This is a genomic window from Pseudomonas sp. MT92, assembly GCF_058792515.1.
Genome location: NZ_JBXAFA010000019.1, coordinates 1 through 57,365 on the forward strand (window position 1 = coordinate 1; position 57,365 = coordinate 57,365).

At 52.5% G+C, this 57,365-nt stretch carries 52 protein-coding genes and 4 pseudogenes; 26 read left to right on the forward strand and 30 right to left on the reverse strand.

Annotation, left to right across the window (positions count from 1 at the left end; translation table 11 throughout):
* The 5 genes from AC1Q6D_RS28370 to AC1Q6D_RS28390 form a co-directional block, all read right to left on the reverse strand.
* Positions 1–2,049: conjugal transfer protein TraG N-terminal domain-containing protein (locus AC1Q6D_RS28370; protein WP_146041498.1), on the reverse strand; the 2,049-nt coding region annotated here is incomplete at its 3' end.
* Complete coding sequence (locus AC1Q6D_RS28375) at positions 2,049–3,476, reverse strand: conjugal transfer protein TraH (protein ID WP_103404616.1); 1,428 nt, start codon at positions 3,474–3,476, stop codon at positions 2,049–2,051. The genes AC1Q6D_RS28370 and AC1Q6D_RS28375, both read right to left, overlap by 1 nt.
* Positions 3,460–4,491 carry a conjugal transfer protein TraF gene (gene traF, locus AC1Q6D_RS28380; protein ID WP_256590265.1) on the reverse strand — a complete coding sequence of 344 codons (1,032 nt, stop codon included), beginning with the start codon at positions 4,489–4,491 and terminating at the stop codon, positions 3,460–3,462. The genes AC1Q6D_RS28375 and traF overlap by 17 nt, the downstream gene beginning before the upstream one ends.
* A 1-nt stretch (position 4,492) precedes the next feature.
* Positions 4,493–4,786, reverse strand: coding sequence for a hypothetical protein (locus AC1Q6D_RS28385; protein ID WP_103404615.1), 294 nt, complete (start codon positions 4,784–4,786; stop codon positions 4,493–4,495).
* A gap of 203 nt (positions 4,787–4,989) precedes the next feature.
* Complete coding sequence (locus AC1Q6D_RS28390; RefSeq protein ID WP_158249392.1) at positions 4,990–5,490, reverse strand: trypsin-like serine protease; 501 nt, start codon at positions 5,488–5,490, stop codon at positions 4,990–4,992.
* Positions 5,491–5,816: 326 nt separating this feature from the next.
* Here AC1Q6D_RS28390 and AC1Q6D_RS28395 point away from each other — a divergent pair, with 326 nt between their 5' ends.
* The 3 genes from AC1Q6D_RS28395 (at position 5,817) to AC1Q6D_RS28405 (ending at position 7,844) form a co-directional block, all read left to right on the forward strand.
* Entirely contained in the window at positions 5,817–6,458 is a 642-nt protein-coding gene (locus tag AC1Q6D_RS28395) for a cytochrome c peroxidase (protein WP_103404613.1), read from the forward strand.
* A 92-nt stretch (positions 6,459–6,550) separates the two neighbouring features.
* The gene (locus tag AC1Q6D_RS28400) at positions 6,551–7,297 is read left to right on the forward strand and encodes a DUF6969 family protein (RefSeq protein WP_207291507.1); all 747 of its coding nucleotides are present in this window, start codon (positions 6,551–6,553) and stop codon (positions 7,295–7,297) included.
* A 76-nt stretch (positions 7,298–7,373) separates the two neighbouring features.
* Positions 7,374–7,844 (forward strand): arsenate reductase ArsC, encoded by a 471-nt coding sequence (locus AC1Q6D_RS28405; RefSeq protein WP_103404612.1) that lies wholly within the window; start codon positions 7,374–7,376, stop codon positions 7,842–7,844.
* Between the two features lie 55 nt (positions 7,845–7,899).
* Here the strand turns inward: AC1Q6D_RS28405 and merA are convergent, their stop codons facing one another.
* The 3 genes from merA to merT all read right to left on the reverse strand — a co-directional run bounded on the left by merA (position 7,900) and on the right by merT (position 10,468).
* Positions 7,900–9,579, reverse strand: coding sequence for a mercury(II) reductase (gene merA / locus AC1Q6D_RS28410; RefSeq protein ID WP_103404611.1), 1,680 nt, complete (start codon positions 9,577–9,579; stop codon positions 7,900–7,902).
* 249 nt (positions 9,580–9,828) lie between these two features.
* Complete coding sequence (merP, locus tag AC1Q6D_RS28415; RefSeq protein ID WP_103404610.1) at positions 9,829–10,104, reverse strand: mercury resistance system periplasmic binding protein MerP; 276 nt, start codon at positions 10,102–10,104, stop codon at positions 9,829–9,831.
* Positions 10,105–10,117: 13 nt separating this feature from the next.
* Entirely contained in the window at positions 10,118–10,468 is a 351-nt protein-coding gene (gene merT / locus AC1Q6D_RS28420) for a mercuric ion transporter MerT (protein ID WP_103404609.1), read from the reverse strand.
* 71 nt (positions 10,469–10,539) lie between these two features.
* Between merT and merR the strand changes: the two genes are divergently transcribed.
* On the forward strand, positions 10,540–10,974 hold the full coding sequence (gene merR / locus AC1Q6D_RS28425) for a mercury resistance transcriptional regulator MerR (RefSeq protein ID WP_103404608.1): 435 nt from the start codon (positions 10,540–10,542) through the stop codon (positions 10,972–10,974).
* 185 nt (positions 10,975–11,159) lie between these two features.
* Here merR and AC1Q6D_RS28430 read toward each other — a convergent pair whose 3' ends face one another.
* Genes AC1Q6D_RS28430 through AC1Q6D_RS28440 form a run of 3 tightly spaced genes read right to left on the reverse strand, consistent with a single transcriptional unit; the run spans position 11,160 to position 17,034 of the window.
* Positions 11,160–14,288, reverse strand: a complete 3,129-nt coding sequence (locus AC1Q6D_RS28430; RefSeq protein ID WP_103404607.1) for an efflux RND transporter permease subunit — start codon at positions 14,286–14,288, stop codon at positions 11,160–11,162.
* A complete protein-coding gene (locus AC1Q6D_RS28435; protein ID WP_103404606.1) occupies positions 14,285–15,781 on the reverse strand; it encodes an efflux RND transporter periplasmic adaptor subunit in 1,497 nt (498 codons plus the stop codon). The genes AC1Q6D_RS28430 and AC1Q6D_RS28435 overlap by 4 nt, the downstream gene beginning before the upstream one ends.
* The gene (locus AC1Q6D_RS28440; protein WP_103404605.1) at positions 15,778–17,034 is read right to left on the reverse strand and encodes a TolC family protein; all 1,257 of its coding nucleotides are present in this window, start codon (positions 17,032–17,034) and stop codon (positions 15,778–15,780) included. Before AC1Q6D_RS28440 ends, AC1Q6D_RS28435 begins: the two co-directional genes overlap by 4 nt.
* 946 nt (positions 17,035–17,980) lie before the next feature.
* On the opposite strand from AC1Q6D_RS28440, the gene AC1Q6D_RS28445 reads away from it, so the two are divergent.
* The 9 genes from AC1Q6D_RS28445 to AC1Q6D_RS28485 all read left to right on the forward strand — a co-directional run bounded on the left by AC1Q6D_RS28445 (position 17,981) and on the right by AC1Q6D_RS28485 (position 27,008).
* The gene (locus tag AC1Q6D_RS28445) at positions 17,981–18,565 is read left to right on the forward strand and encodes a TetR/AcrR family transcriptional regulator (protein ID WP_256590264.1); all 585 of its coding nucleotides are present in this window, start codon (positions 17,981–17,983) and stop codon (positions 18,563–18,565) included.
* A gap of 72 nt (positions 18,566–18,637) precedes the next feature.
* Complete coding sequence (locus tag AC1Q6D_RS28450; RefSeq protein ID WP_103404602.1) at positions 18,638–19,318, forward strand: haloacid dehalogenase type II; 681 nt, start codon at positions 18,638–18,640, stop codon at positions 19,316–19,318.
* Between the two features lie 53 nt (positions 19,319–19,371).
* Complete coding sequence (gene arsS, locus AC1Q6D_RS28455; RefSeq protein ID WP_103404601.1) at positions 19,372–20,343, forward strand: arsenosugar biosynthesis radical SAM (seleno)protein ArsS; 972 nt, start codon at positions 19,372–19,374, stop codon at positions 20,341–20,343.
* Positions 20,344–20,354: 11 nt separating this feature from the next.
* Positions 20,355–21,740, forward strand: coding sequence for an SLC5/6 family protein (locus tag AC1Q6D_RS28460; protein ID WP_057978337.1), 1,386 nt, complete (start codon positions 20,355–20,357; stop codon positions 21,738–21,740).
* Positions 21,741–21,749: 9 nt separating this feature from the next.
* Positions 21,750–22,268, forward strand: a complete 519-nt coding sequence (locus tag AC1Q6D_RS28465; RefSeq protein ID WP_103404600.1) for a redoxin domain-containing protein — start codon at positions 21,750–21,752, stop codon at positions 22,266–22,268.
* A 2-nt stretch (positions 22,269–22,270) separates the two neighbouring features.
* The gene (locus AC1Q6D_RS28470) at positions 22,271–23,242 is read left to right on the forward strand and encodes a hypothetical protein (RefSeq protein ID WP_146041497.1); all 972 of its coding nucleotides are present in this window, start codon (positions 22,271–22,273) and stop codon (positions 23,240–23,242) included.
* Positions 23,239–25,428 (forward strand): dihydrolipoyl dehydrogenase family protein, encoded by a 2,190-nt coding sequence (locus tag AC1Q6D_RS28475; protein ID WP_103404598.1) that lies wholly within the window; start codon positions 23,239–23,241, stop codon positions 25,426–25,428. The genes AC1Q6D_RS28470 and AC1Q6D_RS28475 overlap by 4 nt, the downstream gene beginning before the upstream one ends.
* A complete protein-coding gene (locus AC1Q6D_RS28480; protein WP_103404597.1) occupies positions 25,425–26,507 on the forward strand; it encodes an FAD-dependent oxidoreductase in 1,083 nt (360 codons plus the stop codon). Before AC1Q6D_RS28475 ends, AC1Q6D_RS28480 begins: the two co-directional genes overlap by 4 nt.
* Positions 26,508–26,582: 75 nt before the next feature.
* On the forward strand, positions 26,583–27,008 hold the full coding sequence (locus AC1Q6D_RS28485; RefSeq protein ID WP_103404596.1) for a DoxX family membrane protein: 426 nt from the start codon (positions 26,583–26,585) through the stop codon (positions 27,006–27,008).
* A 444-nt stretch (positions 27,009–27,452) separates the two neighbouring features.
* Here the strand turns inward: AC1Q6D_RS28485 and AC1Q6D_RS28490 are convergent, their stop codons facing one another.
* Both AC1Q6D_RS28490 and AC1Q6D_RS28495 read right to left on the reverse strand, forming a co-directional pair.
* Positions 27,453–28,223, reverse strand: coding sequence for a YkgJ family cysteine cluster protein (locus AC1Q6D_RS28490; protein WP_103404621.1), 771 nt, complete (start codon positions 28,221–28,223; stop codon positions 27,453–27,455).
* A 752-nt stretch (positions 28,224–28,975) separates the two neighbouring features.
* The gene (locus tag AC1Q6D_RS28495; RefSeq protein WP_103404595.1) at positions 28,976–29,791 is read right to left on the reverse strand and encodes an AraC family transcriptional regulator; all 816 of its coding nucleotides are present in this window, start codon (positions 29,789–29,791) and stop codon (positions 28,976–28,978) included.
* A gap of 152 nt (positions 29,792–29,943) precedes the next feature.
* Here AC1Q6D_RS28495 and AC1Q6D_RS28500 point away from each other — a divergent pair, with 152 nt between their 5' ends.
* The 9 genes from AC1Q6D_RS28500 (at position 29,944) to flgB (ending at position 37,168) form a co-directional block, all read left to right on the forward strand.
* The gene (locus tag AC1Q6D_RS28500; protein WP_103404594.1) at positions 29,944–30,459 is read left to right on the forward strand and encodes a YHS domain-containing (seleno)protein; all 516 of its coding nucleotides are present in this window, start codon (positions 29,944–29,946) and stop codon (positions 30,457–30,459) included.
* A 513-nt stretch (positions 30,460–30,972) separates the two neighbouring features.
* The gene (locus AC1Q6D_RS28505; protein WP_103404593.1) at positions 30,973–32,016 is read left to right on the forward strand and encodes a methyltransferase domain-containing protein; all 1,044 of its coding nucleotides are present in this window, start codon (positions 30,973–30,975) and stop codon (positions 32,014–32,016) included.
* Positions 32,017–32,025: 9 nt separating this feature from the next.
* Complete coding sequence (locus AC1Q6D_RS28510) at positions 32,026–32,847, forward strand: phosphate ABC transporter substrate-binding protein (protein WP_103404592.1); 822 nt, start codon at positions 32,026–32,028, stop codon at positions 32,845–32,847.
* A gap of 7 nt (positions 32,848–32,854) precedes the next feature.
* Positions 32,855–33,664: a phosphate ABC transporter permease subunit PstC gene (gene pstC / locus AC1Q6D_RS28515; protein ID WP_256590268.1), complete on the forward strand. Its 810-nt coding sequence runs from the start codon at positions 32,855–32,857 to the stop codon at positions 33,662–33,664.
* Positions 33,661–34,500 (forward strand): phosphate ABC transporter permease PstA, encoded by an 840-nt coding sequence (gene pstA / locus AC1Q6D_RS28520; protein WP_103404590.1) that lies wholly within the window; start codon positions 33,661–33,663, stop codon positions 34,498–34,500. Before pstC ends, pstA begins: the two co-directional genes overlap by 4 nt.
* Entirely contained in the window at positions 34,493–35,278 is a 786-nt protein-coding gene (locus AC1Q6D_RS28525) for a phosphate ABC transporter ATP-binding protein (protein WP_103404589.1), read from the forward strand. Before pstA ends, AC1Q6D_RS28525 begins: the two co-directional genes overlap by 8 nt.
* Before the next feature lie 290 nt (positions 35,279–35,568).
* Positions 35,569–36,000, forward strand: coding sequence for a DUF6789 family protein (locus AC1Q6D_RS28530; RefSeq protein ID WP_103404588.1), 432 nt, complete (start codon positions 35,569–35,571; stop codon positions 35,998–36,000).
* A 46-nt stretch (positions 36,001–36,046) separates the two neighbouring features.
* On the forward strand, positions 36,047–36,235 hold the full coding sequence (locus tag AC1Q6D_RS28535; protein WP_146041496.1) for a hypothetical protein: 189 nt from the start codon (positions 36,047–36,049) through the stop codon (positions 36,233–36,235).
* 519 nt (positions 36,236–36,754) lie between these two features.
* The gene (flgB, locus tag AC1Q6D_RS28540) at positions 36,755–37,168 is read left to right on the forward strand and encodes a flagellar basal body rod protein FlgB (RefSeq protein WP_103404587.1); all 414 of its coding nucleotides are present in this window, start codon (positions 36,755–36,757) and stop codon (positions 37,166–37,168) included.
* 1,256 nt (positions 37,169–38,424) lie between these two features.
* Here the strand turns inward: flgB and AC1Q6D_RS28545 are convergent.
* The 4 genes from AC1Q6D_RS28545 to AC1Q6D_RS28560 all read right to left on the reverse strand — a co-directional run bounded on the left by AC1Q6D_RS28545 (position 38,425) and on the right by AC1Q6D_RS28560 (position 43,144).
* A complete protein-coding gene (locus tag AC1Q6D_RS28545) occupies positions 38,425–39,063 on the reverse strand; it encodes an ATP-binding cassette domain-containing protein (protein ID WP_103404586.1) in 639 nt (212 codons plus the stop codon).
* Positions 39,060–40,742, reverse strand: coding sequence for an ABC transporter permease (locus tag AC1Q6D_RS28550; RefSeq protein ID WP_103404585.1), 1,683 nt, complete (start codon positions 40,740–40,742; stop codon positions 39,060–39,062). Before AC1Q6D_RS28550 ends, AC1Q6D_RS28545 begins: the two co-directional genes overlap by 4 nt.
* Positions 40,742–41,944 (reverse strand): ABC transporter substrate-binding protein, encoded by a 1,203-nt coding sequence (locus AC1Q6D_RS28555; protein WP_103404584.1) that lies wholly within the window; start codon positions 41,942–41,944, stop codon positions 40,742–40,744. The genes AC1Q6D_RS28550 and AC1Q6D_RS28555 overlap by 1 nt, the downstream gene beginning before the upstream one ends.
* A 129-nt stretch (positions 41,945–42,073) precedes the next feature.
* Positions 42,074–43,144 (reverse strand): radical SAM/SPASM domain-containing protein, encoded by a 1,071-nt coding sequence (locus AC1Q6D_RS28560; RefSeq protein WP_207291508.1) that lies wholly within the window; start codon positions 43,142–43,144, stop codon positions 42,074–42,076.
* Positions 43,145–43,525: 381 nt separating this feature from the next.
* Here AC1Q6D_RS28560 and AC1Q6D_RS28565 point away from each other — a divergent pair.
* A pseudogene (locus tag AC1Q6D_RS28565) lies at positions 43,526–43,988 on the forward strand (transposase); the annotation flags it as partial.
* Positions 43,989–44,263: 275 nt separating this feature from the next.
* On the opposite strand, the gene AC1Q6D_RS28570 reads toward AC1Q6D_RS28565, so the two are convergent.
* The 3 genes from AC1Q6D_RS28570 to AC1Q6D_RS28580 all read right to left on the reverse strand — a co-directional run bounded on the left by AC1Q6D_RS28570 (position 44,264) and on the right by AC1Q6D_RS28580 (position 46,625).
* Complete coding sequence (locus AC1Q6D_RS28570; protein ID WP_103404582.1) at positions 44,264–44,932, reverse strand: haloacid dehalogenase type II; 669 nt, start codon at positions 44,930–44,932, stop codon at positions 44,264–44,266.
* Positions 44,933–45,054: 122 nt separating this feature from the next.
* Positions 45,055–45,882 (reverse strand): alpha/beta fold hydrolase, encoded by an 828-nt coding sequence (locus tag AC1Q6D_RS28575; protein ID WP_103404581.1) that lies wholly within the window; start codon positions 45,880–45,882, stop codon positions 45,055–45,057.
* A 185-nt stretch (positions 45,883–46,067) separates the two neighbouring features.
* Positions 46,068–46,625: a carboxymuconolactone decarboxylase family protein gene (locus tag AC1Q6D_RS28580; RefSeq protein ID WP_103404580.1), complete on the reverse strand. Its 558-nt coding sequence runs from the start codon at positions 46,623–46,625 to the stop codon at positions 46,068–46,070.
* 99 nt (positions 46,626–46,724) lie between these two features.
* Here AC1Q6D_RS28580 and AC1Q6D_RS28585 point away from each other — a divergent pair, with 99 nt between their 5' ends.
* Entirely contained in the window at positions 46,725–47,420 is a 696-nt protein-coding gene (locus tag AC1Q6D_RS28585) for a TetR/AcrR family transcriptional regulator (RefSeq protein WP_256590262.1), read from the forward strand.
* A 321-nt stretch (positions 47,421–47,741) separates the two neighbouring features.
* Here the strand turns inward: AC1Q6D_RS28585 and AC1Q6D_RS28590 are convergent, their stop codons facing one another.
* Together AC1Q6D_RS28590 and AC1Q6D_RS28595 are read right to left on the reverse strand one after the other, a co-directional pair.
* A complete protein-coding gene (locus AC1Q6D_RS28590) occupies positions 47,742–48,050 on the reverse strand; it encodes a transposase (RefSeq protein WP_371919919.1) in 309 nt (102 codons plus the stop codon).
* 60 nt (positions 48,051–48,110) lie between these two features.
* Positions 48,111–48,926: pseudogene (locus AC1Q6D_RS28595) on the reverse strand (Tn3 family transposase); the annotation flags it as partial.
* Positions 48,927–48,929: 3 nt separating this feature from the next.
* On the opposite strand from AC1Q6D_RS28595, the pseudogene AC1Q6D_RS28600 reads away from it, so the two are divergent.
* A pseudogene (locus AC1Q6D_RS28600) lies at positions 48,930–49,142 on the forward strand (IS630 family transposase); the annotation flags it as partial.
* A 55-nt stretch (positions 49,143–49,197) separates the two neighbouring features.
* Here AC1Q6D_RS28600 and AC1Q6D_RS28605 read toward each other — a convergent pair.
* The 7 genes and pseudogenes from AC1Q6D_RS28605 to AC1Q6D_RS28635 form a co-directional block, all read right to left on the reverse strand.
* Positions 49,198–51,303 (reverse strand): putative bifunctional diguanylate cyclase/phosphodiesterase, encoded by a 2,106-nt coding sequence (locus AC1Q6D_RS28605; protein ID WP_103404579.1) that lies wholly within the window; start codon positions 51,301–51,303, stop codon positions 49,198–49,200.
* 42 nt (positions 51,304–51,345) lie between these two features.
* Complete coding sequence (locus AC1Q6D_RS28610) at positions 51,346–52,218, reverse strand: methyl-accepting chemotaxis protein (protein WP_404943282.1); 873 nt, start codon at positions 52,216–52,218, stop codon at positions 51,346–51,348.
* Positions 52,201–52,956: pseudogene (locus tag AC1Q6D_RS28615) on the reverse strand (MCP four helix bundle domain-containing protein); the annotation flags it as partial. The gene AC1Q6D_RS28610 and the pseudogene AC1Q6D_RS28615, both read right to left, overlap by 18 nt.
* A gap of 62 nt (positions 52,957–53,018) precedes the next feature.
* A complete protein-coding gene (locus tag AC1Q6D_RS28620) occupies positions 53,019–53,510 on the reverse strand; it encodes a DoxX family protein (protein ID WP_103404577.1) in 492 nt (163 codons plus the stop codon).
* Between the two features lie 12 nt (positions 53,511–53,522).
* A complete protein-coding gene (locus tag AC1Q6D_RS28625; RefSeq protein ID WP_103404576.1) occupies positions 53,523–54,278 on the reverse strand; it encodes an HvfC/BufC N-terminal domain-containing protein in 756 nt (251 codons plus the stop codon).
* Positions 54,275–55,204, reverse strand: a complete 930-nt coding sequence (bufB, locus tag AC1Q6D_RS28630) for an MNIO family bufferin maturase (RefSeq protein WP_103404575.1) — start codon at positions 55,202–55,204, stop codon at positions 54,275–54,277. The genes AC1Q6D_RS28625 and bufB overlap by 4 nt, the downstream gene beginning before the upstream one ends.
* Before the next feature lie 30 nt (positions 55,205–55,234).
* Entirely contained in the window at positions 55,235–55,531 is a 297-nt protein-coding gene (locus AC1Q6D_RS28635) for a BufA1 family periplasmic bufferin-type metallophore (RefSeq protein ID WP_103404574.1), read from the reverse strand.
* Positions 55,532–56,098: 567 nt separating this feature from the next.
* Between AC1Q6D_RS28635 and AC1Q6D_RS28640 the strand changes: the two genes are divergently transcribed.
* On the forward strand, positions 56,099–56,485 hold the full coding sequence (locus AC1Q6D_RS28640; protein WP_492618492.1) for a hypothetical protein: 387 nt from the start codon (positions 56,099–56,101) through the stop codon (positions 56,483–56,485).
* Positions 56,486–56,906: 421 nt separating this feature from the next.
* On the opposite strand, the gene AC1Q6D_RS28645 is transcribed toward AC1Q6D_RS28640, so the two are convergent.
* Complete coding sequence (locus tag AC1Q6D_RS28645; RefSeq protein WP_256590267.1) at positions 56,907–57,341, reverse strand: phage infection protein; 435 nt, start codon at positions 57,339–57,341, stop codon at positions 56,907–56,909.
* Positions 57,342–57,365 lie beyond the last annotated feature (24 nt).

Genomic DNA, 57,365 nt, shown 5'->3' on the forward strand with positions numbered 1-57,365 from the left:
GGTAGCTGGTGACACGAGTGTTGAGCCCACCCAACTAGGGTGACGGAAATTTCTGGGGTTCCGGCTTACATCCCCAGACAGCGTATCCGCATAGGCCTGGGAGTCAGACCGCGTTGACTGATCAGTACTTGAGGCTGTTGCCCCAGCACTCAGCCCAACGCCTCCGTTGATACCTGCTTTAACACCTGCAGGACCTCCATCAACGCCTGCAGCTGCAGTGGCACCAAGCTTGCCATCGACGCCACCGCTCAGCGCAGTGCTCGCAATAGCCGCATCGATGTTGCTAGCGCTGTACCCTTGAGATCTGAGCGCATCGTACTTTGCCTGGAAACTCGCGCTTTTATCCAAGCCGAGTGATGTTTGAAGCGAATGCCCAATATCCGCAGCTTCACCGATTGTCTTCGAGTTATCGAGCGATCTGCCCATCGTGCTCGTGAATTGCTTAGAAAAGGCCTGAGAGGAGCCCTCTGAGGTCGCCCTTGAGCTTTGAACGGATTCACTCAGCATGGACCCGACTGAAATGTTGCCACGCTGATTTTCCGATCCGTTGATGCGTACGCCCTTGTCGAAGTCGCTAGTTGCGTAGGGCGTAGTCTGCAATCCAGCTGCAGGGGTTACGACATCAGGGCTGGCAATTTTCTCGTTAATTTGGTCAGAGCCACTCATCCGTCCTGCGATCCCAGAGGCAGCAATCGCTGTACCGGAGACCAGGAACAAACATATTGCTGGGATGGAGGAGGCCATTAACCCCGCGACACCAATAGCCTGTTCAAGAGCAGGCCCCATCTGCTTGAGCATCTCGAACGACACCCCAGTCCCGCCAACGTCGAACGACGACGTCTGGAGAATGGACTCCATAGCACTCGCGGTGGACGAGACCGTGTAAAGGTTCACAATTGCCAATGCCGGCATCCAGAGCATCATCCAGGCCAGCAACATCAAATATTTGCTGATCAGGCCAATACCAAAACCGCCCATGGTAATAAGGAACGCCATCAGCGGAGTGATGGCATAAATGAGGCCTTCAAAGAAGGTCATGAATGGCCGAACATACTTCGTAAATTGCGTTCCTTCGGCTGCCCACTGGGTGTTTTGCTGAGCCATGGCCTGGCCCATCATGACGCCATACGAGCCCTGCAGATCCTCTACTGCTTTCTGACCAGGTGCTTGAAGAAATATTGGATAGAGAACCGAGGCCATTGTGTAAGCCCGGGCGTCGGTCGCTGACATATTCAGCGCGTACAGAGAATCACCAATGCGAGAGGTCACCGCATCTGGATCGACCGTCTTTCCTGGACGCTTGAAACCCGCAGTTGCGATCTCGGACATGACGTTATCAGTTGCTGAGTCCGTTAGGTTAACAAGGGCTGTATGTGCGTCAGAACAATTGAGCGTTCTACCCCCAACTGGACCATCGAAAATCTGCGTGTAATAAACGCTGCTGCTAAACCGTGCAGCGCCCATTGGGTCGTTCGCCCGGTATAGGTCGGCATAATCTTGGAGATCAGTGCCAAGCATGGGCAGCGTGCATTCACGGAAATAATTAGACCACGAGTTAACCAGGTTTTTATTGGGGCCCAATCCATTGGTGAACGATGGAATGGACATCAAATTACCAGTCACTGAGCGAACTTTCATCAGGGTTTCAATCGGGTCCGCAAAACCGTACTTTGTCATCGCAGGTGTAGAGAACGCCTGCTCAAAGAGATTCGTAAGATTGTACCCAATATTTGAGATGATCGACCCAACAGCTAGGGGACCTAGCGGGACGTTATCAACCACCGCCACATCGCCGTCATACACGTCCTCAATGATCGCCCGCCCAGAAGGGCCGTACATGGCCATGTACAACACCAGGCAAATAAGCAGTTTTTGGAATGGAATTGCGGTGTTATTGAAAACTGCTTGAAAGCCCAAGATAAGGGCTCCGATCGCAAACCCGATTTTGGCCAGAGACTCAATATCACCGGTGCCGCAGATCATGGCAACTGAGTTCAAAACCTCCTCGAGGTATACTGCAGAGCCAACAGAATAAATTGTGAACTCCATCAGTTTGGCCTCACAGGATTAGCGCCCATCGTGGCAATAAAATTGGGTGGCGGCATGATCTGCATGCGCACCTGATAGTCCTTGGCCATATCATTTTCATTGCCATATTTTGACAGCAGTGATTGGTGCTCTGAGGTGAGACGTGCGCGCGACTCAGACAGAAAGTCCTTACTGGTTTCACCAAGCTGGTCAACCATTTTTCCTTTTTTAAGAACTTCTGAGGCTACGTTGATATACGACTCAGCAAGGGAGTGGGCGCCCTCAAGAGCAAGCATTTTGGAGTGCGCGCTAACGAAGCCCTTAGCCATGTACTCACTATGTTGGGCAAGTCGCTGAATCATCGCGGAAAACCCTGTTTTTTGAAGCGCCCCAATAATCGCTACTTCATCAGAATTGAATGGACCAGCGTTGTTGGCCCACTTAAACACAATGCCTGGAGAGCTCGCATTACCATTAAATAGCTTCACTATTTTTTCTGCCAGACCGTCAAATGCTATCTGCTGAGTCTTAATAGTCATGCAAGAATCTTCGTCGCTGGAGCAATCGTAAATTGGCACAGTGTCTGTTTTTTTACCCTCAACTATGTCCTGCAAAGTAATAGACGTAGGACCATAGAATTTGGTAGTAGGAACTTTTCCTTTTCCATCGTCGGCGTTCTCAAGTGCGGTAATGAGTACAGTCCCAGTCAAGGACATAATCATCTCATCAGTTTGGCGTGATCCGTACTGGAAGAAGCCCCTGGCGTTATTTTGTGTCATAGCGCACCAGATGACGTTGCCAATGTCCTCACAGGATTTGGCTAATCCGGCGTCACTCTGCTGCTCCTTTGGAGACTTCGAGGTCAGGCTTCCGGGCATAATCGAGGCAAAGGCATCGCCGATACCCCCAGTCACGTTGATGTTTGCCGCTCTCATCGTCTCTTTAGACGTGAAGGAACTGAAAGCGTCAGTGACCAGTCCCTGGGCAAGTTGGCAAGAATTTGACATCAGACTATTAATGTCCTGCATAACTTCTTGCAGGTTCTGGATGACGTTGTGGACAGTTGGCCCCATAGCGTTCAATGCCAGTTTAAACGCGTAGCCAGAGGCAACGCCGACAGCGTTAGAAGCGACCGATCGCAACGCTTGAACGAATTGTTGGGCGTTAATGAATGAGAAAGAACCTGCGAACATGTCAATCCCGCCACAGCCAGCCTGGAAGGAGGGCGGTCTAAAGTTAACGATTGGCGTGTTGGATATTTTGTTTCTAACTCGCAATGAACCGCCAGTAATAACACCACGCGTCGCTGTTTCATACGCTCCCGGTTCTGTGCTGTTCGACATCGAATCGAACATGGAATCCAGTTGCGACTGAATGTCAGCATATGCTCCCGACGGAGCTATACCGATAGCCAAAGCCAGAATCATTGATTTACTGTTCAATCGCATTAGGGGTCTCCACGTCAATAGCCTTTCTTGCCAACTTGGCTTTCATGCTTTGCACGAATCTTTGAGGGTCATTGAGAAGTTCCTCATCAATTCCGTCCGAGTCATCAATCGACAGAAGTCCGTTGTCGAAAAACGGCTGCGTGCTCGCAAATGTTTTATGGTCGATAATCCCAGCGTCTCGCGTGGCCATCAGAATTCGATTGAACAGCACGTCGAGCGTAATGGCGCCGTATCCCACGATTGCTGTGCCTTGAGGGGGCATGGCCAAGGCGAGGGCAGGGGTCTGAAAGATCTCAAGTTTCTTGGCCTGGCCATCGTCCACCCGATAGTCCGGAAACGCGTTGTTATCCAACGGCCCGCCATCAAGCGAAACTGGAATGATGTTTATGCCAGTCGAAGTTGTGAGCGATTGCAGGACGTTTGCCTGTTCGGCACACAGCATGCAGTTTGATTTGAAGAAAAAGAAAACCCCAACCCTGTCAGCCAGGCTGCGAAGCACCTTGTCTTTGTTGGCCGTCACTTCGCGATTCATTGCATTTGCTGCATATGTCGCGACTGGACGCCGGCTATCTTCGTCGAGGAAAGGATCCTTCATGATTGCGCGCGACGAGGCCTCGGAGAACCGCGACGCTTTGTCCATCATTACGCGTTGAAGGTAGTAATAGGCCTGAACGTTCGCATCCGTCGGGTTGTCGATGGCTCGGTCACGGTACTTAGGCAGGTTCTTCTTGATCCAGGCAACACTGAACACCTCTGGACCTTTTGGGGTCGGGGGTTCGACTTTTTCTTCCGGAGGCGCCGGCTGGGGAGGCGGGGGAGGAGGCGGCAACTCCTTCTTCGGCTCCTCTTCTTCCTTAGGTGGGTCCTTGTACCAGAACCATCCTTCGGCCTTTCCCTTGTAATAGCTACTGCCGCCGGCGGCGGGCAGGGAAGATTCTTCTGGCCTCTCACTTGCGTTTACGACATGTGCAAGCGCAACTATCACCGCAGCGCTAAGAAGTATAGTGGGCCTCACGTCAAACCCCCTTATCAAGGAAGCATGCGACGGCCTCAGTACGGTATACCCAGAACCGACCAGACTTTTTACGAGCAGGGTAAATCGCCTTGACCCACCCCAGGTGCTGATAGTCGGCTGCGCCAATTTTTTTCCGGAAGTAGGTCACTGAGTAGTTCAACTCAGCTGCTACCTGGACAACGGACATATGATCGCCGTACATACGCATAAGACGCTGTAGGGTGGACTCGTTCTTTTTCTTGCTGCCAGCTGCAGCAGATGACTGTTGGCCACGACCTTGCGAGATCTGAAGCATCTCCACTCCACACATTGAAATCTGATGTTTCAATGCTAGGGAATGAGATCTACGAATAGCGGCCAATTGGGCCCAATCTGGGGGGCAGTAATTACAAAGGGCAAAGCGAGGAGCGGGTATTGGATTGCTGCAGGCTCCTTCGACCAAGGAAAGGTCCTAGGACGCAGAGCTCGACAAAGTAAGGAGGTCAGACCAAGGTGAGGCTATTCGGTTGCACAGCGCTCTAGTCCGCACATGGGGCCTGGTAGTTCGGGCTTCATCGGCTGGGCGTTTACCTGCACTCCTACCTGCGAGCGAATCCAACTCAAACGCTCTGCGTCAAGGAGCGTCACTATGGTCCCGCCACCGCACTGGGAAGAAACTCCTGACGCGCGAGAAGTGATCCCAACTAAACGGTACTGGCCGAATTGGCTCCTAACATAGACTGGGCCACCACTGTCACCAGGACAGGAATCGAACGTGCCCTGGGGGTCCCTTGCAAACAATTCACGACTCGCCTCACAACTTGCCGCCCCCGGGACTGGAGGCGGACTGCACCTTGCTGACGCTACCGGCACATCGGCGTACAGTTTGCGGCCAGAGTTCGCTTTGCCGTCTTTCCCGAATCCGAGGATTCGTACATACCTTGCGTCGTTAAGGCCACTCAGAGAGGAAATTGCAATCGGAACAGCGGGAGGCACGAATGCACTTTTTAATTTGATCACGGGGGTATGCCGAGAAAACGGAAAAATAGGACATTATTACTGTAACATTATGATTTTGCTATGATTTAAATATTTTACTGTGTTGCCTTTCCTCGTTCGAAGGGTCGCGGTAGGGGCGGCAGGTGACTGCCGTCCCTACCGCGACCGGCGAGCGGGCTGTGCTTTGGGCTAGAAAACGGCCGGGTCAAAAAATACCTGGCCATGATTCTCTCGTTCAAAATCTCCAAGAGAACCTGTAACGAATTGGCGATGGATTCATCTGACTCCTTGTAAATGACAGAAAAAGCCGTTGTTTTTTCTAGGATGGCTTACGTCGGGGAGTCACCATGAGCGCGCATCAGATATCCCAAAAAGCTCTTAACGCAACCATACCGCTGGCGTCAATGGCGTCCGCGGCAGTACTTACTATGGCCCTCGCTGAGCCGATAATGGCGGCCTCGAATGCAGCGAAACCGCCTTCAACCGCACTGTCCACACCATACACAGCGCAGAATGGTTACGCAGCCAACAAATATGCTGTGACACCCCCTTCACAGGGCACAAACCCTTGTGCAGCAACAAATCCAGGTATTGCTAAAGCTTATCCTTGTACCGCACAGGAAGTTAAACGGCCTGCTAACTACAAACCTTATCAAGGCAATGAAAGTGAGCTTGTAACATTGGGGTCAAAACTGTTCAAAGACAAACTTCTGAGTAGCAACGGTCTCTCCTGCGACACCTGTCATCAGGGCCTAAATATGTTCCAGCCATCCTTCTCCCGACCATATCCCCATGAAGTGATCATGAGTAAAAATCAGTTTGGGATGTCTCAGGTGTTTCTCGATGAGATGATACAAGTCTGTATGGTGGCCCCTATGGCAGCTGCTCCACTCGAATGGGAGTCCAAAGAGTTAGCTGCATTGGTGGCATACATAGAAACATTACAGCGGCAATTTAAGCCCAATCCTCCTGCGGCAAAGAGTCCTTAGGCCAAAAAATGGGTCTCTAGCCGAGCAATCGCATCGTAGATACCAGATTCAGAGGCGTAGCCTTTCGTAACCACTATTCTCAGGATTAAAAGATGAACGACCAGCCCACAGGACTCAGTTCGGCAGTAGCTGAGTTACCTATCCCCATCATGCAAGTCGGTTCGATTTCACAGGCATCGCGTCATGAGATGCTTTCAGCCTCCAAGGTCATTGTCGATTGTCAGCGAGCACTAAGCAAAGCCGGTTTCAACGTGGTGGGAGAGGTGATTAAGGGGCATGAAGGTTTCTTCGAGATGAACCATTATCCAGACGGTGATGTGTTCGATCAGGAGAGCCACGCTCAATACTACTACCACGCCCATCGAGAGGGTGGCCTTGAGCATGGACATTTCCATACCTTTATGCGCGCACAGGGCATCGCTTCAGGCGTCACCCCCATGGACTATCCTAAGGCTAGCGAAGAGTGGCCGCGAGGCGATCAAGCGATTGCTCATCTGATTGCAATCTCGATGGATCCATGGGGGCTACCAATTGGACTTTTTGCTTGCAACCGCTGGGTGACAGGTGAAACTTGGTACTCTTCAACCGACACGATCAATATGCTGAAAGATTTTTCAGTAGATCATGCTTATCCGTCCTGGCCGACCAACCTCTGGCTGACCTCAATGCTGAGACTGTTTCGTCCACAGATTGAGGCGCTATTGACTCATCGCGATATGGTGGTGGGAGCGTGGCAGCACATGCATCCAGAACACGATGCCCTAGAAGATCGAACATTGGAGATTACAGGCTATCTGAGCATCTCAGTCGAGGAGTGGGTCAGCGCACTGCAAGCCTAGCGCTGAGCGGTTTGAACTGCAGTTGTTTTGGCGATACTCGTGCCAACATATTTCACTATGTATATGAGTTTCAACGATGAAAATCTTATTTGTCTGCACAGCCAACAGTTGTCGCAGTATCCTCTCCGAAGCCATCTTTAATAGTGTCGCCCCCTCTGGAATGCAAGCGTTCAGTGCGGGCAGCCATCCTTCCGGCTTAATTCATCCGCAGAGTCTAAAGGCGCTTAAACGCGAGGGGATCATCGCCGAAGAGTTGTTCAGTAAATCAATCGAAATTCACCGTTATCTTGATCCAAATTTCGTAATTACTGTATGTGACAAAGCGGCTGCAGAGGCTTGTCCAATCGTGTTTGGTACTGCGATAAAAGCCCATTGGGGGCTGGCAGATCCATCCGACATTAGCGGATCCCCGGATCAAATCAACGATGCATTCGATGCGACCGTAGCGCACATCAAAAAACGAGTGAACTTGTTCATGGCGATACCGCACAAACAACTCAACCGAGGCCAACTCATGGCTGAAATGGCACTGATTGGCTGCCTATGAGATTTTTGGTCGTATAAAGTTGCTTGCCAACGAAACCAATTTTCGATTGTTCTGCTTATCCGGCGCAGCATGATAATTGCTTGATGTCCTTTGTGAAGGTCTGTGCACAGAGCTTGAGCCCCTCAACCATTGTCAAATATGGGAACAATAGCTCGGTCAGGTCGTTCACCGTCATCCGGTTACGAATGGCCAGCACGGCAGTCTGAATCAGCTCACCCGCTTCTGGCGCCACGATTTGAACTCCAATCAGTCGCCGAGAGCTTGCCTCAACCACCAACTTGATGAAGCCGCGGGTGTCAAAGTTAGCGAGCGCACGAGGCACATTGTCCAGGCTCAGGGTGCGGCTGTCGGTTTCGATATTTTGTGCATGTGCTTCGGCTTCGGTTAGGCCCGTGGTGGCGACTTGCGGATCGGTAAACACCACCGTCGGCATTGCCGTCAGATTGAGAGCGACGTCCCCGCCTGCCATATTGATGGCGGCACGGGTGCCGGCTGCTGCGGCCACATAAACGAATTGCGGCTGGTCCGTGCAGTCACCCGCTGCATAAATGTGCTGCGTATTGGTGCGCATGCCTTGGTCAATGACGATCCCTCTCTGCGCATTGATCGCGACACCCGACGCTGCCAACGCCAAGTTGCGCGTATTAGGTGTGCGTCCGGTCGCAACCAAGAGTTGGTCTGCACGGAACTCGCCTTGCTCGGTGGAGATTAAAAACTCCCCCTCAACATAGGCGACGTTGTTGGCCTCTGCATGCTCAAGCACACTGATACCTTCGGATCGGAAGGCGGCCGTGATGGCTTCACCGATGGCCGGATCTTCACGGAAGAGTAGGGTACTTCGAGCTAAGATAGTCACCTGGCTACCCAGTCGGGCAAAAGCCTGAGCGAGTTCCAGCGCCACTACCGACGAGCCGATCACGGCCAAGCGTTCGGGGATGCTGTCGCTGGCCAAGGCTTCGGTGGAAGTCCAAAAAGGCGTGTCCTTGAGGCCATTAATCACCGGAATAGCTGGACTGGCGCCGGTGGCAACCAGGCAGCGATCGAACTCTAGCACAAGCTCGCGACCATCATTCAACGTTACAATGAGGTTTTGGCTGTCTTGGAAACGGGCCTCTCCGCGTAGCATGGTGATCTCAGGGGTGTTCTTCAGAATACCTTCGTATTTGGTGTGGCGCAGTTCGTCCACTCGAGCTTGCTGCTGTGTAAGCAGCTGATCACGCCGGACGATTGACTTCGTAGCAGGCAATCCCGCGTCAAACGGACTCTTGCGGCGCAGGTGGGCGATATGCGCGGCGCGAATCATGATTTTCGATGGTACGCACCCGACATTGACACAGGTACCACCGATGGTGTCTCGTTCGATCAAGGTAACCCTTGCTCCGAGCTCAACAGCCTTCAACGCCGCTGCCATGGCGGCTCCGCCACTGCCGATAATGGCTATGTGCAGCGATTGCTCGCTGTCCGTTTGCTTTTTTACTGTGTCTTGGCCATCCAGCGCTCGGTCGAATAGACTGGAAGACGACCTTGGACTGTGATCGAGTCGCACGTTATAGCCGAGCGCTGTTGCCGCTGCGATGAGCAACTTTGTGCTCAAGCGTCCATCGGTCGTAATCGTTGCCAATCCCTGAGGATAGGTCACGCTCACCGAGCGCACGCCCTCGACCTTCTCTAATGCCTGCTTGAAGTGTTTGGTGCAAGATACGCAGGTCATGCCCTCCACTTGTAGTTGAATCATTATTTTTCTCCCGTCTTCGAGTTGTCTGTACCGCACACGCAGTACGTTATGCTTTTTGTGCACGGCATAAAGGGTCAAAGCAATGGAGGCAACAACCACTTGTAACGATAAGTAGACCAGGTATCGGGTTAAGGTGGATGGGTCGACTACCCCGAGCAGCGCCACTCGCAGAGGCGACGCTCGAGGCAATTCCGTCAGTAGCTATTTGGTCAAACCAACCTTCATCAACCGTATTGGAGTGGTTCATCGTCACTTCTTGAGCGAGGCTGGGTAGCCCGCGTTTTCACTGGCTTTAGTCAGAGCGTCGATACTGGTTTTGGTATCATCGAATGTGACAGTTGCTTCGCGGTCCTCGAAACGGATTTCGGTCTTGCTTACGCCCTCTACCTTGTTCAATGCCTTCTTCACGGTAATCGGGCAGGCTGCGCAGGTCATGCCAGGTACCGACAGGGTCACCGTCTGGGTGGCGGCCCACACAGGGGAAATAGCAGCAGTAAAAGCGAGTGCGACAAACAAACTTTTCATCACGAACTCCTGATCAGTAGAACAAGGAGAGGAGGTAAGGGAAGGCCAGCGCAATCAGAACAAGTGCCATCACTACCCAGAATATGTATTTGTAGCCAGTTCGCACCTGTGAAATCGCACAAACCTCCCCAGGTTTACAGGTTTCTGAACATCTAAATATACGTCGGTAAGCCAAGAGCAATGCCACCAGTGATACAACGATAAAGATCGGGCGATACGGTTCCAGAACGGTTAGGTTGCTGATCCAAGCGCCACTAAAACCCAAGGTAATCAGCACCAGCGGCCCCAGGCAGCAGGTAGAGGCAAGGATCGCCGCGAAACCTCCGGCGAAGAGTGCGTTACGCCCGCTTTTTGAGTCGGACATGCATTTTTCCTTTCGAAAGTGTAATTGATGACTTAACGTTAACTCCGTAGTCATGTACGGAATCAAGTATCATGCAGAACAATCGAGAGAGCCTGACCATAGGTGCCTTCGCCAAGGTCGCCGGAGTCAATGTGGAAACCATCCGTTTCTATCAACGTAAGGGGCTATTGCCCGAGCCGGATAAGCCTTACGGCAGCATTCGCCGTTATGGAGACGCGGATGTAGCGCGGTTACGATTCGTAAAGTCAGCACAGCGTATAGGCTTCAGCTTGGACGAAATTGTAGGATTACTGCGACTGGAGGACGGTACTCACTGCGAGGAAGCCAGCAGCCTGGCAGAGCACAAGCTTAAAGACGTGCGAGAGAAGTTGGCAGACTTGAAACGTATGGAGGCTGCCCTATCTGAGCTTGTGCGTGCTTGCCACTCGAGGGAGGGAAACATTTCCTGCCCGCTAGTTGCCTCGTTACAGGGTGGCGCGCTTCTCCCCGCGCTGGCTATGCCATAGCGAATGGCTTTTTCGAGTACTGAGTACATGCCCAGATTGGCGGAAAGCTTCATAGACTTCATGCATACGTCGCATTTGTTGGTTCTGGTGGATACCGACACTCTCAGTTGGACTTGGTGAAAGGACCCACTAGATCAGGTTCTAGCTAATCCTTTCACTTCGATCAACTCGGTTTTACAGTAGGTTCAACGTTTCAGGTGTCGACGACGTAAAAGATGAAAGGCCGCCGGAATAACGAACAGGGACAATAGTGGCGCGGTGATCATGCCGCCGACCATGGGCGCGGAAATTCTGCTCATCACTTCGCTGCCGGTACCGCTACCCAGGAGGATGGGTAGCAAGCCGGCAATGATCACGGCCACCGTCATGGCCTTGGGTCGAACCCGCTGCACCGCGCCTTCGCGAACTGCATCGATTAGCCCACGCTCAGTGTTGTCACCAAGTTCTTCACGTTCGGCCCAGGCGTTCTTCAGGTAGAGCAGCATGATCACGCCAAATTCGGCAGACACACCGGCCAAGGCGATAAAGCCGACACCGGTGGCCACTGACAAATTGTATCCCAGCAGATAGAGGAACCATGCCCCGCCAGTCAGTGCGAACGGTAAGGTAGCCATGATCAGCAAGGCCTCGTCGAAGCGGGCGAGCGTCAGGTAAAGCAGTACGAAAATGATCAGTAGCGTCGCCGGCACCACCAGCTTGAGCCTTGCATTGGCCCGTTCGAGAAACTCGAACTGACCCGAGTAGCTCAGGCTCATGCCTGGCTGCAACTTGACTTGTTCACTGACGACCCGGCGCAGGTCGGCGACCACTGAGGCAATATCTCGACCACGTACGTCGATGTACACCCAGCCAGAAGGTCGAGCGTTTTCGCTTTTGAGCATCGGCGGGCCGTCGCTGACCTTGATCTTCGCCACCGTGCCGAGGGTGATCTGGCTCCCCAAGGGGGTGTAGATCGGCAGCTGCTCCAGGGCGCCGAGCGAGTCACGCCACTCGCGGGGGTAACGCACATTGATCGGGAAGCGGGCGAGCCCTTCAATGGTCTCCCCGATGTTTTCGCCGCCAATAGCCCCGGCCACGATCGACTGCACATTGGCAATATTCAGTCCGTAGCGGGCGGCCGCCTTGCGGTCGATATCCACGTCGATATAGCGGCCACCGGTCAGTCGCTCGGCCAGGGCCGAACTGACCCCGGGTACGTCCTTAGCCGCGCGTTCGACAGCCTGAGTAGCCGCATCGATCTCCGTCAGGTTGGTGCCGGCAATTTTCACCCCAATCGGGCTCTTGATCCCAGTGGCGAGCATGTCGATACGGTTGCGGATTGGCGGTATCCAGATGTTGGTCAATCCAGGGACACGTACCTCCCGATCCAACTCTTCCACCAGCTTTTCCTGGGTCATTCCTGGGCGCCACTGCTCGCGCGGCTTGAATTGAATGGTGGTCTCGAACATCTCCAGCGGTGCCGGATCGGTGGCAGTTTCGGCGCGGCCAGCTTTACCAAAGACGTGCTCGACTTCGGGCACCGTCTTGATCAGGCGGTCAGTCTGCTGCAGTAGCTGCGCCGCTTTCTGCGCTGACAACCCAGGTAGGGCCGAAGGCATATAGAGCAGATCGCCCTCGTCCAGCGCAGGGAGGAACTCGCCACCCAAGCGAGAGATCGGCCATATCGCGCTGAGAAAGACCAGTAGCGCGACCAGCATGGTGATTTTGGGCCTACGCAGCACCGCGTCCAGGGCCGGTTGATAGATCCTGATCAGCCAACGGTTCAACGGGTTTTGTTGTTCATTGGGAATACGCCCGCGAATCCAGTAGCCCATCAGTACCGGCACCAGGGTCACCGACAGTCCGGCCGCCGCCGCCATGGCATAGGTCTTGGTGAAGGCGAGGGGACCAAACAGGCGGCCCTCTTGAGCCTCCAGGGTGAACACCGGAATGAACGACAGGGTGATGATCAACAGACAGAAAAACAGGGCCGGCCCCACCTCAGTCGCCGCTTCGGTCATCACCTGCCAGTGATGTTCGCCCTTCAGCTCTTCCCCCGGATGGGCCGCGTGCCAGGCCTCGACCTTCTTGTGGGCGTTTTCGATCATTACCACGGCGGCGTCGACCATGGCGCCGATGGCGATAGCAATCCCTCCCAGCGACATGATGTTGGCGTTGATCCCTTGATGACGCATGACGATGAAGGCAATCAGTACCCCAACCGGCAGGGAGATAATGGCCACCAGGGATGAGCGCAGGTGCCAGAGGAATATCCCGCAGACCAATGCGACGATTATGAACTCCTCAAGCAGTTTGTGGCTGAGATTTTCCACGGCGCGATCGATCAGCTTGCTGCGGTCGTAGGTGGTGACGATTTCCACCCCCGCCGGCAGACTGCTTTTCAAGTCGTCGAGTTTGGCCTTGACCGCCGCAATGGTCTCGCGAGCGTTCTTGCCGCTGCGCAGAATCACCACGCCACCGACTGTCTCGCCTTCGCCGTCGAGTTCGGTGATGCCGCGACGCATTTCCGGCCCCAACTGGATCGTTGCCACATCGCCAAGGGTCACCGGCACGCCACCTGCACCGAGCTTGAGTGGAATCGCGCGAAAGTCATTGAGGGTCTTCAGGTAGCCTGAGGCGCGGACCATGAATTCAGTCTCCGCCATCTCCAGCACGGCGCCACCGGTTTCCTGATTGGCCTTGCCAATAGCCTTGCTCACCTCAGCCTGAGTGATACCCAGGTTGGCCAGTTTGAGCGGATCGAGCTGCACCTGGTACTGCTTGACCATGCCGCCGATGGTGGCCACTTCCGCAACGTTGGGCAGGGTCTTGAGTTCGAATTTGAGGAACCAGTCCTGAAGTGCGCGCAGCTGCGCCAGGTCGTGTCCGCCACTGCGATCTACCAGTGCGTACTGATAGATCCAGCCCACCCCTGTGGCATCTGGCCCCAGGGCCGGTTTGGCGGTGGCTGGCAGGCGGCTTTGTATCTGGCTCAGATATTCCAACACCCGCGAGCGAGCCCAATACAAATCGGTACCGTCTTCGAACAGCACGTACACGAAGCTGTCGCCGAAAAAGGAAAAACCACGCACCGTCTTGGCTCCCGGCACCGAGAGCATGGTGGAGGCCAACGGATAGGTCACCTGGTTCTCAACGATCTGCGGCGCTTGTCCCGGATAAGGGGTGCGGATGATGACCTGAACATCGGAGAGGTCCGGCAGTGCATCGATGGGAGTGGTCTGAACCGACCATACGCCCCAGACCGTGACGAACAGCGTGGCCAGCAGTACCAGGAAGCGGTTGGCCACTGACCAGCGGATAAGTGCGGCGATCATGGCTGGCCCCCTAGTTTTTCCAGACGCTCGACTCGCAAACCATCGTCGGTTTGACTGACTGATACACGAACCTTGTCGCCCGCCTTGAGTCCTTGCATGAGTGCAGGGTCCGCCAATGGGAAGGTCATGGTCATGCCAGGCATGCCCAGCGTCTTGAACGGCCCATGGGCGAGGGTCACGTCTTTGCTATTGATCTGTACGACTTGCCCATCTGCCTCATGAAAGGCTGAGGCTGAGGCTGAGGCTGTTGCGGGAGGTGGTGGCATTTCCAGCGTTCGCGCGACGATGCCCTTGAGGCTGGCCTCGGAGTCGAGCAGGAACTGTCCAGAGGAGACCACTTGCTGGCCTTCCTCCAGACCGTTCAACACCACCGTCTTGCCTTCGTTTTCCTGCCCGAGTTGCACCTCTACGGGTCGGTAGCGACCAGCGTCTTCGGCGAGCATCACCAGGACGCGTCGGCCGGTGCGAATGACGGCCTCGCTCGGCACCCACAACACACTTTGCCCGGTCGAGCGGTTCAGGCGTACCTGCGCGGTCAAACCCGGCCTGAGGCGCCCGTCCGGATTGGGTAGTTCCACCCGCACACGAAGGGTGCGGCTGTCCGGATTGGTTTCGGGCAAAATCGCGCTGACCTTGCCATTGAGCGTTGTCCCTGAGAAGGCTGGCAGACGCGCTTCGACCGCCTGCCCCAAGGTTATCGATCCGGTCTCCGATTCTGGAACGGCCACCGCTAGCCAGACACTGCTCAAGCCATTGACGCGTGCCAACGTATCGCCGGCCGCCACGGTCATACCCGTACGTACATCCAACTCTTGCAGCACACCGCTAATGGGGCTGGAGAGGGTCAGGTTAGGCTGAATCTTGCCGCTGCGTTCTACCTGGGTAATCAGCGCCGCCGGCATCCCGGTGAGGTGCAAGCGTTGGCGTGCCGCCACCAACAAGTCAGCATCGCCATTACGTTTAAGTGCGAGGAATTCTTCCTGTGCTGCAGCCCATTCCGGTACCAGGATATCCGCCAATGGCGCATTAGCCTTGAGCACATCGCCGGGAGCACGGGCATAGACCCGCTCCACAAAGCCAGCGGTACGCGCCTGAATCACGGCGACATCCCGCTCGTTGAACGCGAGCACGCCGACCACGTCCAGGCTGGAAGCGAGGACTCCGCGAGTGACTGTCGCGAGGCGCAAACCGAGATTCTGGGTCAGGCTTGGGTCGATACTGATGGCTGTACTATCCGCCGCAGCATCCGCGTACCGGGGCACTAACGCCATATCCATGAAGGGCGATTTGCCCGGCTTATCGAATTTCTGCTGCGGCTTCATCGGATCGTACCAATACAGCACCTTGCGTTCGTCTTGTGTCTTGGGGGCCTGTTCAGTGGCCGCTCCAGGTATGATGCTGATACGCTGCTGAGCAAACCAGTAACCGCCGACAACCCCCAAGGTGACCGACAAGCCAGTCAACAGAGCCCCTTTCCAGATTCGCGTGCTCATTGGCTAGTTTCCCCGTAGGTGAAATACAAGCGCGCACTGGTCAGTGCTCGCTGTTCTTCGAAGTCGATATGTTTGAGGCGAGCCTCGATGAGTTCTCGACGCGCAGCGATGACCGGTGCCAAGTCGCCTTTACCGGCGCGGTAGCTGGCAATGCTCAGTTCTACCTTTTCCTTGGCCAGAGGCAACAGGCTGTCCTGGCTGCGTCGTACGGCACGGTTCAGGCGCTCGTACTCGGCCAGATCTGCCTCCAGTTGCTCGGTATGCTCGCGTGTCAGGGCTTCGCGCTCGGCCTCCAATTGATTGAGTTCGGCGTGTTTGGCGGCGATTTTCGGGTTCTGTCGGGAGTCAGGGAACAGTGGCAGGTCGAAGGTGAACTGCACGCTGACCATGTCGCCGAACTGACGACCGCGGCGCTGGTAATCGAGTTCCCAGCCCCAGTCGGATTGCTTTTGCGCCTCGGCTTCACGCACCTTGGCTTGCGCCTCGCGAGTCATCGGCTCGAAGGCCGCCAGAGCAGGGTGATGTTGCAGTTTGTGGACATAACCCGAAGTATCGAGGGGCCATTGCGGCAGATTGCCTACTGGTTGGTCATTGGCGGCTGGACCAATCCAGCGTTTGAGTGCCGCTCGGGCTTGCGCACGCAAGAGGATCAAATCATCCTGTTGTTCCGCCAACTGAGCCGCCTCCTGCTTCGGCGTGACCGCATCGGCAGGCTGAGCACGACCGCCGGCGATCTGAGCCCGAACGGTATCGGCCAACAGACGATTTTCCCGGTAAAAGTCCTGGAACAGCGTTTCTTTACGATCGACGGAGTAACTGCTGATCCAGGCCAATGCGGTGGCCTGACGGACATTCAGGCGCTCCACACGACCTTCAGCCGCAGCTCGATCGACGGCAGCCTCGGCGACCTCGATACGTGCTTTGCGTTTGTCACGATTGGGTACTTCTTGCCTAACCCCAACCGATTGCTGGGTCATGAAGTCCTGGTCAATAGTCCAACGATTCGGACCGCCAATGGGGTAGTTCTGTACGCCCAGCAGCAATTTCGGATCGGGTAGTTCGCCAGCTGGAACGGCAGCGCTACTGGCGGCCTGCAGTTTCGCGGCTTGGGCGGTCAGCGATGGAGCATTGCTTTCGGCCAGTCGCAAGGCTTCATCGAGTGTCAGGGGGGCGGCGAGGCTCGGCAGTGCGAGTACGCTTGCCACTAGGGCAGCCACGACGGGCCATCCTGTGCAATAGCGTTTGGGATTCATGCTCACGATTCCTGTGATGTTCCACTGCGCGCCTCATTAGACATGCGCGCAGATATGCCATTCCACTAGCGTGGGATGGAACTCAGTGTGGTACAGGAATCAGGTACGAGGAGGTCGCCAAACTCCGAACGGGGCGCTGGCGGGCAAGAAGTCGTTGAATGGTTGAGCGTCAATACGGGTTGGCAACGTGGACGGAGATCTTATGATCAGTACTTGCAGCATGCAGCCGGTCTTGCATTCCTGGCCGGGTTTGCAGGGGTTTCCATGATCAGAGTGGTTACCCTCGTCTTGGCAACAATTGTGGGCTTTGTCGCCGATGCTTGGCGCACCTGCTGCCTTCATCGGGCAAAGCTCTGTGGCCGCAGCAAGCCCAGCAATCCCGTTGAAGGGAAGGGCAATGCAAAGCAGAAGGCAGATACCGAGCCGAGCAAGTGTTTTCATATCAATGCCAAGGTTATTGGGAGGCGAACATAGGCATAGCACCACGTCGTCAAGTCATCCACAGTAGCAGCACTGGGACCTTACGCTACGAATAGCAATATTTCGAGGTCCAAATGAGGCATCCACTTTCAGCAGCAAAACCATGAGCCATTTTGACTTGACCTAGCAAGAAAGTGATCAAGTGCTCCGGTAGTGCCTCACCTGGGTTGAGCGCTGATTGTTCACATAGATGACTTTCAGTGCGTGTTGTTACATCTCAACAAATTCAGCAAGTGATTTGCACGCCTACGACAGCGGAGCTCCGCTGGGCGCTCAGCGTCAAAAGCATTGCTATGGTGCACGCTTGCGTCCTTACATCGGTGGAGAAATTGACTAGTGAAAGCCGCAGCAGGGTATAGCGCGAAACCTAAGCGCTCATACACCTTGGAAAAATTGACTTTATCCTTCCTGACTTGGTGTTTGGGGCTCACTTCCTATAGCGAACCGAATAGTCCATAATCCACCCATGAATCGTGGACGCCCAAGAATTTTTAACCCTGAATATGTGCTAGAAAGCGCAATGCAGCTTTTTTGGCGCAAAGGTTATGAAGCGACCAGCCTGCAAGATCTACTGCAAGCTACTGGGCTGTCGAAAAGTAGTCTCTACGATAGTTTTGGTAACAAGCAGAGTTTGTTTGAAGCTGCATTTACCCGTTACTTCGATATGCGAGCTGTCTTGATGCGGGAGGAGCTGGGCAGGGCTGCCAGCCCCTTGGCTTTCATTCGCAACTGTTTGAACTCGGTTCTTGAGGACGTAGCCCCTGGACACGGGCCGCGTGGATGCATGCTCGTGAACGTCGCAAACGAGTTTTCGACCAATGACCCATCTGTAGAAAAGCTAATATTTCTTGCGACTCGCCGTTTTCGCGAAGTCTTCGTTGAAGCTTTCGAACAAGCCAAAATAAGTGGCGAGGTATCCCAGTCTAAAGACCCCGCGTCACTTGCCCTTTTTATGCATTGTGCGATGAGTGGTTTGCGTACTCAGGTCAAATCCGGGATTGCTCGGAAAGAAATTCTTACAGTTATTGAAATAATCATGGCGAATTTCTGATATTTTTTTGCCTATAATTGGACTGATCGGTTCGTATATGACCGCATCAGCGTCACTACTGAGGATCTCCAGATGACTCCAACAATCGCTTTCGATGTCTACGGTACGTTGATCAACACAAAATCCGTAGAGAGAGCCTTGGGATTGCTGGTTGGCCAAAAATCTGTGGTTATCTCGGAGCTTTGGAGACAGAAGCAGTTGGAATACAGCTTTCGACGAGGACTGATGCGCGATTATCAGGACTTCTCTGTTTGTACGCATGACGCCCTTCTGTTCGCTTGTGAGAGCCATGGTGTGACGCTTAGCACCACAGAGCAGGAGCAGGCGATGCATGCCTATACAGAGCTGGAGGCTTTCGATGACGTGAAAGGGGGGCTGGCTGACTTGCAAAGCTCAAAGCTCCGACTGTTTGCTTTCTCCAACGGCAGTCGAACTGCCATCGACGCCCTCTTGCGGTATGCAACGCTACGAGAGAGCTTTATTGATGTATTGAGCGTTGAGGACGTGCGGTCCTTCAAGCCGGACCCAATTGTATATGAACACCTCGTCAAACAATGTGAGGTGCCCGCAGGAGAGGTTTGGCTGGTCTCCAGCAATCCTTTCGACGTCATTGGGGCCGCTAACTACGGTTTGCGTACCGCTTGGCTACGTCGCGATCCAACGGTGAATTTTGATCCTTGGGGTGTGGCGCCTGATCTTGTTCTAGGAGGGTTTGACGATATCGCTAGCAAAATACAAGCGGCTAGTTTGTAACGCAGGCCTGTCTTGAGTCTCAAACTCAGAAGCTCCCAAGAGTAACCCTTGCTATGCACGCGACCTTACCTCTCCTGAACGCTCTAGATTTCCCGTCAATACGCCGAGGTCAGCTAGAAGCCCTGCAGGTCAATCTTACCTATTTGTGTAACCAACGCTGCCTGCATTGTCATGTCAACGCCGGGCCAACACGCACTGAAGCCATGACCGATGAAAGTCTCGTGTTGCTACATCAGGTTATTGATGCACATTCGGTTCATACGCTCGACCTAACGGGTGGAGCGCCTGAAATGCATCCGCGCTTCAGGGAGATTGTCATCCATGCGCGGCGCGAAGGTTTACGTGTAATTGATCGCTGCAATCTGACGATTTTGAGTGAGCCGGGTTACGAGGATCTAGCCGACTTCCTCGCGCAACAGCGGGTTGAAGTCAGTGCATCCTTGCCATGCTACTCACGGGGAAACGTCGACAAACAACGCGGTGACGGCGTTTTCGATGCCAGCATTAAGGGGCTTAAAAAACTCAATGCCTTGGGGTACGGCATCGACGGCAGTGATCTCATCTTGAACTTGGTTTACAACCCGCAAGGCCCAAATCTTCCCCCACCTCAGATGCAGCTTGAAACTGACTACAAAGTCCATCTGGCCGAGGACTTTGGCATTCACTTCAACCACCTACTCACCATTACCAATCAACCAATTGCCCGCTTTGGCAGCACCCTGGTGAGTAAAGGCCAATTCAACAGCTACATGCAATTGTTGCGTGACAGCTACCGCCCAGAGAATCTCGAAGCCGTAATGTGTCGCAGCCTGGTCAGTGTCGACTGGCAGGGTTATCTATATGACTGCGACTTCAATCAGATGCTCGAACTACCACTGTCAGACCTGATCGGTCGCGATCGACCTCATTTGCGTGATTTGCTCAACGGCCAAAGTTTAGAAGGTAATCGCATTGTTACTCGAGATCATTGCTACGCCTGTACCGCAGGTCAAGGTTCAAGTTGTACTGGCGCACTCAAGGACTAGGGATGATTTTAATGGAGACGAATGGCTTACTGGGTGTGTTCTTTTGGGGTTTTTTGGTGGTCTATGGCGTGATTATGATCGCCCTGTCACCACGCGCAGTAACCGTAGGAGGCTTTTTTCATGGAGAAGATGCAAAAGGTCGCCGCGCAGCTCCCTGGCTGCTGACCTCCAGCATTTTCATTAGCTGGATTTTTGCAAAATCCGTGACCAATGCTGCCAATCTGGGGGCCAGTTATGGTCTGGTGGGTGGTCTGGCATATGCGACTTATTGGCTATCAATTCCTCTGGCCGGATTCGTCATCTTTCGATTACGCCGACGTTTTGGCGCTACCAGCCTTGTGAGCTTTTTGACAAGTCACTATGGGCGGGCGGCGGCTCTCGCGTTTACAGCCGCAATTTTGATACGACTGTTCAATGAGGTGTGGAGCAATACGGCGGTAGTAGGAGGGTACTATGGAGAGTCCGGCAGTCTGTCGTTCATTGCTGCCGCCCTATTGTTCACCGCTGTGACCCTGGCCTACAGCCTGCGTGGCGGTCTACGCAGCTCAATCGTGACCGATGCAGCGCAAGCAGCAATTTTTTTAATAGCACTGATCTGGGTACTCGGGTTGGTGTTGCCACAACACAGTGCAATCGAACTGGCCAGTACCAGTCATTGGGCACTCGATTCGGGTGTGGATCTGCTGCTTGTCGCCGGATTACAGGTGTTCAGTTATCCGTTCCACGACCCAGTACTAACAGATCGCGGTTTTATTAGTGAAGAGAAAACCATGCGCCGCTCCTTTGTAATCGCCGGCGTGTTGGGTTTTTTCTCTATCCTCGCCTTCAGCTTGATTGGGGTTCACGCCAGCCTGGTTCATATCGCTGTATCGGACAACGTGCCGGCAGCACTGGCAAAATCTATGGGTGTAGTGGCCCTGCTGGTGATGACAGTGGTGATGGTCTCTGCGGCGGGATCTACCTTGGATTCGACCTTCTCGAGTTTGGCCAAGTTGGCTGGGCGTGAATTGCCAGCACTAGCCGGACATGACCTAGGGCGGAAGGCTATCGGAGCTGGAATGGCGGCGATGGTGGTTTTTGCCGTACTAGGCAACATACCGATGATGGCCGGTACCGATATTCTTAAGGCAACCACCATCAGTGGAACGATGGTGATAGGGCTTGCTCCGGTTTTCATCCTTCATGGTTTGATACGCCCAACTTGGTTGAGTTTTCACTTGAGTTTCTGGATTGGCATGGCATTGGGTGTATCACTCGTCCTTGGCTGGGTACCGGAAAGTTGGGCAATTGGTGAAGGTAAATATGCCTTGCTTCTTGGCGCCAATCTTTACGGTCTAATGCTGTGCACCCTAGGCTACCTGTTGCCTGGGTTAATTCTTCAACCTGAGAAATGTTAGGAGATTGCTATGTTGTTGCTGATGCCTCGTCAACCAGTGCCGTCTTTGAGTGTATCCCTTGTGCCGGAAGGGCAATGGACCCTCAATGTTGAGCCCCCTGCGAATTTTACGTTATTGGTGTTCTACAGAGGGCTACATTGCCCGCTTTGCCGTAAGTCTCTGCAAGAGCTCAACGGGCTTGTGGGAAGTTTTGCCGAAAAGGGTGTTCAAGTCATTGCTCTCTCTAGTGACAGCCGGGAGCGCGCCGAGAAAACGCAAGAGATTTGGACGATCAATAACGTACGCCTAGGCTACGGCTTGAGCATTGAGGAGGCTAGGCGCTGGGGACTATACATTTCAAAAGCTACACCAGGTTCCGATGAGCCTGCGCTGTTCTCGGAGCCAGGGGTATATCTGATCCGCCCCAATGGCACCTTGTACATGGCCTCAATCAATACCATGCCTTTCGCTCGCCCTCATTTCGATGAAATTCTTGGAGCAGTCGATTACATCATTGCCAAAGATTATCCGGCGCGTGGCGAGGCCTGAAAATGACTTTGCGTCCTGGTCGCGATTGTCCGTTGGATTACCGGCTACCTTCGGCGGCATTCAGTGGTGAGACACAGCTGAGTTGCCAGAGCCTCTACGTAGTAGGAGGACTTTACGGCAATCTCCAGGCGTTGGATGCGCTTGAACAGTTGTTACTGCAGGAACCGGGTGCGCAAGCTGTATTCAACGGTGACGCGCATTGGTTTGATCGCGATCAGCAACTTTTCCTCGAGATAGAAGAACGGCTCATTCAGCACTTACCCCTGCGCGGGAATGTTGAAACCGAGCTCGGACGCAGTGGGGATAATGGCGCTGGCTGTGGCTGCGCTTATCCTGACAGCGTTGCGGAACACACTGTTGACTGGTCCAACGCTATACATCGTACTTTGCGTACAACGCTCATGGGCTTGCCTGGGCTCCGTGAGAAAATGGCAAGCCGGCCAGCCTACGCGTTGGTGAACGTAAATGGTCATCGTATAGCCATTACTCATGGAGATGAACAATCTCTGGCTGGTTGGCAGTGTTCGCGTGAGGCCTTACAAAACGCCTCTCGCCGTCGACAACTGGCTACCTGGATGACCGAACAACGGGTCTCGGTACTTGCGACTAGCCACACATGCACACCGGCTGCACTGAAGATGGCAGAGGGCGTTGTAATCAACAACGGTGCAGCCGGTATGCCCAATTTTGCCGGTACGCATTATGGCTTGGTCAGTCGAATCGCGAACTCTCAACATCCGTTGGCGATATATAGAACGCAGTTAAATGACCTATTTGTGGAAGCAATACCATTGGTCTATGACCAGACAAGCTTTCTCCTCAACTTCAGCCGACAGTGGCCATCAGAAAGCCCCGCAGCTTATTCATATTGGAACCGTCTGATCGAAGGGCCCAGCGGCACGCCTCATTCGGCGCTGCTGCACGGATTTCATCTATGCCAATCCAACCCTCTACAGGATGCCTGTCTCCCATGAATGTTCGTAAGCTACTAGTACTGGCAGTGATCTTTGGCTTGATAGCCAGTTTTTTTGCCCTTGATCTCGGTGAATATCTCAACCTATCGACCCTTAAGGCCCAACAAGCTGCGTTGAACGCCCAGGTTGAGGCCAATCCTTTTTTAATTGGGGGGATATTCTTTCTACTGTATGTCGTCGTCACCTCACTCTCACTACCCGGCGCAGTTTTGATGACCTTGGTCGCAGGGGCATTGTTCGGTTTGCTTGGCGGCACCTTACTGGTGTCGTTTGCTTCGACTCTGGGGGCAACCTTGGCCATGCTTATCAGCCGGTTCCTGTTACGCGATTGGGTGCAAGCAAAATTTAGTCGCCGCTTGGCGGGTATCGACAAGGGCATTGAGCGCGAAGGGGCTTCCTATCTATTCGCTTTACGCTTGGTACCAGTATTTCCGTTTTTTTTGATCAACTTGGCCATCGGCCTGACTAAATTATCAGCTTCTTCCTTTTGGTGGATCAGTCAGCTAGGCATGCTACCGGGCACATTAGTCTTCGTTAATGCGGGACGAGAATTGGGACAACTGGAGTCTCTAGCTGGGATTCTGTCACCGGGATTGCTTGGTGCTTTTGTGCTGCTAGGTCTTTTGCCGATTCTATCGCGAAGGCTGCTTGGCTTTTTCAAGGCTCGCCAGGTCTATTCAGGGTGGGTCAAGCCCAAGTTTTTTGATCGAAATCTAGTGGTGATTGGTGCCGGTTCGGGCGGTTTGGTGTCGGCTTATATAGCCGCGGCGGTAAAGGCCAAGGTAACCCTTATCGAGAAAAACAAAATGGGTGGAGACTGCTTAAACACAGGCTGTGTTCCCTCAAAAGCGTTGATTCGCTCGGCCAAGTTAGCCAATGAGCTAAAGAAGGCGGAGCAATTGGGTTTCAAAAACGTCAGTGGCGAGGTGGATTTCGCCGCAGTTATGCAGCGTGTTCAGCGAGTGGTATCAGAGGTGGAGCCCCATGACTCCATCGAGCGCTATACCGGGCTCGGTGTTGAGGTTGTGGAGGGTAAGGCGAAGATCACCTCACCATGGACAGTCGAAGTCAATGGCCAAACCTTGAACACGAGGTCCATTGTCATCGCTACAGGCGCACGGCCGCTTGTGCCTAGAATTCCAGGTATCGAATTGGTGGAACCGCTTACCTCTGACAATATTTGGGATCTGCGCGAGCGTCCTAAGCGGCTGCTAGTTCTCGGTGGTGGGCCGATTGGCTGTGAGCTGGCGCAAGCATTCCAGCGCCTAGGCTGTGCTGTTACTCAGGTTGAAATGGTCGAACGCCTCCTTATTCGTGAAGATTTCGAGGCCAGCGAAGCGGTGATGGCTAGCCTGCGCGGTGACGGCGTTGATTTACGTCTCCAACACAAAGCGGTGAGATTTGAGTTGACCAATGGTCAGCGACACCTCATATGTATCAACTTGGTTGATGGCGAAGAGGTGCAGTTACCTTTCGACGAAGTACTGCTGGCCTTGGGACGGGTCGCTAACGTAAAAGACTTTGGCGCTGAGGAGCTGCAGCTCGAGGTACGCGCCAACGGTACATTGGACACCGACGAATATTTGGCTACGCGCTTCCCGAACATCTTTGCTGTGGGAGATGTTACTGGCCCCTATCAGTTTACCCATACCTCGGCGCATCAGGCGTGGTATGCCGCCGTAAATGGCCTATTTGATGGTTTTAAACGGTTTAAGGTGGATTACCGAGTGATTCCGTGGGCCACGTTTACTGATCCTGAGGTGGCGCGTGTAGGTCTCAACGAATTGGATGCTAAAGCTCAAGGCATTGCCTATGAGGTTACTCGCTATGGACTTGACGATCTCGATCGCGCCATCGCTGATGAGGCCGCACATGGTTACGTCAAGGTGCTAACAGAGCCAGGCAAAGATCGTATCCTCGGCGTAACCATAGTTGGAGAACATGCCGGTGACCTAATCACCGAATATGTTGCGGCGATGAAGCATGGTTACGGGCTTAACAAAATCCTCGGCACCATCCATATCTATCCCACACTAGCTGAAGCTAACAAGTATGCGGCGGGTGAATGGAAGAGGGCGCACGCACCCCAACGTGTATTGCGCTGGTTGGGCAAGTTTCATCAATGGCGTCTAGGTCAAAGTCAACTTCCGGCTGAAGCACTGGCCTCGAGCGACAAAATCTCGTGAGCAATAAATTCGATTTGTTGCTTGCGGGGGCAGGTCATGCGCACCTCGGTGTTCTGCGTTTGTGGGCAGGCGATAAACCTCCCAGTGGACGGATAGGTTTGATTTCTCCCGATCAACACGCTTGGTATTCCGGCATGCTTCCGGCGTTGTTAACCGGTCGCTACAAAACGGATCAGTGCCGTATTGACTTGCAACCTCTTTGTCAGGCAGCAGGTATTGAGTTTATAAGTTCTGCCGTTACATCACTCCAGCCAGAAGCTAATTTACTTCACCTAGATACCGGTGAAACGCTACAAAGTGAATGGCTTTCACTCAACTTAGGCTCATTACCTAGACCTCCGGAATCGGAGGATGCAGGCATGGAGTTGCTACCAGTTAAGCCATTTTCTAGCTTTATCTCACGCTGGGAGCAATGGCAAAAGAAACCTCAGAGACTTGCGATATTAGGAGGTGGTGCAGCAGGGGTAGAGCTGGCTCTAGCACTAGCTCGAACAGTGCCATCGCTAGCGCTTTTTAGCGCCGCGAATATTTTGGCGGGACATACACCTGCTTTGCGTGGTGCTGCAATTAGGCATCTACATCAACTGGGTGTTGAGCTCCACGAGCGCTGCCCGGTCGACCGAATTCTAGGAGGGGCACTCATCTCCAAAGGCGAAATCGTTTGGAGAGGTGTAAGACTGATCCTTACCACTGGCGCTAGCCCGTTAGGGTGGCTTTGCGAGTCCGGTCTTAGCTGTAATGAACAGGGATTCATCCAAGTATCGCCCACACTGCAGAGTGTTTCTCACCCGCAAATTTTTGCAGCAGGTGATTGCGCCAACCTTGTTGGCACTCCACGAAATGGTGTCTATGCGGTCCGACAAGGTCCTGTTTTGGCTGCCAACCTGGCGTCTGCGCTTAAAGGGGAGCTATTTACCAACTACGTTCCGCAACGAATTGCTCTAGCCTTGCTATCCGACGGTGAGGGAGGAGCGATGATGAGTTGGGCGGGATTTACTGCAGAAGGATCTTTTATAGGAAAGTGGAAAGACTATTTGGATCGAAGGTTCATGACTCGTCATAGAGCCAGCAAACAATGACGCATGTATTAAGGCGCCTATTACTACGACCTAGACCAAATTCCGGTATAGGTGAGAAACGGAGAAAATAACGTTATGAAAAATTGGACCCTGCTGTTTTTAAGAATCTCACTTGGTTGGTTACTCGTTATCTGGGGGGCAGATAAGGTATTCAACCTGGAGCATAGCAAGGCAGTCGCGAACAAGTTTTATTTTGGGGTCCTGACGTTAGATTCAGCCCTTCAGGTGGCTGGGGCGCTACAAATACTGGTCGGGCTCTTGGTGGTTTTGGGTTTGGCACGGCGCTGGACCTACTCCGTACAACTTTTGTTAAATGCGGCTTCGCTCTTTGCCGTTATGAGGTCTGTTGTTGATCCGTGGGGTTGGATGTATGAGGGCAGCAATGTACTTTTCTATCCTTCTTTGATTATATTTGCTGGCAGCCTCGTGCTTATAGCATTTCGGGATCAGGATCGATTGGCACTGGATACCTTTCGACGTGGAGATTCATCGAGACGTTGAAGTTACTCTCTACAGAGAGGTCGTCGTCATCTAAACAGTATCTTAGGGGTTGGGTTGAGAGAAGTTCTAAATAAGTTGGCGCTGATACAGGTCAAACTGTAAAGATTATTTGCTCTGTCAATTTTAAGATTTCACTCTGGACTGGGTGAAAAATAGGGGTCGCTCCACGCTCCCCGATATTAGGCCGTATTTATACGGCCTTTTTTTAAAATTGAAAATGATGTGTCAAGCCAAAAAAACATAAATACACTTGGGTGTATCAAATGGTGCACAGTTTGTATATGCAATTTAAGAAATGTATTGCCATCCCTGGCGCAGGTTTTGATAGCGCACTTTGAAAGGCAACTATCTAACCGTTGCTCTACTCATGGACGTGCCGCAAATAACACAATAAGTTCGTCGAATGAAACACGCTGCGCGCTTGTAGCAGAGCGCTATTTCACATCACTTTCCAAGTGCTGAGCTTACCTGTTGCAATGGGATGAAGGTATAGATACCTGTGCCGGAATTCGAAATTTTGGCACCATGAAGTTTCATTGCGTCTGCAATAGAGTCGCCTGAAAGTTGAAAGCACCAGTTGGATTCAGAGGGAGGAATAATCGATTGTCTCTGAACCTGCTCTATCGCTGCGGCGAAAGATGGCATATCTGGTAAGTAGGTAGCGAAACCATCGCCTTTCAACGCAGTCGTGCAGATACCCAATAGAGTACAAATCGCTTCCTTGGTAATGATTTCGTCCCGGTCCGCCTGTCGGGATTGCTCGATCAGAGTCGCCAACTCAGAATCGACCAGCTTTCCACCAACAATCAAATCTGGCCCTGCCTCCCATGAATGCGGAGGGCAGTCTTTTGTAACTGGTCGCAATGGGATGTGAGGATTAATTTCCATTGGATAAATTCGGCATACCAACGGGCGACGCTCATAAATGTTACACATATTATCTGAGCTCAAATTTCGACATGGGCCGGCATTGTATGCAGCGAATGTAATCGCAATATAAGCTCTGGCTTCACCACTTGAGACAAGAAGGGAGCGACTGCGTGCGTGGTTCAATTGATGTTCTGGTATGCCATAACCATTTTCAAGAAACGCTTCTACCAATATGATTACTGCCCCTCCATCTGTCGCCCATCGTTTAGATTCGTTAAGCGTCAATGGAACATGGTGATCATTGCAGCATTTACCACATCCAACACATGAATATTGTATGTCCATTAGCAGGTTGTCCACTCTGTCGTTATTGTTTGATATTATCGTGACTGGATTGAGAACAGTATCTTGGCACATCCAAACCTGCTCGAAAAATAGTGTTCCTTGGCGATAATGAACCGCTTGTCATATCGCAGTATTGAGGCTTTTAACATGCCAAAAAGCTGAGCTCCACCAATAAGATAGATTATAGCTGCAGTGACTCAAGAGTTACATCAGGAGATTGAACAGAATGCTCAATTCTTACTAAAAAGCGATTGATTAATGGCGTGAGGTGAAATTTTTCGGTCGCTAGTTTAAGTATAGTATCGCGCTGAAGGAGTGCATCGGGCAGCATTAACATATGATGCATATCATCGATTAGCTAACACTGTTAAATGCACGCCGTGCACGAAACTACCGATGATAGTAATGTGCTTGGACAACCCACATTAACAGAAATATTTAAACGGTAATCAATTAACAGCAGGGTTCTAGTCAAGAGCGACCATCTTAAGGTGTTTTTTAGACAAAACGTAGTAATATATCCGTGAGGGAATCCTTGACACTTCAAATAAAACGAGTCTATCGCCAGTTATATTGAAGATTGCATAGGGGGTGACGTATATAACTGAACTATACAAAGTTAGAGATAATATCGTTTGATGTGACTAGGTATAAGTTGTGTACGTTAATCATCATGGTTTCAAAAAAATGTCGTATAACTGAAACGTTTAATGTCTCTGCAAGGTTAAATTCCTTTGTTGCGCCTCACTTACTTATTGCTTGATCCATTCATTCGGTGTGCAACCTATTTTACGGAAAAAAGCTCGAGTCAAAGCGCTAGCGCTACCATAACCGACATCGTAAGCAACCTGTTTAAGAGGAAATCCACTCATCAAAAGTCTCTGCGCAATCATGACGCGCCATGAGGCAAGATAATCAGCAGGAGTGTCACCTGTAACCAAGCGAAAGTGATAGGAAAAACGAGCGCGGGACATCCCCGCAAGCGATGCCATAGAACTTATATTCCATTCGTGAGCAGGATTATTGTGCACGGCAATGAGCGTTTTGGCTAATCGGATATCTGACAATCCCGCCAATGTACCAGCATGCGTTAATCCCTGTTCGACACAATAGCGAAGCAATAAAATCATCAGTACTTCAAAAAGGCGATCCATTACAGCTTGTCTTCCGCTACGTATAGAGAGAGACTCTTCGAACATCATGTTGATTACGCTATCAGCTCCAGGAAGGACACTAACTTCGATCATTAGTATATTGGGAAGTGAGTCTATTATGGGGTTCGCTCGGCCACCATCAAATTGAACTGTCCCACAAATAATATCAGCTCCAGCAGACTCATCTGTTTGTAAGCGATGGGGCTCAGGACGCGGTAAGAACAATAAAGTTGGATTAATCACGTCAATCACGTCTTCTTGAGCGCCAATCAACTTGACTGGCCCGCGCTTCACCAGATGAACATGACCTCGCGAAGGTATCGCCTGAAAGGATTGCTCCCCACAAATCGTACCGGAGTAAAAAACTCCAGCATGCAAGGAGAACTGGTCCAGCAAATGCGTCAGTCTGTCCATGAGAGCTTAATCGATACGAATGGTGCTTATTATGATACGTTTGGTTACCATACGTATCAAGCAGCGATGTAATCTATCGATAGTCGTCTGACGCTGATTTTTCATCACTAACCAGCAAAAGCGACATAAATCTAATGACTCTGGAGGTCCACATGAAAACGCTTATTCATCTCTCACGACGTAATATCATCGCTTCTACTGCAGTGCTGATGGTTGCAGCGATGGTATCAATTTCGATACCGTTAACTGCTAATGCTTATGATGAACAGTCTACTAGTGCGTTGAATGTCGATAGCAATGGCATCGCACTTCAAGGATACGACCCGGTTTCATACTTCACTCCTGGAGGGCCGAAGCTCGGCACATCAAATTTCATTGATGTTAACGAAGGAGCAACCTATCGATTTGCTAACACCGATAATCGAGACGCTTTCAAGAAAAATCCTGAAAAGTACAAACCAGCTTTCGGTGGTTTCTGTGCAATGGGCGTCGTATTCGGGAAAAAACTGGATGTAAATCCGCAGTTGTGGCGCGTTGTGGATGGAAAACTATACCTGAATGTACATAAAGAAGCCCAAGCCCGCTGGTTAGAAGATGTCCCCGGCAATATCAACAAGGCCAACTTGAACTGGCTCAACATCAGAGACCTAACACCGGCAGCGTTATAACCGTAAGGCAAAATTCCACTCACAACTTAGGACGTCAGGGTCGGACTGCAATGATTTTGATATGAGGGCAGATTATAATCTGCCCTCATCGCACAAGAATATTTCTAAAGCGGCTTTTAATATGTTAGCACTTGTATCGACTAATCCTCTTCTCGAGAATCTCTGATATTAATGTTTTGCCCGCTTATCAAAGTTTAAGGTAAGTCATGAATGAATCTCTGGCCGCATTAGTGGCGATATGCTACTAGCTTGATTTCTCAACTGCTTCGTACTTTCCTTATCCAGTACGTTCTGAGCGGCTCTCGGCGAACTCTGCCCCCCCCAAGCTATGGTTGAGAATCTACCTCCTTTAGAGGTCAATTGTCGGATCAAGAAAAAGACTTTGTAACAAATCTGGACTCGACTCATCAGTACCGAGAGCAGTACTCAACGGCACACCAGGATTTTGACCTGGTTGCAAACGGAGTGACTCGCCGCTCCTAACGTTTTGAATCACGGTCACAGAGGAATCACATGCGCGAATCTGTTCAGAATTATTATGGCAAAGTCCTGCAAAGCAACGAGGACCTGAAAACCAGCGCATGCTGCGATGTCTCCAATGTACCCACTTGGCTTAAGCAATGTTTAGCAAAGATCCATCCAGAGGTCAGCGCCCGCTACTACGGCTGTGGACTGGTTGCGCCCGCATTGTTGGAGGGCTGTCGAGTACTTGATCTCGGCAGTGGTTCAGGTCGTGATTGTTATGTCTTGGCGCAGGTGGTGGGGGAAAACGGTGCGGTGGTTGGGGTCGATATGACAACCGAACAATTAGCTTTAGCCGACGCATACCTCGATTATCATGCTCAGCAATTCGGGTTTTCCAATGTGCGGTTTCTCGAAGGTTATATCGAGGACCTTGGTGCGCTTGGGCTAGCTGATGCCGACTTTGACGTAATTGTTTCTAACTGCGTAATCAACCTTTCCCCAGACAAGGGTAGAGTATTGAGTGAGGCTTATCGCTTGCTCAAACCGGGTGGTGAGTTGTATTTCTCTGATATCTACGCTGATCGTCGTTTACCGGAATCACTCCGTCAGGATGAAGTGTTGTATGGCGAATGTTTAGGCGGGGCCATGTACTGGAGCGACTTTGAGAATCTGGCTCGTCGATACGGATTTAATGACCCACGGCTGGTCGAAGATCGGCCAATTGAGATCAATGATGCCACTCTAGCAGAAAAGCTCGGTGACGTTCGCTTCTTCTCAGCCACCTACCGGTTGTTCAAACTTGATAATTTGGAATTGGCCTGCGAGGACTACGGCCAAGCAGTAATCTATCAAGGCAGCATCCCAGGTGCACCTGCAGCGTTCGTATTAGACAAGCATCACCGTTTTGAAACTGGTCGTATCTTTCCTGTCTGTGGTAATTCCTGGCGAATGCTGCAGGACACCCGATTTAATTCGCATTTTCAGTTCATTGGTACCTTCAATAAGCACTTTGGAATGTTCGAAGGCTGCGGCGGGGGGCTACCATTTGAACAACAGCTCACAAGCACCCCCGTTGCAGCCACTTGTTGCTAAGGATCGGTGATGACGATGTCAAAATTATCTATATGCTTAACGCTTATCGCCGCTGCCTTATTGGCTGGCTGCGGGAAAGAGCAGACACAAACCATCACTCTCTCTGGCTCCAGCACTATCGCACCGTTGATGGTCGATATAGGTAAGCGTTTTGAAGCCGGCCACCCGGGCATACGTGTAGACGTTCAGGCCGGGGGGACATCGCGCGGAATCCAAGATGCGCGTTCCGGGTTGGCGGCGATTGGCATGGCATCACGCTCGCTAGACACTAATGAAAGTGATCTAACACCGTATTTGATTGCAAAAGACGGTATTGCAATGATCGTACATCGTGACAATCCGCTAAACGACATCAGCAGCGAACAGGTTGTCAATCTTTATACCCGGAAGATTGGAAACTGGAGAGAGCTTGGTGCTACACCTGGCCCTGTTGTGCTTGTACATAAAGCGGAAGGGCGCTCAACCTTGGAGTTGTTTCTCAAACATTTTAAACTGAACAATGATGACATCAAGCCCGACCTCGTTATTGGTGACAATCAACAGGGTATCAAGTCGGTAGCTGGCAATCCGCTAGCAATTGGATATGTCTCTATTGGCAGTGCGGAATATGAGTCTCAGCATGGAGTCGCGATAAAACTGTTGTCCTTGGACGGAAAGCAGGCTTCGACGGAGGCTTTATTAGATGGTCGTTACCCATTGAAACGTGACCTAAATCTGGTGATTCGGGGGAATCCAAGTGCCAATGTGAAAGCCTTGCTTGAATTTTCCCAATCTTCGGAGGTTGCCGATCTTGTCGCTGAACATTACTTCATCACTGCGACCAAGCGCTGACCGGTTTTTGCGAAGTGCGAGTCTTCTCTGCGCTCTAATTGCGGCGAACCTGTTGTTGTTGATCCTACTATTTCTGACTCAGGCCAGCTGGCCTCTACTTCAAGACCCGGCTAGATTGATGAGTGCTAATTGGCGACCCTCAAACGGTGAGTTCGGCTTACAAGCCATGTTAGGGGCATCGTTGCTTAGTAGTCTGTTGGCCCTATTACTAGCAGTCCCCACAGGTTTGTTGGTCAGTCTGTGGATGATCTTCTATGCGCCTGTTTATCTTTCTCGACCATACAGCGCAATGATCCGCTTGATGGCCAGTATTCCCTCGGTGGTTTACGGTTTATGGGGTTTGGTTGTGTTGGTACCGCTACTCAACCAATGGATACCTCCTGGTGCGAGCTTGCTGGCAGCAGGTTTGGTGCTGGCCCTGATGATTCTACCGCTGCTGGTTGTGCAAGCAGATACGACGTTACGTGTGGCCTCCAATCGGTATATGGCGCCTGCATTGAGCCTGGGTGTCTCACAGTGGTCGGTGATTCGCCGGGTCTTGATACCGGCCTCATGGCCTCGGCTATGGCCCTCCATACTTCTGCAACTTGGACGTGCGCTTGGTGAAACCATGGCGGTGATGATGGTCGCAGGTAATGTTGTGCAATGGCCGATGACGCCCTTCGAGCCGGTACGAACGCTGACTTCGAACATCGCTCTGGAGATGAGCTATGCAACAGGTTCGCACTTGGAGGCTTTATATGTAAGCGGGCTGCTGTTACTAATTCTGGCATTACTGTTGATGGGCCTAGCGCGGATTTATGGGAGCAGGACATGAGTAATTCGGAGCTCTGGCGTGGTCGAGCTCTCGGTCTGCTCGCACTGTTGGTTATGGTTGCTCCGCTCAGTTTGTTGATCTCGGTGTTCGGAGAGGGGTTACAAAGCTTAAGTTGGAGCTTTCTGATTGATGAACCGCTGCAAGCGGGGAGAGCAGGGGGGATTGGGCCAATCATTTTATCGACTGCACTGGTGCTTCTGATTTGTATGAGTTTGGCTTTGCCATTGGGGCTGGGGGCTGCGTTGTTCCTTGCTCAAGAGGTTCGTCCCGACAGCCGACTTAACTTACTTTTACAATGGGCGCTTGATGGCTTGGGTGCAGTGCCATCGGTGGTATTCGGGTTGTTCGGTTACCGTGTGTTCGTGGTGGAGTTGGGGTGGGGATATTCGCTACTGGCCGGTGGATGTACGTTGGCTTGCATGATTTTACCGCTGTTTATCCGGGGGACCGAACAAGCATTGCGCGATTGTCCAAACTCCTACAACCAGGCTGCCGCGGGGCTCGCCATCTCTCGATTTGGCTACTTGCGACGCATCCTCTTACCAGTCGCAGCTCCTGGTATCGCCGGCGCTCTAGTACTCAGTGCCGGGCGCGCATTAGCCGAAACCGCGGTGTTGTTGTTTACCGCAGGATATGTGATGCGTTGGCCAGAGAGCGTGTTTGATTCGGGCCGTACGCTTGCTGTGCATATTTACGACTTGGCTATGAATGTTTCTGGTGGTGGACCGTCCTCAGGTGCCACCGCGTTGGTATTGCTTAGCTTTGCGATGGCTATTCAATTACTGGCCTGGCGCATCGGTAAAAAAACTTTCAGCTGCGAGACAAAAAATGATTAACTCTGAAACAGCCCCTCCAGCTCTCAGCATTCAATCTCTAAGCGTACGATACGCCAATCATACAGCCCTGCAGGATGCCAGTTTAGAGGTGGCATCAGGTGAGCTGATGGCCGTAGTTGGTCCCAGTGGTTGCGGTAAAAGTAGCATGCTCTCAGCGGTCAATCGAATGACCGACTTAATTCCAGGCGCTCGGGTGAGCGGAAGTGTGCTGATCGATGACAAGGATGTACTGGGGGGAAAGATGGACGTTCAACAGTTACGTCGTCAAGTCGGCATGGTATTCCAGCAACCCAATCCATTCCCGCTGAGCATTGCCGAAAATATCCTATTTGCGTTACGCGAACATGGTGTGCGGAACAAGGCGGATCTGGAGCAACGGATGGAACAGGCGCTCACGTCCACGGGTCTTTGGGACGAAGTTAAAGATCGCCTGCAAGCGCCGGCTTTGGGGCTTTCTGGAGGTCAACAACAGAGATTGTGTTTCGCCCGGGCCTTGGCCTTGCAGCCGCGCGTGCTGTTGCTCGACGAGCCGTGTAGCGCATTGGACCCAATCGCCAGTGCTACCGTTGAGCGCCTGATTGCAAGCCTTAAGGGGCGTTACACTCTGCTCATGGTGACTCATAACCTGGCTCAAGCTCGACGTTTGGCTGATCACCTTTCTGTCTGCTGGGTAAGAGATGGGTGCGGCTGTGTGCTTGATAGCGGGCCGACCCTGGATTTATTCGAGAATGAGCGGCATCCATTGGCGTATCAATATCTGAACGGGGTGCTTTGCTAGGTAGACTTTCCAATTCTCACTTCAACAACATCTGCACCTACGAGGTCGCTATAAACAGATTTGCCATGTGTGAGACCAGTTTCGTAGAAAAAATCATCAGATGTAACAAAAGCTACTCTCACGCATCAGTAATGGGAGACTGTGATTGACACTGGCTCTCAGGCTCGATGAATACTCTGAGAAATCAGTATTAACGTCGAATTATAAAGCCAATTTGGCTTTCAACAACGGAAGTGAATTCGATACTCAATTTGAGTTTCGGGTTATTCAAAAACACGGAGAGAATGACAATGCCTTATATATTGAGAGGGTTGGTAGCAGGATTCGTGGCGACATTTGTCTTATCAATGCTGATGTTTGTCAAGCAGATGATGGGCGTGATGCCCGAGTTGAACCCAATCGCTATGATCGTGAGCATGCTTGGAGTCACGAGTGTATCTGTCGGATGGGTTATGCATTTCATGATAGGTACTGTCATGTGGGGGATCTTATTTTCTCTGTTACGCAGCCGGATACCAAGTGGAGGTACTCTCAGCGGTATTTGGTTCGGGGTCGGGGCTTGGGTATTGATGATGGTGGTTGTGATGCCTATGGCAGGGGCAGGTTTATTCGGCCTAAACATCGGTGTAATGGCCCCAGTCATGACTCTAATGCTACACATTATCTTTGGTGCTGTCCTTGGTGCTGTATACGGAAAGCTGGGTGGCCACTGCACTCCATAAACTCAGTGCAATCGAAAGTTCTCCATAATTGATATCGAGGCAAACCATGAAGTACGCCATCAGAAGCGTGTTGATTTTGGCCATATTTGTTTCAGCTGGGTGCTCTTCACTTTCGGAAATCAATGCCAGAGGGCAAGCACTCTACCAAGCTGATCCTGAGAGCTATGATGAAATGCCAAATTCTAACGCAAGGTATTTTGAGCTCAACCCCCAATATAACGCTCAAGGTTCTTAGTCAGGCTCGCAGTACAATATGACTCGACTGGGCATTCTTTGTCGGTACTTGAATGCCCATCAGACTATGATCTAAAGGGGGAAAAGGCTATTCCGTTTGTTGCGATAGTTTTCTTCATCCATGAAAGGTATCGTAGTAAGAGTAGGTGGGCGCTATGATTTCTGAATTGAGCTCGAAGCCCATCTGCGCAAAAACAACCATCATTCTGCTTGCCAAGATATGAATGTATTGTTTGAAAAATGATATACCCGGGGTGTTCCTAAGCGCTCGACTGACTCCCTCTGTGTGATACCAAATGTTTCTGGGGTTAATGTAGCGGCTGACTAGGTATGCCCCCCCATTCGGCATAGAAATCGATTATGGTTGCTTAGCTGCTTGATTGTAATTTCAAAAAATAATACGTATTTTTTGAATCTGGAATAAATGCTAAGCCAATGATGCGGATGTATCGCCATTTAAGCTTGAGTACTCGGCGCGTGCAATGTCGGGTAAGTAATAACCCTTGAAAAGGAGATTGGTATGAGTATTAACTTCGAAAAGGCCGTTGGGTCCGCTGAAAGAGCGTTGACTTATCGAAGTCAAAGAGCTGAGGTGCTGAGCAATAATATCGCTAACGCTGATACCCCTGACTTTAAAGCCCGTGACCTAGACTTTTCTGCGGTGTTGACGGACCAGGTAAAACGCGCCACGCCGACTCGGTTTTCTTTACAAACAACCAACCCAAGACATATTGCTGCAAAGGAGTCAGCGGCTGGGATTTATGGGGCGGGGTTACTGTACAGGACACCGATTCAACCATCTCTTGACCAAAACACTGTCGATCAACAGGTTGAGATCGCAAAATATACAGAAAACGCAATTCACTTTGACGCGGCTTTCACTAGGTTGAATGGAGCGTTTAAAGGTTTGCTTAGAGTTCTTCGGGGGGATTAATAGGCGGAATAGTTAACACCCCATCCTCCCCCTGGAAAATGCTACTCGGTGTAAGTAGGGCTTTAATTTAATCAGATGTGCTAGGATCACGTTAAATCATAAAATTGTTTGGAGTGGCTCGCTATTTATGATCCTCAAACAACCTAAGGGTTGAGGCTCAACGGCAAAACGTCGCCTTGAACACTGCTTCAGTTCAACCCAGTTCATCAATAAGTCACAAAGTTTGGCGGTATGAGTTCTGTGGCAATAAGAGAGTAGAGTGAGAACTACAGTCTCAAAAAAACATGTATGCCGAGAAGCAACTTGATGTCGTAGTTATCGCAGGGAGCGAAGACATAAAGTAGTTATCGCTAACATGCGCGCCTGCTAACGAGAAACTTCGAGATCGCAAGTCGTCTGATACCGACCGTGCGTAACCAGTGTAAATAGGTCTCGGCTTTTGATTTCTTTATCTGCGTCATGTAAGAGCCATCGCTGAAATTATAATAGTTTCTACCGACTTTATCACGAGCTAGAGTTAAATTCTCGGATTGAGCCGCACGAGCGAATCGTGTATTAGAATTCTGAGCCGCTGGCAGTTCCTGAAGCGATCCACTAATATCAGTCGATGGATTTCATGCATGTTCAATCATTCACGAATGCATGTTTCGGACGTTTAATGTTGTTGATGACTTGAAGCTTAATGCCTGTAGTATGAAGATTTATCTCTGGCTGGCGGTCGAGTGTGTGTTTCTGGCGTTGAATCTGCTAGTTGAGTGGCGTGATGAAATACCAAGTAATCCGCAGCGATAGGAGCTTTTGGTGCATTACTAGAAAGTTGTAATCGCAGGCTGAAAATGGTGTGTCCGCCTGGAAATATTCAGTCCAGCACGCGCAATAATGTGCACGTGTGAGTTTTATGTCAAAATAGTGTGTCATGTCTGGCAGGCGCACTGTCTGCTTAATCGATAGCCGATACTACAAGACTGCGGCTTTAACTAGGCACGCATCCAAATCCAACTTCACCACTCATAAACGCAACACGTGCAACATCCTCATCCTGGGGCGTCCGCGCCCACCATTAATGTCCGAGTACAATAGAGTGTTCTATGTTTCCAGATGGACCTTGGGCATAAGTTTATTAATTGCTGTTGAGTAACCATTAGATCGTTAAATTTTTCTGCGTACTCCGCACTCTAAGATGTTTTCTTTATCTGTTAAGGTGCAGGATGAATTTAAATGATACGAGTCCAAATTGGGAGAAAGATATGAACAAATCAGCGTACTCTTAGTTTAATTAATATCCCGTCGGCGGCCTTAGCATCCGCCGCGTCATGGGTAACTAGTATCGTTGGCACCCCGTAATCGCGTAAATGGTCAAACACCAGCGACCTCATTTCAGCCCTCAGTATCGCATCGAGCTTCGAGAAGGGCTCATCCAATAATACCGCGCGGGGACGTGACAGCAGCAAGCGAACCAGAGCAACTCGAGCGCGCTGACCGCCAGATAGGGTCTCAGGATCCCTCAAACCAAACCCTTCAAGCCCGACCTCTGCCAGGGCATCGTTAACCTCGCGATCAACTTCCCGCCCCCCGCCACGAATACCAAATCGGACATTGCCAGCAACCGAAAGATGCGGGAACAGCAGGGGGTCCTGAAACAACAGACCAACACCCGAACGTTCAGCCGGTACGCCAGTAATATCGTGACCATCGAGAATCACCTGCCCGGCGGCCTGAAACTCTGCAGGCAGAAACCCTGCAATAAATGCAAGAAGTGAGGATTTTCCTGAACCGGAGGGACCCATCACCGTCAAGGGCTCTCCCGGCCCGATGGTTTGGTTCAGGCTTAGCAATGTCTGCCCGAGTATACTGAGTTTGATATTTCTCAGCTCAAGGTGATGTTTCAAATTCATGCTCCTTGCATGCCTTTCCGGCGGCGCCAGAGAAGTTTGGGAATCAGCATGGCGAATAGGAAACCCAGCAACGGTACCATCGCCTGCACTAGCCCCCACACGCCAATCAGCCGGCGATCTCCGCCCGATGATAGGGCGACGGCTTCGGTAGTGATTGTTACGATACGACCTCCGCCCAGAAGCTGGGTGGGCAGATACTGGCTGGCGCTGATGGCAACCCCAAGGGCAAAGGCCATCAACATCGGCCGCAATAACAACGGCACCCGAATGCGCCAGAAAATGCCGGCCTGTGAGCTACCAAGTGAACGGGCGATCCAGGCCCAACGAGGATCCAATTGCCGATACGACTCTGACAGCGTTAGGTAAATGTAGGGTAGTACGAACAACAAATGTCCCCAGACAACCACCAGTAGAGAGGGGCCGTAACCGGCCATCTCGCTCAACACGGTAATACCCGAGAGAAACCCCACTTGAGGAATAAGCAGCGGAAGGTAGAGCAAGCACAATGCTCGAGTGGCCGGCTTGTTCTGTTGCTGTTCCTGTTCCTGTTCAAGCGCCGCAAGCACCAGAAGCATGGCAATAGAAGCCGCCAACCCAGCCACCACAAGCGTCGTAACTAGCGGACGCTCGATCGTCGGTAACGCCGCTAGCCAGTGGCTAAGCGTAAAATTCGCCGGCCAGGACGATGGGAATCGCCAGAATCCGGCGACCGAGTTCACAAATAGGGCCAGCAAACCCAAGCCTGACAACGAGATCGCCATCACCATACCGGATCGCCCGGTTACCCTAATCAACCGATCACCACCGCGTCTACCACCGCGCCTGATCCAGGCATGGAACAATCGCGCAACAGTGAGCTCAAGAGCCCACCAGGTCACAAGCGTCATGCCGGTAACCAGTAACTGCAACAAGGCACCTGCTGCGGCCAGAAACCGGTAAGACAAGTCCGGATCGTTGAACCATTGCACCACCTGTACACTCAACGTCGAGGGTAGATTGGGACCAAGAATCATGGCCACATCCACCGTAGACGTGGCAAATGCCAGCACCGCATATACCGGCAGGCGGACTAGCCGATACAGGCCAGGAGCCACCACCTTTAGCCAAGCTATTCGCGGATGGTAGCCCAGCGACCGCGCCAACATGACTTTCTGTTGGGCGTTAAGCTGCGGCAAAGCAGCCAAACTGACCAACAGCAGAAACGGAATTTCCTTGATCGCTAGCCCGGCAATCAGTGAGAGACCAAAAGGATCATTGACCACCATGATATCGGGTGGCCGTTCAAATCCGGTTAGCCAAGGCGAGAACCCGCGCAGGAGTAGCCCCGAGGGCGCAATTAGGAAGGCAAAGCCAAAGGCTGCCGCGGCATGGGGAACTGATAACAAGGGCGACATCGAGCGATTTACCCAGCGATCGAAGCGGGTCGGGCTGAAAGTGGCGAGAAAGGCAAACACCACTATCAACGCCAATGCGGTGGTGGCCAGTCCAGTCCCGAAGCTAACCCCTATGGAACGGCTGATTCCGGGTGTATGCCATAACCGTTGCCAGGGTTCGAGAGAAATGGCATCGCCTCCCAGTAGCGGGAGATAGCCAAACGCTGGAGGTATGATCAAGATCATCCCCCCAGCAATCGGCAATATCAGTACCGCAATAATCAGCCAGGATATGTAACGAAGCATCAGTGCGCCATGTACCGTTCTTGCCAGGCTCGCTCCAGCGCTTCAATCCAGCTCGGATGGAGTTCGCCAACAACCTGCTGCAGGCCTTGTGTCGTCACACCACCAACCGGGTTTGGCAGCGCATCAAATCGGGCCCGGTCCTCGGAAGACAGCTTGTCCATAGCCAGCACTGTGATACTTCCCCAGTTCTCCGGATTCTGCTTATGTGCCTGAGCCTCGGGAGACATCAGGAAATTGGCTACCACCACCGCCCCAGCCTTGTGACTGGCATTGAACGGTATGGCCAGGAAACTGACGTTGCCAATGGTGCCGCCTTTCAACACATACGTGCGGACGGTTGGTGGCAACTCACTATTGGCAATCGCCGAGGCAGCCTCATTCGGGTTGAATGAAAACGCCAGGCTCAGGACTCCGTCCGCCATCATACGTCGCAGCGCTGGGCCGTTATCGGGAAAGGTCCTGCCTGAGCGCCAGAGGTATGGGTGCAGGGCATCGAGAAATGACCATAGCGGCGCCGTCACCTCTTCAAAATTTGCCTCTTCCACCGGTTTATACAAGGCGTCACGGTTATCGGACAGTTCCAGCAGAGCCTGCTTCAGGAAGGTCGTCCCCAGAAATTGTGGCGGCTTGGGGTACGAAAATTCACCAGCGTTGGTTTTTGCCCATTTGAGCAACTCCGGCATGGACGTTGGAGGATTTTCCGTTAGGGACTTATCGTAATAGAACACCAACTGGGCCTTGCTCCAGGGTGCTTCATAGCCTTCCACCGGGACGGTAAAATCGGTGGTCATCTCAGGGTTGTTTTCCGGATCCGTAAGCGGGAAGTTCGGTAGCTTGCCAACCCAGGGACCATGCAACAGACCGGCTCGCTTCAGGGTTGCGAAATTCTCCCCGTTGATCCAGATCAGATCCACCGCCCCCTTGGTCGTGTTACCCGCCTGCTGCTCGGCAAACACACGCGAAACGGCCTCGGAGGTATCTGAGAGTTTCACATGGACCAGTTTAATGCCGTAAAGGTCTTCCACCTGCTCGGCGGCCCAGCGTATGTAGTTGTTGGTACGTGACTCACCACCCCAGGCGTTAAAGTAAACGATCTGGCCTTTGGCTTCTTCAACGATGCCGCTCCAGTTCTCGCTAATGCCTGTCTGGGCAAACGTTTGAGTAGATAGTGCCAAGCCAATAGCCAGTATAACCGCCTTCATCACAGGCTCCCTGTTAAGATACGTCGGGAAAGTCAGATCAAAAATATGTCTGTCAGGTATCAATATCGGTCATCGCAAAACCAGGCTAACCGACGCAGCTCGTCATGAATGGATTTGGAGTGTGCAGACTCATGATATGGCGATCAGACCATGCCGGTTTGCCCGTCGCTGATTACGGATATCATCCAGTATCGGACCTAATACTTGGGTGAAATAGCGATCGCAGCCAATACACAGGTTCTGATAATCCGCGCCATCCGGCATGGTTGTGCGAGAGGCTTCGAAGAAATCCGCTGTAGTCCAGCCTTCAGTCAAACCCATACGTTCGGGCTTGCCGGCATTGATGGCCTCCATAGCGGGGTGGCCAGCGAGGCTGTCGAGGATCTCGTATAGCGGCTCTTCGATCAGGTTTCCCAACGGAGAAGCCGTTTTCAGGCAGCACGGATAAACATCACCCGTAGGGTCAATTGAAACTTCCGATCCCGATCGACCGTATTCCAGAAAGTTCAGCCCACCGGACCAGGCATTGCAGAAGTTGTCGGTCAGGTTCGCTTTCGACAGACTGTTCTCCCAGGCCCGACCCCGGGGCCAAAGCTTGCCGATCCAGGCATCATCAGTGGCACCGAAAGCACTGTAGACTGGGCCTTTCTCGTCCATCCATTCCCGTTCGTCAGCACGCAGTCCCGAGGGACGTATCCCAGCCGCCTCGAACTCTCGCTTGAGTTGGTCTAGCAACGACACTTTGCCTTCACCTGCCATACCGACGTGATAATCATCTAGGCCAGATACTGAGATCATCCAGACGTCAAGATCCAGCAATTCACGGATGATTTTCGGTGTTAACAGATCGCCCGTGGTCTGAACCACCACATTGACGCCACCCTTTTCACGATAACGCTCACGCAGACGCTCAAGGGAGGGATACAAAATGCGCTCTCGAACCGGCTCAGTCAGCACATCGCCACCGGACAAAATGATTCGGCTACGCCGCTGTGGCACAGTACCGTCGGGGAGCGGGTTGCGCCAATCTTCGTAGCTCATGCGTTCGGGGAGATTATTGATGATTCTAGGCATGTTTCGCTCTGCCTCACTGATGACAGCCTCCAGTTCATCTCTAACATAGGGACGAAAGCGGCTTTCGTAGCAATGCTTGCAACGGCGATGGCAGTGCCAGCACAGAACATAATAAATCGATTCCAAAGCGGCTCTCCTCAGCGATTTGTCTGATATTTTTCTGACATACAATCAATTGAGATGGATGGCTTCTTTGTTTGTTACACAGAATCTTGACTGAATTTCCTAGCGGAACTTGATCAATCCGATAGCCGACCATTTCTCAATTAATCTCAGCGTTTCACTTTTTAGCAAGGGTCAACACACACCGACCCAAGGACTTCGGAAGCTTCGAATGCGTATTGGCCGTAATTCCGCTGTCCTCTATCCTGAGTTCCTGTGCTGCACCAATGATCAACACGCTTTACTTTGACACTTGTCTACCAGGGGAGGCGTCCATACCATCTGAGAAAGGTTTCCGAGTCTGGTGAAATATCCCCGTCCCACAAAGTGAGCGGTTGAGTCCCAATGAAACAAATCTCCTTCGCTGATGGTGAGTACGAAGGCAAGCGTAAGCAAACCCGCCGTGAGCGCTTCCTTATAGCAATGGATAAGGTCGTGCCCTGGAAGGTGAAGGAGGTCGCCCGGCGTATCCATTGATGGCTATGTTGCGAGTGCATCTGATGCAGATGCTGGTTCGGCCACAACGACCCGGCAATGGAGGAGTCACTGTATAAAACGACGATTATTCGCCAGTTTGAGGGGTTGAGCCTGGAGCGCATTCCCGACGAAACCACGCCCCTCAACTTTCGCCGTCTGCTGGATAACAACCATCTTGTCGAGGCATTCTGTAAGTCATTAACGACTGTCTGGGGGATCGGGTGCTAATGCTTCGTCAAGGCACTACCGTTGGCGCAACGATCATTCACGCGTCGACTTCGACTTCGACCAAGAGTAAAGAGGGTGCGATTCCGAGCTGCATCAGACCAAGAATGTATGGTCAGCCCATCCTCTACAACCCAGCTTGATGAACGGTAAATAATGCTTTCGCTAATGTCTCGGGGCTCATGGTGAGCACGGTCATTAGCGCTCGGCCCTTGATGAAAAGTCGCTCCCAAGTGTCCTTGATAAAGGGATCAACTGCGAAAGAGCTATCTTGGTCTTCAGGTTTTTTAATTCAAAGTGGCCGCCGCTACTGGGCGGTGAAAAACGCAGGCCCGTAGCGCCCTATTGGCAACGCGAAACAGACTGGCGTTACAGTGGGTCTTACGGCAAATGATCCGCAAGACCCAGCAGGCTGTGCAAGGTGATTGGCGGTTCAATGCCCCACGGATCGAAAACCGCGCCTGGATCGCGCTGCAACCAGGCGGCGCGCAAGCCACTGTGGGCTGCGCCCAGCACGTTGAAAGGGTTGCTCGAAACCAGCCAGATTTGACTGGCTGGCAGCGCACACTGCTGCGCCAGGTGTGCATAAACCTTGGGGTCGGGCTTGAACGACTGAACGTCTTCCACGCTGACCACTTGCTGGAAAAAATCACTTAAACCTGCGCGCTGCAGCAGCCCTGTCACCACCGCTCGACTGCCATTGGAAAAGGCATGCAGGGGCACCCCCGCATCGACCAGTTGGCCCAGGCCTGCGGCTACATCCGCGAAGGTGGGCAGCTCTGCATAGCTGCCCAGAACTCGCTGTTGCGCCTGAGCGTCCAGCTTGACGTCGTGCGTCTGGCAGGCAAACAGCAGTGCGTCACGGGTGCAAATTGAAAAGTCTTGATAGTCCTGCATCAAGCCACGCCGAAAGCTGTACTCCAGTTGTTTGTTGCGCCATAGCGCACAAATGGATGGGGCTTTTTCACCCACCTGTTCGCTAAGAACAGTCAACACGCCATCGGTGTCGATCAGGGTGCCGTAAATATCGAAGGCTATGGCTCTGTTCATGCGTAGTTCCTCGCCATCAGGACTGAGTAATTTAATTCAAATGCTCGTTAGTTCATGTACAGCACTTGGGATATAGCCGATTTTCCGCCCTGAGTTCAGGCACTTAAACCAGCGCTATGAGCTTATTCGTCACCCAGGAATTGATTGATACGGTCGGCGATTTCATCTGGTTTTTCATCGATCAACCAGTGTCCGGCGTCCTTGATCCAGGCAAGTTCCGCATCTGGGATTGCGTCGGTCAATTTCTGCGCATATTCCGGTTTCTGGAAGGGATCTTGGTCGCCCCAGATCACCAGTGTTTGATGTACGAGGTTTCCAAGCGCTTTGGCAATTGACTGGGTGTATTCGCTGTTCAAGCGTCTAAGATTACGAAAAAAAGCCCGCTTGCCCACTTCGCTTGCCCATGGTTCCAGATAAATGTTGATCAATTCATCGGTCATCACGGCTTTGTTGTGAACGCCCTGCGGCATAAAGCGACGCATCATGGCGACGAACTCATCCAGGCTCATCGCCTCTTCCGCGCCGGGCTCGATTAACGGTTTGAACTCGGGAATAGGCCATGAATCGAAACAAACACTGTCCATCAAAACCAGCTTGCGAATTTTCTCTGGATAATTCACGGCTATCAGTTGTGCAATGCCACCGCCAATATCGTGGGCGACAACGTCAGCTCTACGCACATCCAGGGCATTCATGAACTTGACGATCATACGGCTTTGGGCATTGATCGATACATCGGCGTTTTTTGGCTTTTCGGACTGGCCATAATTGAGCAAGTCTAGAGCGATGACGCGATGGCGAGTGGCAAGTTTAGGCATTACTGATTGCCACATCAGGCTGTTGGTTGGTATCCCGTGAATCAAGATTACTGGACTGCCTTCGCCTTGCTCGCGGAAGGCAATTTTATGACCGTCAATATAGGTATGGCTTTCGCTGATCTGGCTAATCATGTAGACCTCCTCTAGTGAGTATTCTGAAACGTCACACGGTCGCCACGCCCCCGGCTTAGCCACCTTTGGCTAGCCAGCGAACAGCAGAATCGGTTGTTCACTGCCGCTGGCTAAAAATTGAGACAACACCACAGTTGCGGCTGTCGACCCTATGCGCTCAGAAGCGCTATTAATCCAAACAGGCTTTATTTTTGCACCTTCTTCCACTCGAACTGCATAAAGGGCTTATCAACCGGTGTTTTGGCGATGTGGTTGATGTAATTGCTCATGATTTTCTGCGACACCCCAAGAATTACTTCCAGCACATGATGCTGCTCGTAGCTGGCAGCATAGAAGGCCTCCAGGTCGGCATCGGCGACTTCACCACGGTTGCGCACCACGGCCAGAGTGAAGCTGCGCAGTGCTTCCAGGCGGTCGTTGGGTAACGGGGTTTCGTCGCGCAAGGCATTGGTCACTTCGTCCGATACCTTCATCGATTTGGCGATGCCGGTATGCGCGGGTACACAGTAGTGACAGCCGTGTTCCACATTGATGCTCTGCCACACCACGGTTTTTTCATCCGCGTCGAAACTGGTGTGAAGGAACAGCGCATGCAGCTTTTTATAGGCGTCCAGCACCCCCGGGGCCTCGGCCATTACGGCATGCAGGCCCGGGATCATGCCAAAGGACTTCATGGAATCTTCCAGCAGTGGCTTGGCCGCTTCGGGTGCTGAAGACTGGTCGTGCAGCTTGAAACTCTTCATGAAAAACGCCTCTCGATGTATTGAGCGAGTGTATTGAGCCATTGTTCGATAGCGCCTTCAGGCTAGCTATAATTGAACGATCATTCAAGCTATAATTGAATGATCATTCAAATTGAATCGCTTCGGATACCTCCGGAATCGATTGCACCATGCGAGCAGAAATCCATGTCTAGAGTCGCAAAATATGATCGCGATACCGCGCTCGATCGGGCTGTCCGGTTGTTTTGGGAACGCGGTTATTTCGCCTCATCAATGAAGCATATTGAACAGGCTCTGGACATGCGCCCCGGCAGCATCTACGCCACCTTCGGCAGTAAAAGCGGCCTGTTTGCCGAAGCGCTGGAGGTCTATGCAGACCACGCAAGGGAAGATCTACAGCGCCAGATTGATGCGAATCCCTCTGTGTTGGCAGCGCTCAAAGCCTATTTTCGGTCGTTGGCTAGCGCCTGTACGGCCACCTGCGCGCCGCCGGCTAGGGCCTGCATGATCATCAAAACCCTGCTGGAAGTCGGCGCCCAAGAACCAGAACTGCAGCTCAAGGTCAATGCGCTGCTGGATGCCGTCGAGCAAAAAATCAGTGTTCTTCTTGAACTCGCACAACAGCGCGGGGAGCTGCGCCCCGCAGTGGATTGCACCCGCTTGGCTCGTCTGCTTCAAGCCCAAATCATCGGCTTGCGTGCCTTTGCCCAGCGTCAGACGCCCGCCCAGCATGTGTGGGAACTTGCCGAGGATATGGCTGCTCTGCTGGATCAGTATTCGCAACGGCCCGATGTCAACGTTCATTTGGTTCATTGAATGCAATCGGTTGGTTATTGCGTTGAAAGGGCGGGGCATCGCCGTCTAGCGTTAGTAAACCCTTCCTTCCTTCAGTGCAGGGGAGGATGTCGACCTTCATGCCGTAGTCATGTGCGGAATCCCGCCACGCAATCAACCACCTGACTAGCAATAATCCCCTGCCATCCGAATCAACCGCAAAGGTTTCGGGATGCAGGCAGCGGCGGCATAGAGTGAGCGCACGAGTAGCGTACTCAGATTGAAACGTCGGTTAAATTGGCACGCAAGTGCCTAGGTTCCGTGCGGCATATTTGCTGAAGTTGAATGCATGATGACTCCAGTTCAAACCCGTTTTGAGGTTGCTGAGAATGGTATTGACTCATTGGAACTGGGGCAACTCTTTAGTTTGCGTCCGACGAACACGGTTTGTTCATGCTTACATCCCGCGGCAGTAATCGCGCCAAAGCGGGCCAGACCGTCGGAGTAAACGCAAGAGCCAGTAGCCAAGCAGGAGTTTGCCCAGTGCTTGATGGCTGTGAAGCTGAAGCCCGATACAGGAGAGAGTTTAGCTCGCAGAGGGTGGCCATCTTTGCTCAGTGATACGGGGGCGACAAACGGGGTTGTTCTCCTACCCTCTATCGGCTTTACCACCTCAGTGCTCGACGCCAAGGATGAGCGCCATCGATCTGGACGTTGCCTCCAAAGTCAGGGGGCGAGGACATGCTTCAAGCTGCCGCCGATCATCGGGCGAAGTGTCGGGTAGTTCTGGACTCTATTTGACACGCACAGCTTGGTTTCGCCGGGATCACGGATGCGCGGTGCGCAGCGAAAGCCCAGCAGATGCATCAGCGCGAAGACATGATCGGTGAAGCTGGCCGTGCCGTTGTAGTGTTCCTCGATCCGCAGATCGGATCCGTGATATAGCCGCCCGTCGACCACATAGGTGGAATCATGCACGCCGACATTTACCACATGGGTGCCGAACGGCGCGTACTGGTCGGAGATGCTGGTGTAGGACCACAGTCCCGACTCGCTACCGTACTTCGGGTTGACGTGCCCTGTGCTCCGGCACGGCCACTAGCGCGCAAGCGTTGGCCATCAGAGCATGAGGTGTGGCGGCGAAGGCTTGGCGGAATTGGCTGTTAACCACCTCGGCCTGGGCCGTCGGGTAGGTTTCGTCACGGATGCGCCAGGCTTGCAACCAGGACAGCTTGGCGTAGGTTGTGCTTAGACTCGACTCGGCCACCTTGATCAGGCCGAGGTTGATGGCATCGCTCGGGATCGCCGTTAGCAGTAGCGTCCGGTCTTTCGCCTATGCGCGATCCTTGAGGTGCGAGAAGTGGCGGGTGAAGCTCGTCAATTCATTCAAGTTCTCAGCAGTTCGGTGATCTTGACGCGCGGCAATAGCCGGCTGATCTGGTCAATCAGCGCCTATGCGATGTTGGGCCCAGCGGAATCCAGCGGGTTGATTTTCAGCCTGGTCCCGGTGAGTATAGAGTCGGGAAGTTCGTTGTGCTGTGCCGGTCGTGTGAACCCTTCTTCCGAGATATCACCGTTTTCTTGCGTGACGGCAGCTTCTGTTCGAAACGTGAACTAGCCTGCTCCATTATTACGTTCTTAGCGTTACACAATGCTCTGCCGAGCCGATACGGCTGGAGTGCAAAAGTTGAAGAGATCTTGAGCAAGATCCAGCGTGCACGAGAGGCGATGGCATCACAGCGTAAAGAGAACATTTTTTCTTAGACAGAACACTAGAGTATCTTGCTGTCGCTCTCCACCTGTATCTCCGGCCTGCCAGCTACCGTTCCTGAGGCCACGCGTGGGTAATTTCCAGCCAGCCATATAGCTCGTGCACCGGCATCGGGCGGCCGATGCCAAACCCTTGTACCAGATCACAGTGATTGATCTTCAGCCAATCCAGTTCGCTGGCTGTTTCGACGCCTTCGGCGACAACCGATAAGCCGAGCTCACGGCACAGCACGATTGTCGAACGTACGATAGCGGCACTTTTTCGTTGTTGGTCAACCTGGGTGATGAAGGATCGATCGATCTTCAGTTCATGGACCGGCAGCGTTCTTACATAGGACAGTGAGGCATTGCCGGCACCATAGTCGTCAATCGAAAGCTTGATGCCCAGCCGAGCGAGGGCGAGCAGGTGCGTGTGTGCCAGTTCGGGGTCGTCCATCAGGGCGCTTTCAGTGATTTCGAGACAGAGCATTTCAGCTGGTAAGGACGTCTGGATTAGCGGCTGTTGTACCTTACTGATGAGTGCTGGGTTAAGCAGGTCGAGTGCTGATATGTTGACCGAGGCCACGATCTCTAATCCGTCGCGCCGCCACTGCGTGGCGTGGCCAACCACCTCACGAATCAGCCAGGGCGTGATCTCGCGAATGAAGCCGGTTTGCTCTGCAAACGGGATAAACAGGTCAGGTGTAATCAACCCCCTGATCGGATGTTGCCAGCGTAACAGTGCTTCAACCCCGCTGATGCGAGCGTTGGCAAGATTCAATTTTGGCTGGTAATGAATGACGAATTCATTTCGCACCAAGGCATCGCGCATCTCGCCGAGTAACGTGAGTTGCTCATGCTGCACCACGTCCTCGAATTCCGCGGCAAATGCATAACTTTCGTGCCGGCGTTTGGCCGCCTTGATTGCCAGGTCGGCGCGCCTGAGCAAGGCGGTGGGGTCATTACCATCGTCTGGATAAAACACTACGCCCAGGCTTACGTCGATATCCAGTCGCTGGTCATCGAGCCGCATCGGCCTGCGTAGCGCGTCCAGAATCATCTGTATGTACCCGGAAATAGCGGATCTATCGCTGCCTTCGTACAGAATGACGAACTCATCACCGCCAAGTCGAGCAACCAGATGGGACGCGGCAACGCAGGCGAGCAGGCGGGCGGCTATTTCACTAAGCATACGGTCGCCCACTGCATGGCCTAGGGCATTGTTAATTGGTGCGAAGCGATCGATATTGAGGATCACCAGGGCGCCATGTTCACCTGCGCTGGCCGTGGCAAGGGCCTCCATGAAATGTGCCCTGTTGGGTAGGTCGGTCAAGCTATCAACATAGGCCATGCGGGTTATCCGTTCCTCGCGAATCACGATGTTTTTGCGCATCAACGCCAGCGCTCGCAGCAGTACCTGCATTTCCGGGCCTCTACCGCGAGGAATGTTCTCGTTGTAATTGCCCGCGGCGATTGTTTCTGCCACGGCGACCGCTTCACCTATGGGTATGACGATGGAGCGCGAGATCAACAAGGCCAGCAGGGCGCCGAGTACCAGCGCGCTGGCCGTAATCGCGACTATTTGCAGGCGTGTGGCAGTGGCGGACTGCTCAAAATGCTCAACCTCCAGGTTCATCAGTGTTTGTTGACGCTCCGTCAGGCGCAATGTGACATCCAGTAGCGCATTCAGTGCAGGGTCTGTGTACAGTTCAAAGTGCGCTTGAGCCTGAGTCAGGCCTTGGATTTCGATGAGCTCGACCGTCTCCTGAAACAAGACACCATAGCGTTGACGCAACTCGGTAGCCTGGGCGATTTGAGATTGCGAGTAGGCCCGACTGTCCGCATGCGCAAGGCTGGCAATTGCAGCATCCGATGCCGTCATGGCCGCGTCCATCTGCGCATAAAGAGGGATTCGTTGATCCCGGTCGGGGGTTTGCAAAAGGCGCAGAAGCTGGATGGCGGCGTATTGCGAGTGCTGGTTCGCGCGCTCGGCGAGTAGGACGAGTCGGGCGGGCTGATCGACGAACTCGTGCATGCTGGCGCCCAGTGTCTCGAGGCGATGTGAGGTCATCACCGAGAGGGCCAGCAAAAGCCCGAGCAGTGCGGAGAACGCCAGGATCAAGCGGTTGCGAATTGAGGCGAACTGGGCGAATCGCTTCAGGGTGAAGCCGATCATGCTGGTGTGCCTCCTTACCAAGCAGGGCTTCCTTGCGCCCGACTACAGGCGAAAGGCGGCAACCGAGGACTGTAATTTTGCGGCTGTTTGCAAGAGTTCGTCGGTGATCGTTGCAAGCTGATCGGTAGCCTGTTTGTTGGTCCTGGCCATCTCGACGATGGTGCGCACGTTGCCAGCAATCGCCTCGCTTTCCCGGGACTGGTCAGCCGCCAGTTCAGTCAGTTGTTCAAGGTTGTCGAGGGAATCCTGGGCATCGATCTGTAACGCCTCCAGCGGGACGGCAATGCTCTGTATCAAGTCCATGCCGTGCTCCATACCGCGCTTGCCCGCGTCGATATCACGGGCCGCACTCTGGGTCTGTTGATTGATCAAGGTCATCACTCGGTCAATCTCTCCGGTGACATCCGCGGTGCGATTGGCCAGAGTACGCACTTCATCGGCGACGACCGCGAAGCCTCGACCACTCTCGCCGGCCCTTGCTGCTTCGATAGAGGCATTCAGCGCCAGGAGGTTGGTTTGATCGGCGATTTGGCGGATCAGGCTGACCGCGCCTGCGACTTCTTTGGCGCTCAGACCGAGCCTTGCGACCGATTGGGCCGAGCCGTCGACGGCCGTGGCGATCTGGGCGATTTCCGCGGCAACCACAGTGATGGCTCGAGCCCCATCCTGCGCCAGATCACGGGCCTTGAGGGCTTGGTCGCGAGCAGTCAATACGTTGCCCGCCATCGTGCCGATACCTTGGGATAAGTGGCCAATGGAGCGATCGATAGACCCCGCTAGTTCGCTCTGCAGTGCCGAGTCCACTTTGACCTTGGCTGCTGGCACCTGCAGTTGCTCGGCCGCCGAGTCTACCTTTGCTGCGCTGCTCAGGATCGATCCGATCACCGTGCGCAGGCGCCCGCTCATGCTGCGCATGCCCGCCAACAGTTTTCCGATTTCATCGTTGCCGACATTGTCGATCGTGTGGCTGAGGTCGCCATCGGCAATCCGGTCTGCCACCATTCGCGCGCGGTCCAAAGGCTGAGTGATACTGCGGGTCATATAAATGGCCATCAGCAGCCCAGCGATCAACGCGCTGAAACCCAGGGCTAGCACCAGCTGGATTGAGCGTTCGGATGCCTGCACTGCCTGTGTCTGGCGTGCGTGCATGGACAGTTGTTGCTGCTCAGCCATTGCCGTCGTTTGCGCCAACAGGGCATTGAGTGCGCTTCGGGTCAGCCCCGTCATAAGCTGCACGGCCGAGGCTCGCTCGCCCACTTCCAGCTCTTCTACCGTGGCACTGAAGTGCATTTCGTAGTCCTTGCGCAGACTTTCCAGGCGGGCGAGCATAGCCTGCGACTCAGGCTCGGTCATAAGTGCGCGAAAGTCCCGCAGCGCTTGATCGATCTCGGTGTTCTGCGCGTCGATCTCCTGATAGATGGCGGTACGCTGTTCGCGGTCTTCAAGGACGAAGAGCAGAAGTAAGCGACTAGTTGCCGTTTCAGCGTGCAGGTTGATGGCTGAGGCCAGCTCGGCACGCGCGGCATCCCCTTCGACCACGTCGTGCATGCTCTGAGCCTGCAGATCGAAACGTTGCAGACTGATGAGGACGATGGCCAAAAGAAATATGAGGACGATGGCATAGCTGATCGTCAGGCGTTGTCGAATGGTCATCGCAGTGTTTCTTTATGCATGTCGTATTCGCTCCATGAGGCTGGCGCACTCCCTTGCAGCATTTACTGGCTGAATTTCCGTGCAATGAAATGATCCAGAGCAACAGCACCAGGACCTTTCGCCAGCAACAGCAACAGCACCGTTGCCCATACACCATGGGTAGGGTACGCATCTGGATAGACCAACAGCTGGATAGTCAGCGTCATGATCAACAAGGCCAGAGCGGAAAAACGCGTGGCTAAGCCGATTAAGATCATTAAGGGGAAGAAATGCTCCGCAAAAGCCGCCATGATGGCCGCCGATTCGGGAGCAATCAACGGTAGTTGATACTCTTCTTTAAACAAAAGCACCGCCGACTCAGCCAATCTTGGCAGCCCGAATTGAAACTCTCCAGATACTATGTCGAGAGCTAGGCCTTGCACTTTGGTCTCTCCAGATTTCCAGAAAATGGCCGCAATAGAAAAGCGTCCTAGCAAGGCGATCAACCAATAAGGCGTACGCTCAAATTGCTCAATAAACCATTTGATCAGTTTCACTACGCGGGCTTCATGCATTGAGAACTATTCCTAAATATTGTAACGAATGATGGCACCGTAGCGGAGCATCAGCGCCAATGTCGTCTCAAGGTTAAAAGGGACGTCCGTAGACGCCGCATCAGCGAAGACAGCACCGCGGTGCAAATTTTCAATGAACTCCGCTGCACCGTGTTCTATGCGGACAACTACTACATCTAAATCTTGACGAATTAGCATGGCTGCTTCAGAAACATCCGGGTGTATGCTCCCTAAGGTGTTCTCCGGCGACAGATCTTGATGGGCCGCCCAGAGAGAAACCACAGCATATCGCGAACGCACTACATTGATAGATGGATGCAGAGTGAAACGCACCTGTGACAGGGTCGTTTCATTGCTTAACAACTTAAACAGTTCTGATATCGCTAAAGACCCCTCCTCAGCTGCGTGGTAGGTCTGTACATAGCCTACTTCTAGGCGTGCAAGATCTCCCAGATAAGGCAGCGCGGAAGCTGGTGCAAAGTCACACACGTAGCTAGGGAACAAGTCACCGTACAAGGTTAGTACTGGTGAGCGGGGAGGATGGGCGCGCACGAACTGACCAGCCATAGCGCGGAAAAACGCCTCTCCGACGAGTGCTTGGGTGACGGGGAAGGTATCGGCCAAAGCATCGATTAGGGAAACGATGACGTTATTTCTGTAAACCGCAAAACGCTGGGACGGGTCAGAGCCGTTCCAGGTAGTTAAGCCTGACGGGCAAACGGACGCTTCCTGCATTAAGCTTTCAGCAAAATCATCGTGAGCGCTCATACAGATGCCTTCTTTGGCTCTGTAGCGGATGGCAGGGCCGGAAATAGCCGCCGAGTGATTGCGTCGGCCTGTTGAGCTTCGCTCAGTAACACCCTTAATTCAGGGATATCATTGTCGCGTTCGATCAAGGTCGGTTTCGGGCCAGTCAACCCTAAGGTAAATGCATAGAGTTCCCACACAACTTTCGCAATCGGTGCGCCATGATTGTCAATTAGCAGCGGCGCTCCTTTCGTGTCTACCTCCTCAGCAAACCCTGCCAAGTGAATTTCACCCACTGCGTCGAGAGGCAAACCCAAGATGTACTCTCGTGCATCACCTCCGTGATTGACGCTGGATACATGTACATTGTTGACATCGAGCAAGAGCCCGCAGCCAGTACGACGTATGACTTGGTTTATAAACTCACTTTCGGTCATGGTCGAGGCTGCGTACTGAACGTAAGTGGCCGGGTTTTCGAGCAACATAGGCCGCCCCAAGCGCTCTTGCACACGGTCTATCTGCTCACACACTTGCGAGAGACTGAACGCTGTGTAGGGTACTGGTAGCAGGTCGTTGAAATATGTGCCGCCATGACTGGACCAAGCGAGATGTTCGGAGAATGCTTCTGGCTGGTAGCGATTTAGCAGTATGGCCAACCGAGAGAGGTGTTCTTCATCAAGTGGGGTTTGCCCACCAATGGATAGACCTACGCCGTGTATGGACAGTGGATAGCGCGAGCGAATTATTTCCAGGTAATGGTGAAATGGCCCGCCTGCGACCATGTAATTTTCGGCATGGACCTCAAAGAAACCTAAGTCTGGTTGCTCTGAAATTACCTCGCGAAAGTATTCGGACTTTAAGCCAATACCGGCACGGCATGGCAGCTTGGTGAACGCTGTTTGGGCAGCATCCACCAAGCACGGTCCATCGCTAGGAGATTGAATCATAGGAACGCTCCGCGATCGTTCATTTATTAATCAGGCTTTCTTTTCCTTGAACTCCTGATGTTGACCAAAACCAGTTGGAGAAGTGGGCGATGCCGTTTGTTCGCAAGTCCCCTTGGGTACCATGGACCAAGAATTACCCTGATAGTCGACTTTCGAGGTTCCTGCACAGGACGTGCCTGCGCCAGCCTTGCAATCATTCTTTCCTTTAAGAGCTACACCGAAACACTTTTCGCCATCAGCGGCGTAGGCGATGGTTGGCATTGCAGCAGCGGCTAACGCGGCGCTCAACGCCAAGGCCAAGGTAGCGGTGGTCATTGTCTTATTCATGAGTCAGTTCCTTTAGGTCAGGATTGGGTTACGGTGATTTGCTTTTACTATTTGCCCTATGCGCTTTAGAGATCTCAAGCTGCGGTTTGTTACAAGCAGAAATTCTTAATTGTGGCATGAGTATCATCAGGGTAGGTCATTAGCCACCGCTGGCAAGACGACGGCCGACCGATCGCGGCTGAGTTTAGCTGCAACGGATCAATCGTTGCTTAGCGTCCTGGTCGGGTGAGCGACCCTAGCGAGGCTTCTGGGTCGAATTCCTGAATCGTCGGCTATCAGGAATGATCAAGTAGGTTTCGCGAGCTGATCTTTTTGACGCAAAATGTTCAATTAGCTCGGCAGCTTACTAAATTGGTCTCAAGTTCAGACGAAACCTGGCCATTGTCGCACTGTCGGGTAGGGTGATCTTAAGACAGAAACAATTCGGCTTTATGCTAAAGGTGTCTAGTTTAGTACTCGGAGCTAAGTTCTATTTTTGCGAGCCAATAAAATACCCCACTAAAATCTTATAACAGAGAATATTGACGTCACGTCATATCGTACATGGCCCGTATTCGAATACGGGCCATGTCGGTGCGACAAGTTGTATTGCACGTCAAATGCTCGAATACTTCTTTGACGCGGAGCAGCAATACCCCTATTGAATTTTTATCTCCAACTTATTTTTTCTTGGCCGCACAAGGAGCCTTGGCGGCGCAAGGATTGGCTGCGCACGGATTTTTGGCTGCGCATGGGTTCTTACCAGCACAAGGATTTGTAGTGGTTTTCTTGCTTGCTGCACACGGATTTTTTGCAGCACAAGGATTTGCCATGGCTGCCGCAGGTGCTTTTGCCGCGCAAGGATTACAAGGGGTGGCAGCCATCACTGGACCCGCGAGGGATGCGGCAAGCACTGCCGCAGATACCATTGCAGCCAAAGGCTTGGCGATTTTCAGAGATGCCGTGGATACTTGAAATTTTTTCATTGTGTTTCTCCTGACGGATAAAAATCTAAATAGGTGCAATGACATTCGTTGCCACTCACAGCTAGTCAGATGATTCAGCTGGTTTGTTGTTACAAAAAAAACGAGAAATAAATTCAGGCGCCAACGGCCTATGCCAGGCTCAGTAAAAATTTGCTAGCGTAGGTGCAAGTACTTCTGACTGTCGTCACGACAGGGAAGACAAAACGTCACCAAGTAGTCCGTTTAGTCCGACTAAGAAAACTCCCCGACGAGTAATTAATTCGGATTAAATAAATATTCTTCGCATGTCCTGTGTCTTTATATCAGAGCAAACGCCTTATTGTATGGCCACTGCGTGTTAGATTACAGATGGAGTGAGGTGCTAACATGTCTATCACGGCAGTGGCTATTGGTTAAGTGCTGGAGGCTACTCACCCCACTAAAGTCTGCTGGTTTGCGGAGCTCGCCAGTTCTGTTGGTGGCCGTTCGAATAATAGTTGTTCGCGTCGCTCTAACAGACGATCACTGCCGCCCTCGGCGACCCTCGCGCGCCGCTCAAGCAATCGGTCACTACCACCTTCAGCGACTTTCTCACGCCGTTCAAGCAATCGGTCACTACCTCCTTCAGCGACTTTCTCACGCCGCTCAAGCAGTCGGTCACTACCGCCTTCAGTAACTTTTTCACGTTGCTCAAGCAGCCGGTCAGCGCCTCCTTCAGCGATCCTCGTGCGTCGTTCAAGCAAACGGTCACTACCGCCCTCGGCGACCTTTGTGCGCTGCTCAAGCAATCGATCGCTACCTCCCTCTGCAAGATTGTGTTGAGCGGCGACTTGGCGTTGATGTTCGCTCAGGGTTTGAACGGCCATAGCACCTGTCGCGATGATCAACCC

Bases quoted from the DNA above. Each gene is read 5' to 3' on its own strand.
- AC1Q6D_RS28375 (WP_103404616.1), bottom strand. From the start codon at position 3,476: ATGCGATTGAACAGTAAATCAATGATTCTGGCTTTGGCTATCGGTATA.
- AC1Q6D_RS28385 (WP_103404615.1), bottom strand. From the start codon at position 4,786: ATGCTTCAGATCTCGCAAGGTCGTGGCCAACAGTCATCTGCTGCAGCT.
- AC1Q6D_RS28395 (WP_103404613.1), top strand. From the start codon at position 5,817: ATGAGCGCGCATCAGATATCCCAAAAAGCTCTTAACGCAACCATACCG.
- AC1Q6D_RS28400 (WP_207291507.1), top strand. From the start codon at position 6,551: ATGAACGACCAGCCCACAGGACTCAGTTCGGCAGTAGCTGAGTTACCT.
- AC1Q6D_RS28405 (WP_103404612.1), top strand. From the start codon at position 7,374: ATGAAAATCTTATTTGTCTGCACAGCCAACAGTTGTCGCAGTATCCTC.
- merA (WP_103404611.1), bottom strand. From the start codon at position 9,579: ATGATTCAACTACAAGTGGAGGGCATGACCTGCGTATCTTGCACCAAA.
- merP (WP_103404610.1), bottom strand. From the start codon at position 10,104: ATGAAAAGTTTGTTTGTCGCACTCGCTTTTACTGCTGCTATTTCCCCT.
- merT (WP_103404609.1), bottom strand. From the start codon at position 10,468: ATGTCCGACTCAAAAAGCGGGCGTAACGCACTCTTCGCCGGAGGTTTC.
- merR (WP_103404608.1), top strand. From the start codon at position 10,540: ATGCAGAACAATCGAGAGAGCCTGACCATAGGTGCCTTCGCCAAGGTC.
- AC1Q6D_RS28430 (WP_103404607.1), bottom strand. From the start codon at position 14,288: ATGATCGCCGCACTTATCCGCTGGTCAGTGGCCAACCGCTTCCTGGTA.
- AC1Q6D_RS28435 (WP_103404606.1), bottom strand. From the start codon at position 15,781: ATGAGCACGCGAATCTGGAAAGGGGCTCTGTTGACTGGCTTGTCGGTC.
- AC1Q6D_RS28440 (WP_103404605.1), bottom strand. From the start codon at position 17,034: ATGAATCCCAAACGCTATTGCACAGGATGGCCCGTCGTGGCTGCCCTA.
- AC1Q6D_RS28445 (WP_256590264.1), top strand. From the start codon at position 17,981: ATGAATCGTGGACGCCCAAGAATTTTTAACCCTGAATATGTGCTAGAA.
- AC1Q6D_RS28450 (WP_103404602.1), top strand. From the start codon at position 18,638: ATGACTCCAACAATCGCTTTCGATGTCTACGGTACGTTGATCAACACA.
- arsS (WP_103404601.1), top strand. From the start codon at position 19,372: ATGCACGCGACCTTACCTCTCCTGAACGCTCTAGATTTCCCGTCAATA.
- AC1Q6D_RS28460 (WP_057978337.1), top strand. From the start codon at position 20,355: ATGGAGACGAATGGCTTACTGGGTGTGTTCTTTTGGGGTTTTTTGGTG.
- AC1Q6D_RS28465 (WP_103404600.1), top strand. From the start codon at position 21,750: ATGTTGTTGCTGATGCCTCGTCAACCAGTGCCGTCTTTGAGTGTATCC.
- AC1Q6D_RS28470 (WP_146041497.1), top strand. From the start codon at position 22,271: ATGACTTTGCGTCCTGGTCGCGATTGTCCGTTGGATTACCGGCTACCT.
- AC1Q6D_RS28475 (WP_103404598.1), top strand. From the start codon at position 23,239: ATGAATGTTCGTAAGCTACTAGTACTGGCAGTGATCTTTGGCTTGATA.
- AC1Q6D_RS28485 (WP_103404596.1), top strand. From the start codon at position 26,583: ATGAAAAATTGGACCCTGCTGTTTTTAAGAATCTCACTTGGTTGGTTA.
- AC1Q6D_RS28490 (WP_103404621.1), bottom strand. From the start codon at position 28,223: ATGGACATACAATATTCATGTGTTGGATGTGGTAAATGCTGCAATGAT.
- AC1Q6D_RS28495 (WP_103404595.1), bottom strand. From the start codon at position 29,791: ATGGACAGACTGACGCATTTGCTGGACCAGTTCTCCTTGCATGCTGGA.
- AC1Q6D_RS28500 (WP_103404594.1), top strand. From the start codon at position 29,944: ATGAAAACGCTTATTCATCTCTCACGACGTAATATCATCGCTTCTACT.
- AC1Q6D_RS28505 (WP_103404593.1), top strand. From the start codon at position 30,973: ATGCGCGAATCTGTTCAGAATTATTATGGCAAAGTCCTGCAAAGCAAC.
- AC1Q6D_RS28510 (WP_103404592.1), top strand. From the start codon at position 32,026: ATGACGATGTCAAAATTATCTATATGCTTAACGCTTATCGCCGCTGCC.
- pstA (WP_103404590.1), top strand. From the start codon at position 33,661: ATGAGTAATTCGGAGCTCTGGCGTGGTCGAGCTCTCGGTCTGCTCGCA.
- AC1Q6D_RS28525 (WP_103404589.1), top strand. From the start codon at position 34,493: ATGATTAACTCTGAAACAGCCCCTCCAGCTCTCAGCATTCAATCTCTA.
- AC1Q6D_RS28530 (WP_103404588.1), top strand. From the start codon at position 35,569: ATGCCTTATATATTGAGAGGGTTGGTAGCAGGATTCGTGGCGACATTT.
- AC1Q6D_RS28535 (WP_146041496.1), top strand. From the start codon at position 36,047: ATGAAGTACGCCATCAGAAGCGTGTTGATTTTGGCCATATTTGTTTCA.
- flgB (WP_103404587.1), top strand. From the start codon at position 36,755: ATGAGTATTAACTTCGAAAAGGCCGTTGGGTCCGCTGAAAGAGCGTTG.
- AC1Q6D_RS28545 (WP_103404586.1), bottom strand. From the start codon at position 39,063: ATGAATTTGAAACATCACCTTGAGCTGAGAAATATCAAACTCAGTATA.
- AC1Q6D_RS28550 (WP_103404585.1), bottom strand. From the start codon at position 40,742: ATGCTTCGTTACATATCCTGGCTGATTATTGCGGTACTGATATTGCCG.
- AC1Q6D_RS28555 (WP_103404584.1), bottom strand. From the start codon at position 41,944: ATGAAGGCGGTTATACTGGCTATTGGCTTGGCACTATCTACTCAAACG.
- AC1Q6D_RS28570 (WP_103404582.1), bottom strand. From the start codon at position 44,932: ATGAACAGAGCCATAGCCTTCGATATTTACGGCACCCTGATCGACACC.
- AC1Q6D_RS28575 (WP_103404581.1), bottom strand. From the start codon at position 45,882: ATGATTAGCCAGATCAGCGAAAGCCATACCTATATTGACGGTCATAAA.
- AC1Q6D_RS28580 (WP_103404580.1), bottom strand. From the start codon at position 46,625: ATGAAGAGTTTCAAGCTGCACGACCAGTCTTCAGCACCCGAAGCGGCC.
- AC1Q6D_RS28585 (WP_256590262.1), top strand. From the start codon at position 46,725: ATGATCATTCAAATTGAATCGCTTCGGATACCTCCGGAATCGATTGCA.
- AC1Q6D_RS28605 (WP_103404579.1), bottom strand. From the start codon at position 51,303: ATGATCGGCTTCACCCTGAAGCGATTCGCCCAGTTCGCCTCAATTCGC.
- AC1Q6D_RS28610 (WP_404943282.1), bottom strand. From the start codon at position 52,218: ATGCGCAGCATGAGCGGGCGCCTGCGCACGGTGATCGGATCGATCCTG.
- AC1Q6D_RS28620 (WP_103404577.1), bottom strand. From the start codon at position 53,510: ATGCATGAAGCCCGCGTAGTGAAACTGATCAAATGGTTTATTGAGCAA.
- AC1Q6D_RS28625 (WP_103404576.1), bottom strand. From the start codon at position 54,278: ATGAGCGCTCACGATGATTTTGCTGAAAGCTTAATGCAGGAAGCGTCC.
- bufB (WP_103404575.1), bottom strand. From the start codon at position 55,204: ATGATTCAATCTCCTAGCGATGGACCGTGCTTGGTGGATGCTGCCCAA.
- AC1Q6D_RS28635 (WP_103404574.1), bottom strand. From the start codon at position 55,531: ATGAATAAGACAATGACCACCGCTACCTTGGCCTTGGCGTTGAGCGCC.
- AC1Q6D_RS28640 (WP_492618492.1), top strand. From the start codon at position 56,099: ATGTCGGTGCGACAAGTTGTATTGCACGTCAAATGCTCGAATACTTCT.
- AC1Q6D_RS28645 (WP_256590267.1), bottom strand. From the start codon at position 57,341: ATGGCCGTTCAAACCCTGAGCGAACATCAACGCCAAGTCGCCGCTCAA.